Annotated in this window: 53 protein-coding genes (1 of these 53 running past the window's edge); 6 read left to right on the top strand and 47 right to left on the bottom strand. The window is 36.4% G+C overall.

The features are described 5' to 3' along the window. The first annotated feature begins 143 nt into the window (after positions 1 to 143). Together F8153_RS00605 and F8153_RS00610 are read left to right on the top strand one after the other, a co-directional pair. The gene (locus F8153_RS00605) at positions 144 to 656 is read left to right on the top strand and encodes a zinc metalloprotease (protein ID WP_151864408.1); all 513 of its coding nucleotides are present in this window, start codon (positions 144 to 146) and stop codon (positions 654 to 656) included. Positions 657 to 674: 18 nt separating this feature from the next. Then, positions 675 to 1247, top strand: coding sequence for a hypothetical protein (locus F8153_RS00610; protein ID WP_151864409.1), 573 nt, complete (start codon positions 675 to 677; stop codon positions 1245 to 1247). A 220-nt stretch (positions 1248 to 1467) separates the two neighbouring features. Here the strand turns inward: F8153_RS00610 and pilM are convergent, their stop codons facing one another. The 23 genes from pilM to selA all read right to left on the bottom strand — a co-directional run bounded on the left by pilM (position 1468) and on the right by selA (position 31148). Continuing rightward, positions 1468 to 3471, bottom strand: a complete 2004-nt coding sequence (gene pilM, locus F8153_RS00615) for a pilus assembly protein PilM (protein WP_151864410.1) — start codon at positions 3469 to 3471, stop codon at positions 1468 to 1470. 340 nt (positions 3472 to 3811) lie between these two features. After that, complete coding sequence (gene nth / locus F8153_RS00620) at positions 3812 to 4450, bottom strand: endonuclease III (protein WP_151864411.1); 639 nt, start codon at positions 4448 to 4450, stop codon at positions 3812 to 3814. 162 nt (positions 4451 to 4612) lie between these two features. Beyond that, complete coding sequence (locus tag F8153_RS00625; RefSeq protein ID WP_151864412.1) at positions 4613 to 4894, bottom strand: DUF503 domain-containing protein; 282 nt, start codon at positions 4892 to 4894, stop codon at positions 4613 to 4615. 14 nt (positions 4895 to 4908) lie between these two features. Next, positions 4909 to 7983, bottom strand: coding sequence for an efflux RND transporter permease subunit (locus F8153_RS00630; RefSeq protein WP_151864413.1), 3075 nt, complete (start codon positions 7981 to 7983; stop codon positions 4909 to 4911). Continuing rightward, a complete protein-coding gene (locus F8153_RS00635) occupies positions 7970 to 9109 on the bottom strand; it encodes an efflux RND transporter periplasmic adaptor subunit (RefSeq protein ID WP_151864414.1) in 1140 nt (379 codons plus the stop codon). The genes F8153_RS00630 and F8153_RS00635 overlap by 14 nt, the downstream gene beginning before the upstream one ends. 354 nt (positions 9110 to 9463) lie before the next feature. Next, entirely contained in the window at positions 9464 to 10651 is a 1188-nt protein-coding gene (locus F8153_RS00640; protein ID WP_151864415.1) for a glycine C-acetyltransferase, read from the bottom strand. Between the two features lie 76 nt (positions 10652 to 10727). After that, on the bottom strand, positions 10728 to 11798 hold the full coding sequence (gene tdh, locus F8153_RS00645; protein ID WP_151864416.1) for an L-threonine 3-dehydrogenase: 1071 nt from the start codon (positions 11796 to 11798) through the stop codon (positions 10728 to 10730). Positions 11799 to 12014: 216 nt separating this feature from the next. Next, positions 12015 to 14366: a Lon protease family protein gene (locus F8153_RS00650; protein ID WP_243136850.1), complete on the bottom strand. Its 2352-nt coding sequence runs from the start codon at positions 14364 to 14366 to the stop codon at positions 12015 to 12017. An 81-nt stretch (positions 14367 to 14447) separates the two neighbouring features. Next, on the bottom strand, positions 14448 to 15539 hold the full coding sequence (gene queG, locus F8153_RS00655; protein ID WP_192929585.1) for a tRNA epoxyqueuosine(34) reductase QueG: 1092 nt from the start codon (positions 15537 to 15539) through the stop codon (positions 14448 to 14450). A gap of 39 nt (positions 15540 to 15578) precedes the next feature. Further along, positions 15579 to 16118, bottom strand: coding sequence for a signal peptidase I (gene lepB / locus F8153_RS00660; RefSeq protein WP_151864418.1), 540 nt, complete (start codon positions 16116 to 16118; stop codon positions 15579 to 15581). Positions 16119 to 16343: 225 nt separating this feature from the next. Beyond that, positions 16344 to 17249 carry a DMT family transporter gene (locus F8153_RS00665; protein WP_151864419.1) on the bottom strand — a complete coding sequence of 302 codons (906 nt, stop codon included), beginning with the start codon at positions 17247 to 17249 and terminating at the stop codon, positions 16344 to 16346. Position 17250: 1 nt separating this feature from the next. After that, positions 17251 to 17640, bottom strand: a complete 390-nt coding sequence (locus tag F8153_RS00670; RefSeq protein WP_151864420.1) for a DUF456 domain-containing protein — start codon at positions 17638 to 17640, stop codon at positions 17251 to 17253. Positions 17641 to 17953: 313 nt separating this feature from the next. Then, positions 17954 to 18160: a hypothetical protein gene (locus tag F8153_RS00675; RefSeq protein ID WP_151864421.1), complete on the bottom strand. Its 207-nt coding sequence runs from the start codon at positions 18158 to 18160 to the stop codon at positions 17954 to 17956. Continuing rightward, a complete protein-coding gene (locus F8153_RS00680; RefSeq protein ID WP_151864422.1) occupies positions 18157 to 19335 on the bottom strand; it encodes an ABC transporter ATP-binding protein in 1179 nt (392 codons plus the stop codon). Before F8153_RS00680 ends, F8153_RS00675 begins: the two co-directional genes overlap by 4 nt. After that, positions 19328 to 20320 (bottom strand): ABC transporter ATP-binding protein, encoded by a 993-nt coding sequence (locus tag F8153_RS00685; protein WP_151864423.1) that lies wholly within the window; start codon positions 20318 to 20320, stop codon positions 19328 to 19330. Before F8153_RS00685 ends, F8153_RS00680 begins: the two co-directional genes overlap by 8 nt. Next, complete coding sequence (locus F8153_RS00690; RefSeq protein ID WP_151864424.1) at positions 20321 to 21340, bottom strand: ABC transporter permease subunit; 1020 nt, start codon at positions 21338 to 21340, stop codon at positions 20321 to 20323. After that, positions 21340 to 22365, bottom strand: a complete 1026-nt coding sequence (locus tag F8153_RS00695) for an ABC transporter permease (protein WP_151864425.1) — start codon at positions 22363 to 22365, stop codon at positions 21340 to 21342. The genes F8153_RS00690 and F8153_RS00695 overlap by 1 nt, the downstream gene beginning before the upstream one ends. Positions 22366 to 22458: 93 nt before the next feature. Continuing rightward, positions 22459 to 24276, bottom strand: coding sequence for an ABC transporter substrate-binding protein (locus F8153_RS00700; RefSeq protein WP_151864426.1), 1818 nt, complete (start codon positions 24274 to 24276; stop codon positions 22459 to 22461). Positions 24277 to 24724: 448 nt separating this feature from the next. Beyond that, positions 24725 to 25618, bottom strand: coding sequence for a GerMN domain-containing protein (locus F8153_RS00705; RefSeq protein WP_192929586.1), 894 nt, complete (start codon positions 25616 to 25618; stop codon positions 24725 to 24727). 24 nt (positions 25619 to 25642) lie between these two features. Next, positions 25643 to 26842, bottom strand: coding sequence for a sensor histidine kinase (locus F8153_RS00710; RefSeq protein WP_243136851.1), 1200 nt, complete (start codon positions 26840 to 26842; stop codon positions 25643 to 25645). Between the two features lie 220 nt (positions 26843 to 27062). Next, the gene (locus F8153_RS00715; protein ID WP_151864429.1) at positions 27063 to 27749 is read right to left on the bottom strand and encodes a response regulator transcription factor; all 687 of its coding nucleotides are present in this window, start codon (positions 27747 to 27749) and stop codon (positions 27063 to 27065) included. A 90-nt stretch (positions 27750 to 27839) separates the two neighbouring features. Then, positions 27840 to 29732 carry a selenocysteine-specific translation elongation factor gene (gene selB, locus F8153_RS00720; protein ID WP_151864430.1) on the bottom strand — a complete coding sequence of 631 codons (1893 nt, stop codon included), beginning with the start codon at positions 29730 to 29732 and terminating at the stop codon, positions 27840 to 27842. A 12-nt stretch (positions 29733 to 29744) separates the two neighbouring features. Further along, positions 29745 to 31148 carry an L-seryl-tRNA(Sec) selenium transferase gene (selA, locus tag F8153_RS00725; protein ID WP_151864431.1) on the bottom strand — a complete coding sequence of 468 codons (1404 nt, stop codon included), beginning with the start codon at positions 31146 to 31148 and terminating at the stop codon, positions 29745 to 29747. A 325-nt stretch (positions 31149 to 31473) separates the two neighbouring features. Here selA and F8153_RS00730 point away from each other — a divergent pair, with 325 nt between their 5' ends. Continuing rightward, positions 31474 to 32838 (top strand): alanine/glycine:cation symporter family protein, encoded by a 1365-nt coding sequence (locus F8153_RS00730; RefSeq protein ID WP_192929587.1) that lies wholly within the window; start codon positions 31474 to 31476, stop codon positions 32836 to 32838. A 42-nt stretch (positions 32839 to 32880) separates the two neighbouring features. On the opposite strand, the gene selD is transcribed toward F8153_RS00730, so the two are convergent. Genes selD through F8153_RS00745 form a run of 3 tightly spaced genes read right to left on the bottom strand, consistent with a single transcriptional unit; the run spans position 32881 to position 36224 of the window. After that, positions 32881 to 33921 carry a selenide, water dikinase SelD gene (gene selD / locus F8153_RS00735; protein WP_151864432.1) on the bottom strand — a complete coding sequence of 347 codons (1041 nt, stop codon included), beginning with the start codon at positions 33919 to 33921 and terminating at the stop codon, positions 32881 to 32883. Between the two features lie 18 nt (positions 33922 to 33939). Then, entirely contained in the window at positions 33940 to 35607 is a 1668-nt protein-coding gene (nagZ, locus tag F8153_RS00740) for a beta-N-acetylhexosaminidase (RefSeq protein WP_151864433.1), read from the bottom strand. An 8-nt stretch (positions 35608 to 35615) separates the two neighbouring features. Then, positions 35616 to 36224 (bottom strand): helix-hairpin-helix domain-containing protein, encoded by a 609-nt coding sequence (locus F8153_RS00745; RefSeq protein WP_151864434.1) that lies wholly within the window; start codon positions 36222 to 36224, stop codon positions 35616 to 35618. 362 nt (positions 36225 to 36586) lie between these two features. Here F8153_RS00745 and F8153_RS00750 point away from each other — a divergent pair, with 362 nt between their 5' ends. Further along, positions 36587 to 37906, top strand: a complete 1320-nt coding sequence (locus tag F8153_RS00750; RefSeq protein ID WP_151864435.1) for a D-alanyl-D-alanine carboxypeptidase family protein — start codon at positions 36587 to 36589, stop codon at positions 37904 to 37906. A 204-nt stretch (positions 37907 to 38110) separates the two neighbouring features. On the opposite strand, the gene F8153_RS00755 is transcribed toward F8153_RS00750, so the two are convergent. The 12 genes from F8153_RS00755 to obgE all read right to left on the bottom strand — a co-directional run bounded on the left by F8153_RS00755 (position 38111) and on the right by obgE (position 48325). Next, entirely contained in the window at positions 38111 to 38488 is a 378-nt protein-coding gene (locus F8153_RS00755) for a RidA family protein (protein ID WP_151864436.1), read from the bottom strand. Between the two features lie 12 nt (positions 38489 to 38500). Next, complete coding sequence (locus F8153_RS00760; protein ID WP_151864437.1) at positions 38501 to 39148, bottom strand: helix-turn-helix transcriptional regulator; 648 nt, start codon at positions 39146 to 39148, stop codon at positions 38501 to 38503. Positions 39149 to 39163: 15 nt separating this feature from the next. Further along, entirely contained in the window at positions 39164 to 41623 is a 2460-nt protein-coding gene (leuS, locus tag F8153_RS00765) for a leucine--tRNA ligase (RefSeq protein WP_151864438.1), read from the bottom strand. A gap of 251 nt (positions 41624 to 41874) precedes the next feature. Beyond that, positions 41875 to 42243, bottom strand: a complete 369-nt coding sequence (gene rsfS / locus F8153_RS00770; RefSeq protein WP_151864439.1) for a ribosome silencing factor — start codon at positions 42241 to 42243, stop codon at positions 41875 to 41877. Between the two features lie 16 nt (positions 42244 to 42259). Then, positions 42260 to 43261 (bottom strand): calcium/sodium antiporter, encoded by a 1002-nt coding sequence (locus tag F8153_RS00775; protein WP_151864440.1) that lies wholly within the window; start codon positions 43259 to 43261, stop codon positions 42260 to 42262. A gap of 60 nt (positions 43262 to 43321) precedes the next feature. Further along, a complete protein-coding gene (locus F8153_RS00780; RefSeq protein WP_151864441.1) occupies positions 43322 to 44443 on the bottom strand; it encodes an LCP family protein in 1122 nt (373 codons plus the stop codon). Between the two features lie 7 nt (positions 44444 to 44450). Further along, the gene (yqeK, locus tag F8153_RS00785; protein ID WP_151864442.1) at positions 44451 to 45035 is read right to left on the bottom strand and encodes a bis(5'-nucleosyl)-tetraphosphatase (symmetrical) YqeK; all 585 of its coding nucleotides are present in this window, start codon (positions 45033 to 45035) and stop codon (positions 44451 to 44453) included. Between the two features lie 12 nt (positions 45036 to 45047). After that, on the bottom strand, positions 45048 to 45665 hold the full coding sequence (gene nadD, locus F8153_RS00790; protein WP_192929588.1) for a nicotinate-nucleotide adenylyltransferase: 618 nt from the start codon (positions 45663 to 45665) through the stop codon (positions 45048 to 45050). A 228-nt stretch (positions 45666 to 45893) separates the two neighbouring features. Then, complete coding sequence (locus tag F8153_RS00795; protein WP_151864444.1) at positions 45894 to 46364, bottom strand: hypothetical protein; 471 nt, start codon at positions 46362 to 46364, stop codon at positions 45894 to 45896. A gap of 155 nt (positions 46365 to 46519) precedes the next feature. After that, positions 46520 to 46816 (bottom strand): YhbY family RNA-binding protein, encoded by a 297-nt coding sequence (locus F8153_RS00800; RefSeq protein WP_151864445.1) that lies wholly within the window; start codon positions 46814 to 46816, stop codon positions 46520 to 46522. 19 nt (positions 46817 to 46835) lie between these two features. Next, positions 46836 to 47018, bottom strand: a complete 183-nt coding sequence (locus F8153_RS00805; protein WP_151864446.1) for a hypothetical protein — start codon at positions 47016 to 47018, stop codon at positions 46836 to 46838. Between the two features lie 23 nt (positions 47019 to 47041). Next, positions 47042 to 48325 carry a GTPase ObgE gene (gene obgE / locus F8153_RS00810; RefSeq protein ID WP_151864447.1) on the bottom strand — a complete coding sequence of 428 codons (1284 nt, stop codon included), beginning with the start codon at positions 48323 to 48325 and terminating at the stop codon, positions 47042 to 47044. Positions 48326 to 48542: 217 nt separating this feature from the next. On the opposite strand from obgE, the gene ylbJ reads away from it, so the two are divergent. After that, positions 48543 to 49775, top strand: a complete 1233-nt coding sequence (gene ylbJ, locus F8153_RS00815) for a sporulation integral membrane protein YlbJ (protein WP_151864448.1) — start codon at positions 48543 to 48545, stop codon at positions 49773 to 49775. Positions 49776 to 49778: 3 nt separating this feature from the next. On the opposite strand, the gene F8153_RS00820 is transcribed toward ylbJ, so the two are convergent. From F8153_RS00820 to F8153_RS00845, 6 genes are all read right to left on the bottom strand, one after another. Then, on the bottom strand, positions 49779 to 50228 hold the full coding sequence (locus F8153_RS00820; protein WP_151864449.1) for an ATPase: 450 nt from the start codon (positions 50226 to 50228) through the stop codon (positions 49779 to 49781). A 23-nt stretch (positions 50229 to 50251) separates the two neighbouring features. After that, entirely contained in the window at positions 50252 to 50725 is a 474-nt protein-coding gene (gene coaD, locus F8153_RS00825) for a pantetheine-phosphate adenylyltransferase (protein ID WP_151864450.1), read from the bottom strand. Continuing rightward, positions 50722 to 51285, bottom strand: coding sequence for a 16S rRNA (guanine(966)-N(2))-methyltransferase RsmD (gene rsmD / locus F8153_RS00830; RefSeq protein ID WP_151864451.1), 564 nt, complete (start codon positions 51283 to 51285; stop codon positions 50722 to 50724). Before rsmD ends, coaD begins: the two co-directional genes overlap by 4 nt. 266 nt (positions 51286 to 51551) lie before the next feature. Then, on the bottom strand, positions 51552 to 53615 hold the full coding sequence (gene recG, locus F8153_RS00835; RefSeq protein ID WP_151864452.1) for an ATP-dependent DNA helicase RecG: 2064 nt from the start codon (positions 53613 to 53615) through the stop codon (positions 51552 to 51554). A gap of 68 nt (positions 53616 to 53683) precedes the next feature. Further along, positions 53684 to 55297 carry a DAK2 domain-containing protein gene (locus F8153_RS00840; protein ID WP_192929605.1) on the bottom strand — a complete coding sequence of 538 codons (1614 nt, stop codon included), beginning with the start codon at positions 55295 to 55297 and terminating at the stop codon, positions 53684 to 53686. Positions 55298 to 55317: 20 nt separating this feature from the next. Beyond that, positions 55318 to 55674, bottom strand: coding sequence for an Asp23/Gls24 family envelope stress response protein (locus tag F8153_RS00845; RefSeq protein ID WP_151864454.1), 357 nt, complete (start codon positions 55672 to 55674; stop codon positions 55318 to 55320). Positions 55675 to 55962: 288 nt separating this feature from the next. On the opposite strand from F8153_RS00845, the gene rpmB reads away from it, so the two are divergent. Beyond that, a complete protein-coding gene (rpmB, locus tag F8153_RS00850; protein WP_151864455.1) occupies positions 55963 to 56154 on the top strand; it encodes a 50S ribosomal protein L28 in 192 nt (63 codons plus the stop codon). 51 nt (positions 56155 to 56205) lie between these two features. Here the strand turns inward: rpmB and F8153_RS15885 are convergent, their stop codons facing one another. The 3 genes from F8153_RS15885 to rpe all read right to left on the bottom strand — a co-directional run. After that, positions 56206 to 56367, bottom strand: coding sequence for a hypothetical protein (locus F8153_RS15885; protein WP_192929589.1), 162 nt, complete (start codon positions 56365 to 56367; stop codon positions 56206 to 56208). A gap of 96 nt (positions 56368 to 56463) precedes the next feature. Next, positions 56464 to 57105, bottom strand: a complete 642-nt coding sequence (locus F8153_RS00855; protein ID WP_151864456.1) for a thiamine diphosphokinase — start codon at positions 57103 to 57105, stop codon at positions 56464 to 56466. 20 nt (positions 57106 to 57125) lie between these two features. Continuing rightward, positions 57126 to 57671: the 3' portion of a ribulose-phosphate 3-epimerase gene (gene rpe, locus F8153_RS00860; protein WP_151864457.1), read on the bottom strand. It continues 111 nt past the right edge of the window; 546 of the gene's 657 nt are visible here — the last part of the coding sequence; the start codon falls outside the window, past its right edge; it ends in the stop codon at positions 57126 to 57128.

Here is a 57671-nt window from a genome sequence, read left to right on the forward strand (position 1 = left end):
TTTAGCTCTTCCTTAAGTAAATGAACTTCCATGTTTAATCATACTCATCAGCTACTACTCTCTCGCAGATAGGTAGTTGAGGGTTCTCTGTTAAAAAATATATGGAAGTACTGAATGAAACTATAATATGAGGAGATGATAGAATGAAAAAATTAATTAGACCTATTCCAGTTGTGATAATTATAGTGTTAATGTTTTCAAGTATAACATATGGATATGTACACATATCAACCGGGATGCCAACTACTAGCTTTATAGTAGAAAATAGAAGCTCATATAGTTCTATTTTTAATAATTCAATTGCTGCATGGAATAACACCGACACATCTGTTGAATTAACTAAAGCAAAAAGCGATAATTACGTTATAACAGGTCAGTATGATGATACTTGGTATGGAGTATACAAGCCATCTCTAAAGTACATTTTTTGGGGTCCTGCAACAAAATTTGTTATACAACTTAATAGAAGTCAACTAGTAGGAAAGAGTGATAATTTCTGGCAAAGCGTATTAGTTCATGAATTTGGGCATGCTCTATCATTAGGGGATAATCCTCCAGAGTCTCCATCAATTATGAGGTATGATAGAGATAGAGAAAGTATGATTACTCCACAACAGGATGATATTGATGGTGTAAATGCTTATTATAACAATTAAATTTAAAGGAGGTTCTTTATGAAAATTTCTAAGAAAATCATTTTAGGTTTAGTAGTAGTTATACTCCTAATTCCAATATGGATCTTTTCCAAGATGAGTTCAACCTATCTCGCAGACTACCCTCATTATTCTGATGAAGATACATTAATTAAAGAAGCTGATGTAATTGTAATTGGTAAAGTAGATGAAATTAGTAAAGCAAAGATTAATGTAAATCAAAATCAAAAGGATCAGGATTATGATAAAAGTGTTGATGATTTACTTGAATATACAGTTTCAGAAGTCCAAGTATTAGATGTACTAAAGGGTGATATAAGAGTTGGTGAAAAAATACAAATAAAGCAACTTGGCCATATAGATGGTATTATAAAAATCAAAAACTATTTTAATAAAAATAAAGAATACTTCTTTTTTCTTAAAAAATACGACGATATAACACCAGGAATGCCATATTCAACCCTAAATCCAATACAAGGTCATATAGAAATAGATAAAAACAAAATAATAATTGATAAGGAAAATCAATTATTTAAGGATATGTTAAATAAAGATGATTTATCTCAATCAATTAAGAAAAAAGTTAAAGATTAGAAATTGAAAATAGGTAGAACCACGTATAGAACCACGGGGAACCACGGGGACGGTTCTCTTGGTCATGCGTGTGGTCATGTTAAAGTGATAAGTAGTAAGGAAGATGAAGGTTTCTTTTGGTTAGACTCTTCAAAATCCTCGATTCAACCAACAGAAGATTCAACCAGGAGAACCGTCCCCTTGGTTCGCTTTGGTTCTTTCACCCTTGGTTTTTATGACTTTATTCCCATCTAACTTCTACACTATCCCCATCCCTCAAAGGAGCCATATAATCTGCTGGCCCTCCATTATGTTTTAAGACAAGCTTCCCCATCACCTTATTACGATTGAAATCAATATAATTAAAGATATCTACAAAAATTAAATCCTTATGGGGTTTATCAATTACAAGGGGGTTTCCATTATATAGGATCACCATTACGTCTTTATTTGAGGTGGAGGCTGCAGTTTTCTGCTCCTCTTCCACTGGCTTTTCTTGAGGCTTTTCCTTAATGATTATTTCAGCATCGGCCATTATCGGCTCATTAGCATCTACCAATTGATCCTTGATACATATTTCCTTTGAATTGCTGTCAATGTCTAGAAATCTACATAAATCTGCTACTGTATTGATTTCTCTATAGGTGATTATATCTCCATCCCTTAAGGGTTGCCAACCTTCAGCTCCCTTTCTATTAACCTTGAGATCATATAGCTTATTAAACCTGCTATCGTTAACCTTTATTTTGGGCTCTAGATTAATCAAATCCCTTAAGGTAGCCTTAGCATCCTTACCTGCCTTTGCAGGTATAATGGTTATATAGTCCTCATTTTTTATTTTAGCATCTAGGCTAGTGATATCATTATTTAAAAACACCTTAGCAACCTCGCCATATTCACCATAAAGGTTTTTTTCTATTCCATTGATGGTTACCTTTAGAGATTTTCCCCTTTTGGGCATAAGATCACGGGGATTGAAGCTGATAATTGCAAGGGCATCGCTAACCTTTAATTCCTTTGTTTGAAATAGCTTAACCTTTTGCTTATTTACTGTAATTTCTATAAAATCAGCTGCTTTGCTGTCTATTGCCTTGGTTAGTATACCTACAGGAGTTATTCCTTCGGGGCCAGATACTGGCAGTTGACCTCCTTCGAGATTTTGAATAATCTCCGTGGTTCTAACGGCCACCCTTTCCTTTGGTATATCAAGCATATCTGCTAAAATACCTGGAAGCCTAGGAATTTGACTGCCTCCACCAATTAAGAATACTACACTGGGGGCTTTACCATTCTGCTTTATTATGGTACTGGCTATATCCTTTGCAATGGCAGATATTGCTCCCTCCACACGATCCAGTATTTCATCAGTACTTACCCTTCTTTCTATGCCTAAAATGTCATTAAAATGCTGATATTCCTCTTTTAATAGATTGCATTTAAGTTTTTCAGCATTATCAAAGTCTAATAGGTATTCCTTAGCGATGGCCTCAGTTATTTCATCACCTGCTGTTGAGGTCATCCCATAGGCAATCACCGCTCCATCCTTGGTAATAGCTATATCTGAGGTGCCAGCGCCAATATCAACCATAGCAATATTTAGTAGCCTTACATTATTAGGAACAGCTACCTCTATGGCAGCTATAGGCTCTAGGGTCATGTAATGAACATTTAGTCCGCTTTTTTCGATAACCGTATATAGGCTTTCCACCACTATATAAGGAAGGAAGGTTGCTATGAGATCTACCCTCAGCTTCTTACCCCTATGACCGATAGGATTGGTCATTAGTCCATCATTAAGGTGATAATTTACGATGGTATGGCCAGCGCAATAATAATTGGTTAGCTCGACAGCTTCTTCCTCCAGCTTCATTTGAGCCATCTGAAGTCCTTCGATTTCTATGCTATCCAACAAATGCTTGTCAATGGCTTTAGCCTCGTCTAATTCCTTTACTACTTCTACTCTACAGGTTTTAAGGGCCCTACCTGCAGCTGCAATGGCCACATCCTTTAGTTTTTGTCCTGATTTTTCCTCCAATTGGGCTTTAACCTTGGAGACGATCTCAACTACACCCTCTATATCATGGATTTGTCCATCAAACATTGCCCTCTTTTGGTGAAACTCCATTGCACTATGGTGAACAACAAGCTTTTTTCCCTCAAGCTTTCCTAAAAGTCCCACAACACTTCTGGTTCCTATATCTAGAGCAAAGACCAATGAACTGTTATGAAGATTGTCCTTATTCATAGACTACATCCTTTCCCTGCTTCGATTCCTATCTTACATATTTCTTCATAAATCGAGTTTTTCCTTTTTCTTGTGACTAAAAACATTCACAAAATCAATTCTAAAAAGCCTATTATCAGGGAGTAAATTTTACTCTATGATACTAGGCTTCCTCAAATTTTAATTTATACCTTCACCTTTATGTTAAATGTGGAATGTTGAATTCAGGTGAAAATTTGCATAGCAAATTTTAACTTATATCAACAATGTCTTGTTTTGATACTAAATTAGTTTTCTACAAAGCTTATCTTCTTATAACTAAAGGGCTAACACCAATCAGATATCTGATCGGGTTATCTGCTTATTTATAATACAAGCATTGATCATTTAGAGTGCAAATTTCACATTGGGGCTTTCTGGCTTTACATACCCTTCTTCCATGATAAATTAACCAATGATGGGCCTCAGACCACTTATTCTTTGGGATGTTTTTCATTAAATCCTCTTCAGTTTTAAAAACATCATCAGAATTGGCTAAACCCAATCTATTGGAAACTCTAAAAACATGGGTATCCACGGCTATTGCAGGCTGTGAAAAAACGTTACTAATTACAACGTTTGCCGTCTTTCTGCCAACCCCCGGTAGCTCCATTAGTTCTTCTCTAACCTGTGGAACCTCTCCATTGTATTTATCCACTAAAATTCTACAGGTCTCTAAGATGTTTCTGCTCTTGCTATTATAGAAGCCACAGCTTTTGATCCAAACCCCCAGTTCCTCCTCCGTAAGCTCTAAAAACTCGGCGGGAGTTTGATAATGTTCAAATAGCTTTGCTGTTACTTGATTGACCCTTTTATCTGTACATTGGGCAGCTAAAATGGTGGCAATTAAAAGCTGAAAGGGATTTTCATATTCCAGCTCGCTTTTAGCACCTTTATATAGCTCTTCAAGCTTACTTAAAACCTCTTTAATTTCATTTTTATTTAGCTTTTCCTTTTTCATAAAATCATCATCCTTCATGGTTCAATGTTAAATGTTGTATGTTGAAGGAACCCGATAAATCAGGTTTCCCTTTCCAAGTTATCTAAGGATCTTAATTCAATAACTTTCATAAAACTAATACCTATTCCTTATTACTTATTACCTATTACCTTACGTAGCCCCCTATAATATTTCCGTATCACATCCGCTTATATCAAACCTTCCATCCCTTTCGATAAAGGCTATTACATTGTTTAAAATGGCATCAGCGTGTCTACTACTGTTGCTTACGCAGGAAAATCCAATTTCTGCCACCTGCCATTTATCCATTTCTCCCACCTCAGCTATTGAAACATTGAACCTACTTTTTACCCGTTCTATAACACTTTTTAGAATATGTCTTTTCTCCTTTAAGGAGTTCACCTCATGAAGTAGCAAAGTCATTGTACATACTCCTATTAACATTTCCCCCACATCCTTTACTGCATATTCTTTTTAAACAATTTCATCTGTAAATCATCTATCATTACATAGATTACTGGAATGATGATTAAAGTTAGGAGGGTTGACAATAATAATCCACCTATAACCACAGTAGCCATTGGTGCTTGGGCTTCTCCACCTTCACCTAAGCCAATTGCCAAGGGTATAAGTCCCAAGACAGTCGTTAAGGTGGTCATCATGATGGGTCTTAAACGGGTGTCCCCGGCTTCTATTAAGCTTTCCTCCCTGCCTACTCCCTCTTTTCTTAAAACATTGATATAGTCTATTAATACGATCCCATTGTTTACCACAATCCCCGCCAGAACAACGGCACCAATTAAAGCTGGAACACTGATTGGCCTCCTAGTGATAAACAAGCCCAGTGCACCTCCAGAAAAAGCCAGTGGAACCGACAACATGATTATAAAGGGGTACATATAGGATTGGAATTGAGAGGCTAAAATCATATATACCAATAATATAGCTAAAATACCCACTAAAATCAAGCTTAAAACAGCTTCCACCAATTGTTCTCTCTGGCCCCTAAAGGTATAGCTGTAACCATTTGGAAAAGGATATGCATCAAGCTTCCTCTTAATTTCGTTGGTAACTGTATTGACATCCCTCTCTATCACCACAGCACTAACATCCATTGTCCTTACTTGATCCCTTCTTCTAATAGTTGAGGGGCCTTTGACAATTTCCAAGTCAGCCACCTGCTGTAGGGGTACAGTAATCCCCAAGGGTGTCATGATGGGTATATTGAGAAAATTGGCCTGACTATTAATCAGATAATCGGCTCCCCTTACAATTACCTGAATTTCTTTACCCTCCTCCTTAAGTTGGGTGGCATTTACACCCCTCACTAATTGATTGATTGTTGCAGCCACCTGGGCAGATTGCAGTCCATATCTAGAAGCCACCTCTCTATTAACCCGTAAGGCCATCTGAGGTCTTCCTTCAACATAATTGGAGACAACCTCCCTTGTACCTTCTACTCCTTCAGTGATTTTAATGATATCATCGGTAATCTCCTTCAAAACTTCTAGATCTTCTCCCTTTACTTCAACTTCCACAGAAGCTCCTCCAAAGCCCATTGACATCAGGGATGACGAGCTTTCAAGTTTAATAGTTGCTCCAGGAATGTTTTTCAAATCCTGTCTAATATTTTCAACAACCTCTGCCGTAGAAAGCTTTCTATTTTCTTTAGAAACCAATCTCCCGTCAATGGTGGCTCTATATACCCTTCTATGACTGGTTATAGAGAAAGTACTGCTTCCACCAATATTTACAAAGGTTGAATCGATTTCCTTATATCCCTCAAGGGTCTCCTCTATTTTTTTAGTAATCTCTTCGGTATCCTCTAGGTTCGCTTCTTGAGGTAACCTTATATCTATGGTAAAGGTTCCTTCATCAAACTGTGGAAAATACTCAGCTCCCACCATCAACAAAGATGACATGGAAACTAAAAAAGTAACTACTGCGATGGCCAAGGCGGTAACCCTATTATTAAGGCTCCATTCTAGTACTCTTCTGTAATAATCCCTTAGCTTATCAAAATAGTCATTAAAGGCAGACAAAGTTCCCCTTTTCTTATCCTGCTGTTTTTTCATCAGCCGCGAAGATAGCATCGGCACAAGGGTTAAGGAAATACCTAAAGAGGCCAAAAGGGCAAAAGTCACCGTTAAAGCCAGTTCTCTAAATATCTGGGCTGTCATACCCTCCACAAAGGCTATGGGTAGAAATACAGCTAAGGTGGTAAAGGTGGATGCTATAACTGCCATAGCCACTTCATCTGCCCCCATAATGGCAAACTTCTTGTTATCATTATATTTTTCTCTGTATCTATGGATGTTTTCCGTCACAACGATGCCGTTATCCACCAGCATTCCGACACCCAATGCAAAACCTCCTAGAGATAGGAGATTTAGTGTGATGTTAAAAAAGAACATCAGGGTAAAGGTGGCCATAATGGATATGGGTATTGCCAGGGCAATAATGAGGGTGCTTTTGCTATCCCTTAAGAAAATATATAAAAGAATAACAGCCAAAATCCCACCATACATTGCAGTTTTGCCCACATTCCCTATAGAGTTTTTTATGTATAGGGATTGATCAATTATGGCTTCTATTTGAAGATCAGCATTTTCTTTCCTTAATTTATCTAGCTCATTATGTATGATATCAGCAACCTTTACTGTGTTGGCCACTGGTTGTTTTTGAATGGTTACTTGTATACTCTCCAGTCCATTCATTTTTGCTATTTCCGTCTTTTTGTCAATTCTTCTGGTTACTTCGGCTATATCCTGCAGAGGTACGACTACCCCAGTTGGAGAAGGAATCGGCAACTTTTTTATGTCTTCTAAGCTTTCTAATTCTCCAATGGTCCGTATCAGCCTTGTGCTGTCTCCATCGGTGATGTCTCCAACAGGAAGGTTAATATTCTCTGCCCTTAAAATTCCCACCAGCTGCTGAAGGGAAATCCCTAAATTGGTCAACTTTATTGGATCGACTATGACCTCTATAACCTCTTCTGAACCTCCTGTTATATCTACTGCTGCCACACCAGTTAGCCTCTCAAGCCTGGGTTTAATATAGTCCTCCGCCATTCGGTAAAGCTCTACAAGATTTTGATTTCCTGAAACTCCTATCTGCATGATTGGTAGGGCATTGGGATCAATCTTCATAACCATGGGAACTGATATATCTCCTGGTAAATAGTTTCTAATTAAATCGATTTTTTCCCTCATCTCAAGGGTTGCAAAGTCCATATCGGTATCCTGATTAAATTCAACGATGACATTGGAATTCCCCTCTGAGGAGCTGGAGGATATCGTTTTGACATTGTGGACCATAGCCATAGCGGATTCTATGGGTCTTGTAATGATATTCTCTATTTCATGGGGGCCAGCTGAAGGATATTGTACATTAACCACAGCAATGGGAACATCGATTTTAGGCAATAGATCCATTGACAGCTTAAATAATGATACTGTTCCCAATATAATGATTAATAGCATAACCATAATAACAGAAACCGATTTCTCCACTGCCCATTCAATTAGCTTCAATTTCCTCACCCCTAATCAAAATCAATGAATCCTCCTGTAGAAAGTGTTGTCCCTTTACAATCACTTGGTCACCTAATTCTATCCCGTTTAAAATCTCCACTGTATCCTCTGCCATAATACCAATATCTACAGCTCTTTTTTCTGATTTTTGATCTTTTCCTATATAAACATGGGTACCCTCTTGATCTTGAATAACTGCTTCCTTTGGTATAACAATGGCTCTATCCTTATACTCTTTTGTGATTTCAACCAATACATAACTGCCGGCTGATAACTTGTTATCACCATTGTTTATAGAAATTTCAGCTAAATAAAGACCGCTTCTAGGATCTCCCACAGGATTTAAAACTTTAATTACACCCTTTTTCGTTGATTCTTCATATTTTACCAAAACATCATCCCCTATAGATAGATGATTCAGTAGATCCTTGGTTACATTGATGGATATCTTCAGTTCATCAGTATTTGAGATGATTAAAGCCGGTCCATTTCCAAGAAAGGCCTGACTTTTCTGTATATTTAGTTGTGAAACGATTCCTTCTATGGGGGCATGATATTCCAGCTCACTAAGAAGCTGTATGGAATTTGAATATACTTGCCGAGCTTGCTCTACCTGTATTTCGGCTCCCCTTAATATCTCATCACCACCAAGGTTATTGCTGATGTTGGGAAGGGCATTATTGTTAAAGACCTTTAATAGTCCTCCTTTTTCCTGTAAGGCTTCCAATTCTCCTGCTTGCTTCTCCATTTCCTCTATAGAAAGCTTCTGTAAACGAAGATTTTCCCTTGCAAATTCATAGTTCTCCTTAGCCTGTTCCACCTGTTTTCTTATTAAGGTTTTGTCCAGCTCAAACAAAAAATCCCCATCCTTAACTCTATCCCCTAGCTTTACTGCAAGGTTTGTTACCTTTAAGCCAGGCTGACGGGCTATAATCATGGCATTATTAGAAGGCATTAGTTGACCTGCTAAGGTAACCTTCTCCTGAATTTCATCCATTTTTACCTCGTAGACCTCTACTGCAATTGCTTCCTGTTGATTATCAGCATTGTTTCCTTGGCAGCTGGTGATCAGTATCATTGCTAAGGCCATTGTTGTAACTATTAGAATGCTTCTAATCCTCTTCACTAGACAACCTCCTTATAACAATCCTTACCTTAATAAATATGTGCATTTTCTGGTAAAATAAACGAAGTAAAAATTACCTACTAATTTAATGGCATAAAAAAACTGAGGTAAAATACCTCAGTTTCAGACTGATGAAAAACCCTCATCTTCTTTGTTGCTTTACAAAACCAGCATTTTCATTAACCCCTGAGAGACAGACCCAGCCATATTACAGCCTTACGTATTTCTGTATACGCTGCAATCGCTGGTTTTGCTTGCGCCTCGAATCTAAGTGCTTTTGATCAGTCTGCATCTTGAATACTTTGTCTTCAATCTAAAACTGAGGTAAAATACCTCAGTTTTTAGATTTGCTACCTACAACAGCTTCAGTTCTTCTCCAACCTTTTTGAAGACTTCAACAGCTTTATCCAGCTGTTCAGTTGTATGTCCTGCTGTAACCATACATCTTAATCTTCCTGTTCCTTTTGGAACAGTTGGGAATACGATACCAGATACAAAAACTCCATTGTCAAATAGCTTCTTGCTAAATTCCATAGTCTTGGCTTCATCTCCAATAATTACAGGAGTGATGGGGGTTTGACTATTTCCAATATTAAAGCCCAGTTGACTGATTTTATCCTTAAAGTATCTTGCATTACTCCATAATCTATCGGTAAACTCTGTTGTACTCATTAATATTCTTACTGCCTCATTTATGGCCCCTACAGCAGCTGGAGGTAAATAAGTACTAAATAATAGTGGTCTACCCCTATGGCTTAACCATTCCTTCATGGTTTCGCTTCCTGCCACATAGCCACCTATTACTCCAATGGCTTTAGAAAGGGTTCCGATTGTAAAGTCCACTCTACCATGTAGTCCAAAATGGTCTACAGTACCTCTACCGCTTTCTCCAAGGACTCCAGAGCCATGGGCATCATCCACATAGGTCATGGCACCATATTTCTCAGCTAATTCAACAATACCAGGAAGGGGAGCAATATCTCCATCCATACTAAATACTCCATCGGTGATGATTAAAAGGTTTCTGTATTTATCTCTATTGGCCTTAAGTACCTCTTCAAGATGATTTAAATCAGCATGCTTAAATACTGTTTTATCTGCTCTGCTTAGCCTTGATCCATCAATGATACTGGCATGGTTTAACTCATCAGAAATGATTAGGTCTCCCTTTTCTGTTATGGCTTGAATGGTTCCAGCATTACAATTGAAGCCAGATTGATATACCATTACGGCTTCTTCTCGCTTAAATTCAGCAAGTAATTGTTCCATTTCCTCATGAATATCCATATTTCCAATGATGGTTCTTACAGCTCCTGCACCTACACCATATTTTTCAACGGCTTCGATGGCAGCCTTTTTCATCCTTGGATGATTGGCTAATCCAAGATAATTATTAGAGGAAAGATTAATTACTCTTTTACCATTCAAAATGACTTCTGCTTCGTTGGCTCCTTCTAAGATTGGCAACCTACGATATACACCCTGATCCTTAAGTTCTTGAATTTTCTCCTTCAAAAAGTTCAGTTCATGAACATTTGACATTATAACTACCTCCTTATAACTTATAGACTTACTATCATTATTGGCATATTCCTATAGCTTATAAACATCAAATTTTTTATTTTGCAAAGCTATCTAGGGCTTCTTTATTTGGATAAAGAACCACCTTACCACAGTTTCCACTGGCCATTAATTTAAAGCCCTCTTCAAAATCCTCCATAGGGAGACGATGGGTTATGATTTCTTCAAGGTTTAAGTTTCCAGATTCAATTAAACCCTTCACCTGGAACCATGTGTCATACATCTTTCTTCCAGCTATACCCTGTAATGTGATTCCCTTAAACACCACATCATTGGCTATGTCTATGGCTACATCAGCGGTTGGAATCCCTAATAAAGCCATTCTGCCTCCAAGTTTTATGTACTTTAAGGCCTGCTGAATGGCAAGGGCATTCCCTGACATTTCCGCAACAACATCAACTCCCATACCTCCAGTAACCTCTAAGATTTTTGCAATGGGATCTTCCTTTAACGGATTGATTACAATATCAGCACCGAGCTTTTTTGCCAGCTCCAATCGATACTCATTTACTTCGATGGCAATCACCTTAGAAGCACTAACCGCCTTGGCAACAGCAACAGCCATAATTCCAATAGGTCCGCATCCAACAACTGCTACAGTCTTGCCAATGATATCCCCAGCTAGTAGTGTATGTACAGCATTGCCTAATGGTTCTTGAACGGCAAGGTATGCTGGGTCTATCCCCTTTGGATTCTTCCATGCATTGCTTTCTGGTATTGCTACATATTCAGCATAGGTTCCATTGGTATCAACACCAAGAATAGCTGTATCCCTACATATATGGGCATTTCCTGTGGTACACAAGTCACAAACCCCACATACGATATGGGTCTCGGTTGAAACGACATCTCCAACCTTTATGGCTGTTACATCAGCTCCAACCTCAACCACCTCCCCAGCAAATTCATGACCCATTACATAGGGGGGCTTAATTCTTTTCTGCGACCATGCATCCCAGCTGTAGATATGGGCATCAGTGCCGCATATTGAAGTAGCCATAACCTTTACCAGAATGTCCTTTGGGCCAATTTTAGGTATCTCCATTTCTGCTAAAACAGCTCCTGCCTTTGGTTCCTTTTTCATAATAACCTTCATTTTTCCTTCCATGATCCGCGCCTCCTAATTTTTTTATATGTTAAGGATTTTCTGTACATATGTCACGAACACACTATAAGAATACCACATTTTTTTATAAAATCCTTCTTTTTCTTTCATAATTTTTTTATAGTTTTTTCAATGGTTTCCCCAATAGACATACAGTATTTATTGGAAATATAAAAGCCCTCCCTGGGAGGACTTTTATGTTAATTATTTAACATTTTGCTATTTTTCTTCCTTTAAAGCCCTACGATACTTCTCTAATTTCCTTCTTACCCTATCAATGATCACCTTATGGGATTCACCCATTAAAATTTCTATTCCCTCGTTAATGTGCTTAACACTATATATATGGAAGCTTCCATCCTTTACAGCTTCAATTACCTCCTCTGAAAGCATAAGATTCTCAATGTTTTGCTCTGGAATGATAACCCCTTGCCTACCGGATAAGCCCCTGCTTTTACAAACATTAAAGAAACCTTCAATTTTGTAATTCACCCCACCCACCGGTTGTATATATCCCTTCTGATTTACAGAGCCGGTTACGGCAATATATTGCTTTATAGGGGTACCTGATAAGCTGGATAAAATTCCATATAGCTCTGTACTGGAGGCACTGTCTCCATCTACTCCACCATAGGATTGTTCAAAGCATATATAGGCAGATAGGGATAAGGGGCCTTCTTGAGCAAATTGCTCCTGCAGATATCCTGTAAGTATTAAAATTCCTTTATCATAGGAGCTTCCGCTTAAATCAACTTCCCTTTCGATGTTGACAATACCCTTTCTTCCCAAACTGGTGGTAACGGTTATAACATTGGGCTTACCAAAGGAGTAATCACCTAATTGCAATACTGATAGGGCATTAATCACACCTACCTTTTCTCCCTTCACATCAATTAAAATATTTTTGTTTTTAAAGCCTTCATGAACTTTATATTGATATTTATCATTTCGATATTGTTTTTCTTCTATGGCCATTATTACATGCTTCTTAGTTATAATTTCACTTTTCATAACTGCTGCCCATTGATCAGCCTCAACAATGATTTCAATAATTTTATTAAATCTTGAAGAAAGCTTATTTTGATTTTCTACTAATCTAGAGCTATATTCAATTAATCTTCCAACACTCTCTCCATCGAAGGGTCTAAGGCCCTTAGATTTTGTATAGCTGGCCACAAATTTTGCCATCATCAGTTCCGTTTCATGGGTTCTATCCATTTCTTCATCAAAATCCACTAAAACCTTAAAATATTTCTGAAAATCCTCATCATAATGGGTTAATAAATGATGAAGATACTCTCCACCAATCAATACCAATTTAATTTGAATAGGAATAGGCTCCAGCTTAATGCTGGCTATATCTAATATCCCCAACTGACTTCCCATGTTTTCCACGGTAATTTCTTTGGTTTGCAGTATCCGCTTTAAAGTATCCCATGCATAGGGATTAACCAAAAGCTTGTTGGCCTCAATGATTAAATATCCCCCATTGGCTAGATGGATGGCCCCAGGCTTTATCTGTAAAAAGTTGGTTTTCATGACTCCATTCTCGCTTATGTAATCGATGGAACCCGTTAGTTTATTCATGGTTGGGTTAAACTCCATAATAACAGGAGCACCTTCTAAGTGACTGTTATCAATAAAAAGATTCACCCTATATCTTTTCAAAAAGGAATTCCCCTCAATTTTTTCCCTTATATTAATAAACTCTTCATCCTCTTCCAAAATGAAATGGTAGATGTTATCTAAAAGATCCCCTTCAACTCCTTTTAAGTACTCTAGTATTCCTTCACAATCCCGATACTTTTCCAAGAGTTGGCCTATAATTGGATTGATTACAAAGGTACCCACACGATTTTCAAGCTCTAAGAGCTGTTTTTTGGCATTTCTTTCAAGATTTTTTAGCTTTAGCAGCACCTCTAAGGCTGCCTCTTGAACCTCTTCTCGGTATTTTTTTAGTTTTCTTTTGGTATCTTCATCCATTTCTACTAGGTCTTCCTCATCCAATTCCCCATCAGCGGTTTTTAACTTAAAAATAAAGCCTGTGCTGGTGAATTTTATAATATGATCCCTCTCATTGGCAAATTCTGTTAACATAAGAAGATAACGATTTTTTTCCTCCTGTAGGCCTTTGGTGATTTCATTCCTTTGACGATCATAATCATCGCTATTAAAGGCCTTGGATACCTGAAGAATCAGCTCCTCCACCATTTCTTCCATATCCCTTTTCAGAAGTCTCCCTATACCAGAGGGCATCCTTATGGCCTTGGCCATTTCTGGCTGAAGGAAATTATATACATAGCACCAATCAAATGGGAGAGTTTTTTCCCTTGCTATGGCTTCTATAATATTCCTGGCGAAGGTGGTTTTACCGGTACCCTTTGCTCCCCTTATATATATGTGATAGCTATTATGCTCCACTGATAATCCAAAGGTCATGGCTGTTTCTGCCCGCTCCTGACCAATCAATCCCTTTAAATCTCCAACCTCCTCTGTAGTTTTAAAATAAAAATTGTCAATTTTACTTTTTCTATAAAGACTGTCATGGGATAACTCATTTTCTTTTCTCAAAAAATAACCCCCTATCTAGGATGAAAATAAATTATACTATCATCCTATTCAAGAGGGTTACAATACTACACTATGAATTTTTTAAATTTCATCCTTTGCCATTAATTCCTTTATTATGTGAGTCATATCGTATTCTTCTGCTGCCTTAACTGCTGCATTCTTATCTAACTTGTAAACTGCCCCTAGGGCATACTCCCTTATCTCCCTCCGTGGGTCCTTTAAAAGGGGCATTAAATATTTTATAGCTTCTTGATCACCACAGTTTCCCAGGGCTATGATGGCATTTCTCTGAAGGGTCTTTTTCCCCCTCCATCCAGAAGCATTTTTATTAAATAGAGTCTTGAAGTCTTTACTGGTGATATTAATAAGCTGAACTAAATCTACGTGATGGGGTAGATCCTTGGGGATAAATGCTTCCTCTTTAGATGCTTTTACCTCTTTATTATGGGGACATACCAACTGACATATATCGCAACCATATAATCGGTTTCCCAAGTTCCCCCTTTTTTCATGGGGAATGGTTTCCCTTTGCTGCAGTACATAGGAGAGACACTTATTTGCATTAAAGGAATAGGGGCCCTCTATGGCTCCTCCAGGGCATTGTTCAACACATAGATTACAGCCAGCACATTGATCCTCCAATGTTTTATCTGGTTGTAGCTGTAGGTTGGTAAGGAGGTATCCAATAAAAAACCACGATCCATATCCTTCATTAATCAAGGTGGAATTATAACCATACCATCCTAATCCTGCCCTATGGGCCACATGCCTGTCCACTAAAGGCCCAGTATCTACAAAGGCCTTATATTGAAGGTTTGAACTTAGCTTTTTTATATATTCTGCTAAATTTGTAAGCTTTTCCATCAGAACAAAATGATAGTCCCTTCCCCAAGCGGTTCTCGCCAGTTCACCATGGTATCGGGGCTTATTTTTTTGATCTACATCGTGATAGTAGCTTTGTCCAATAACAATAATGGACTCAGCATCCTCCATTGTCAGTCGAGGATTGATTCTTTTTTCCATTACCCCTTCTTCAAAGCCAGATAGATGGCCTAGGGCTTCTCTGGAAGCTAAAATAGGCCTTAATTCCTCAAAGGCCTCTGCTGATGTAAATCCAATTAAATCAATACCAAGGGATTTACTATATTCAATTATATCCTCCTTTAAAGCCACGAATAATCCCTCATTATAGGTCCCCCACAGTTTTATATGCTATTGATTGTTATTGATAAAGACCCTTGCATCTTTTATGGGCCATATTCTAAAGACCACCTTACCTACAATTTGCTCCTGTTTTATATAACCAAAGGTTCTACTATCATTGCTATCATTTCGATTATCCCCCAAAACATAAAAGCTATCTTTAGGAACAGTGCCCTCAAGATAATTATAGGATCTATCGAGATAACCCATATCAGCAACATAGCTTTCTCCTAGCTTTTCATCATTTACAAATACCTCTACACCTTCTACTGCATAGGAATCCTTTTCCTTTGCAACTACTCGCTTAACAAAGAGCTCTTTATTTGTACCAGGAGGATGAAAAACAATGATATCCCCTTCCTCCAAATGATCTTTAAAAACAGCGTGCTTTAAAACCAAAAGCCTATCATGTTGCTTAATGGTGGGCTCCATAGATTTTCCCTGAACTACTGCAAAACTAAACAAATAATTCTCGATTACCAATGCTAAAAACAATGCAATACTAATAATTTGAAGCCATTCTAATAAAAAGCTCAGTGTTTTTTTCATTATAACACATCTCCTGTAGGCTGTATATCTAGAGTAGAATCCACCCACTTGGGTGGTTATTAAATCATACTGCTCTATAGTTGATAGTATGATTATTTTTCTCTAAAATTAAACCAACAGAAGATAACTTCAATAAAAAATACACCTACAAATACTAAAGTTCATTTAATATTTGAGGTGTATGAAGATTTTAATGTAAGAATTTACCCATTCTTAAGAAAACAATTAATTTGTAGTAGCTGCCCTCTTACCCTTAAGCCTTTCTGACATTCCTGTAAAGATATATAAGCCAAGTAAAATGAGGACTCCACCAATAATTTGAAGGATTCCCGGGAGCTCCTTTAATATAATAATAGCTAAAAAAGTAGCACCCACTGGCTCTCCCAGCATAAAGGTGGAAATTTTACTGGCTTCAACATATTTTAAACCCCAGTTTAAAACCGTATGTCCTCCTACTGTACAGATGATAGCTAAGGCTGCAAAATAAATATAATCGATAGTGCTATAACCCCCAAAGGGAGTTTTTGTAAAGATATTAACCAAAATTAATACAATGCTACAGCTTCCATATACTAAAAATCCGTAGGTTAAATTGGACATTTTTTGTCGCATTCCCCTACCAATGGTGACATATAAAGCCCCCATCAAACCACCAATTAAGGCCAACATATTGCCGTAGAAACTCCCATCTTCATTCCCGAAGCCTTCTAACCCAATAATGCTACTTCCAATGATGGCAATCATCATACCCACTAGCGCTCTTTTGCCTATTCTTTCTCTAAAAAGGATAAAGGCAACTAAAGCAGTAAATATAGGCTGCATGCTAACCAAAACAGTTGAAGCTGCCACTGAGGTATGAAATAAAGAGGTAATCCATGTGATAAAATGAAGGGCAAGAAACAATCCACTTAAGCAACAGAGGAAGTAATCCCTTAAGGTGGCCTTCTTCAACTCCTGTATTCTTCTGGTAAGAGTAAAGGGCATAAAAAGAAGGGTAGTGATCAGTAGCCTGTACATTGCTATGATTGTAGGTGGTGCAGAAATATTTCTAATAATAATAGCAGAAAATGAAATTCCTATAACTCCTAAAAAAAGAATGGAATGTACCTTCAACATTTCTTTATCCTTCATATTATCCTCCTCTAAGTAACACAATTATAAAATATCCCACCATAGATAACACAACTGTAAAATTAATGATCATACCTATTACATATCCAATAAAGGCACCACTACCAGCTTTAAGGGCTGAAAGTAGTTTTTTTCCTGAAAGGACCTCACCTATGAATACTCCAATAAACTGACCTAATATCATTCCAATCACATTAAAGATAAAAAAGCCTAATATTCCACCCATAAATAATCCCCAAAGGCCCTTCTTAGATATATTGAATTTCTTAGCTGTAAATAAAGAAGCCAAATATTCCGAGAGGATTGCAAATAAGGTTAATATCCCAAATATTATGATGGTTCTTATAGATATTATAACAAAATCTGTACTCCAGCCATATAACAAAAGCATTTCATACGTTAATTCTGTATTGTTAAAATGCTTTTGTTTTCCAGAGAACCCATGCGTTCTCTAGGACGCTTCCCTTTCGGTCGTCTCACCGCCTCGACGCCGTTCGTAGCATAGTGTCACTTATTCGTGACACAACTCACCTCTCCTTATTTTTATAAGGGGGTGGGCCCCTTAAAATCCCCCATTTAATAGGAAAAAAGAGAACTTTCCTATTAAATTTAAAAAAGCAGCTTAGGATCTTTTAATCCTAAGCTGCTCTATAATTTACAATTTTAAATCAATCAATACGATTTGACAAAGATGCTAAGCATAATTATCCAAAGAAATGCATTGTAATAACATAGTATAAGAATAATATACCTAATACTATAGGTAGTAATGTTATCAAAGCAGCAAATATCAATGCAAGAAAATCTCCCTTTTCAAATTCTGCCTTATCCTTTAGTTCCTTCAAAATCTTCTCTTCTTCAAGGAATTTTCTTTTTCTTGATTTTAAATCTTTGTCATTGAAAAATCTCACAGTTCCGCACCACTAAAGTGACAAGCCACAAAATGTCCTTTTTCTACTTCTCTAAACTCTGGTATTTCGAGTTTACAAACGGGCTTCGCAATAGGACACCTGGTATGGAATTTGCACCCAGTAGGTACAATAATATTCGAAGGAATATCCCCTTCCAAAATGATTCTTTTCTTACTTCTAGCTTTTTCCAAATCTGTTTCAGGAATAGCTGATAATAAGGCCTTTGTATATGGATGTAGTGGATTATCATATAGCCTATGCTTATCAGTAAACTCAACCATATCTCCTAAATACATAACACCAATTCTATCACTAATATGCTTAACAACGGCTAAATCGTGAGATATGAAGAGGTAAGATAGTCCAAATTTATTTTGCAAGTCTTTTAGTAAATTTATAACCTGCGATTGTATTGAAACGTCAAGGGCTGATACAGCCTCATCGCAAACAATAAATTTCGGTTTTAGTGCAAGGGCACGGGCAATACCTATTCTTTGACGTTGTCCACCAGAAAACTCATGGGGATATCTATAAATCATATAGTCATCCAGCCCACATGTTCTCATGATTTCTTTAACGTAATTTTCAAATTCATCATTTCTACTCTTAAAAATACCATGTTCAAGTAGGGCTTCTCCAATAATCTCTCCTACAGTCATCCTTGGATTTAATGATGAATATGGATCTTGAAAAATGATTTGCATTTCTCGTCTTAAAGGTATCATTTGATTCATTGAGTAATCGGTAATATTCTTTCCATTAAATAAGATTTCACCTTCGGTTGGTTCATATAATTTTAGGATGGTTCTTCCGAATGTAGACTTACCACAACCAGATTCCCCAACTAAACCAACAGTTTCACCATCGTAAATAGTAAGATTTATGCCATCATTTGCCCTAACATATAGCCTATCACCATGAACATTTGAAAGAGCTTCATATTCAACTAAAACACTATTAAGTTCGTCACTAAAAATTTTACCTTCTTTAAACTGATTATAAATATCATTAAATAATTCTTTTTCTTTTAATTTAGGATTTGTATCAGGATAATCTTTTTTATAGATTCTTACAGTCTCTAAACTTAATCTCTTTAGATTTCTCTTTTCGTTTCTTTTCATTCCTGTTGGGAAATATTTTTTTACTCCTTTAGTTTCTAATAAAACATTAGGCATTTCTACACCCCGCTTCTGGATAAAAACATCTTATCAAATGTTCACTTTCCACCTCAACCAATTCAGGTTTTTCATTAACACATTTTTCAGTAGCATACTCACAACGGGTTGAAAATCTACATCCCTTTGGTAATTTTAAAGGGTGGGGAACACTTCCTTCTACTTGGTCTAAATATTCAACTTCTACATCTAATAGAGGAATCGATTTTAATAACCCTTCCTTATATGGATGTGAATACTTACTATTTTTATCAAAAATCGTATCAACAGGAGCTCGCTCCACAATTTCGCCTGTATACATGACAGCAACATCATCTGCCAGCTCTGCAATGGCTCCTAAATCGTGGGTGATAAACATGATTGCTGTATTATGCACTTTTTTAAGATCATTCATTAGCTTAAAGATCTGTGCTTGTATGGTAACATCTAACGCAGTTGTTGGTTCATCAGCAATTAGTAGTTTTGGCTCACAGGCAAGGGCCATAGCAATCATAACACGCTGTCTCATACCACCAGATAACTGAAAAGGAAAATTATAAACTACACTTTCTGGATTGGGAATATTAACTTCTCTTAAAAGTTCAACTGCTGCTTCCCAAGCCTCTTTTTTCGATTTGCCTTGGTGTAACATGATAGGCTCACTTAATTGTCTACCAATACGATGAACAGGATTAAGGGATGTCATTGGCTCTTGAAATATCATAGAAATATCATTACCTCGAATACGTCTCATGCCCTGATTATTTAATCCACAAAGATCCCTTCCATTAAAAAGTATCTCACCATCAACAACTTTACCTGGATGATCTAATAGGTTTAATATACTAAAAGCTGTTACTGATTTACCGGATCCAGACTCTCCAACGATACCAAGGGTTTTACCAGCTTCTATTGTGAAGTCTACACCCTGAACTGCTTTCACAGTACCTTTATTTGTAAAAAAGTAAGTGTGCAAATTTTTAACCTCAAGTAATTTGTTATTCATTTACACTCCTCCTTTACTAGCTAATTTTGCTTCTTTAGCAGCTTGTTTCTCGGCTTTACGTCTTTCTTTTGCAGCTTTTCTTTGTTCCTTCGTAGTAATTTCAGCTTTAGGATCAATAGCATCTCTTAACCCTTCACCAATCAAGTTTATACTCATAATAAACATGAATAGCATTGTACCAGGGAATATCCAAATCCACCAGAATTTCCTTAAAGAGGTACTGTTTTGAGAAGCCTTTGATAACAATGCTCCCCAAGTAGGAATAGGTTCTGTTACAGATAAATTTAAGAATGACAAGAATGCTTCCATTAGAATCGCATTGGCAAAGGTAAGGGTTCCTGAAACAACAACCATAGCTAGCACATTGGGAATTAAATGTCTAATAATTTGATTTCGTGTCTTGATTCCTAATGCTTTAGTTGCTAGAATAAATTCTTGCTCTTTTAAGGACATGATTTGACCACGAACGATTCTTGCTAGTCCAGTCCAGCTTATAAGTCCTAAAATCCCAACAATGACGAATAGTCTAAATTGTGGCGGTTTATCCCTGAAAATTGCTGAAATAGTAAATGCTATTGCTAAAAATGGGAATGAATAGATAACTTCAACGATTCTCATGATAATTGAGTCAATTTTACCACCAAAATAGCCTGCAATAGAACCCATAGTAACACCAATGGTTACTGCCATAATGGTTGACATAAATCCAACTTGTAATGAAATCCATCCGCCTTCTAATACACGGACAAATGTATTTCTACCATATTTATCAGTACCAAATGGATGCTCCCAACTAGGACCTAGATTCTTTAAGGCTGGATCTGTAGCTGAAAAGTCGTAGCCAGTGAATTCTGCATAAAAATGTGTTACCACTACTACTGTAACAATTATTGTAAATAACCAAAATCCAAACATAGCCAATTTGTTGTTCTTAAATTTAATAATAATCTGTTGCGTAGGCGAAAGAATGACTTCATCTTCCTTACTGAAACCTTTGTTTTGTTCTATAATTTCAGACATTATTTCACCTTCCCTTCCCTAATTCTTGGATCAACAACCATATAACCAATATCAATAAATATATTACCTAATAAGGTAAGCATACCGAAGAAAAGTAATGCTGTTTGTAGAATTGCTCTATCCTTATATCCATAGGCTTCATTTAATAAATAACCCATTCCTGGATAAGCAAATATTTTTTCTACAACAATAGAGCCTCCAAATAAGAGTGGGATATACATACCGATTAGTGTTACCACAGGAATCAATGCATTTTGAAATGCATGCCTATAAATAACAATTTTTTCTGTTAAACCCTTTGCTCTTGCAGTTCTAATATAGTCTGCTTTCAACACTTCTATCATTGCAGCCCTAACATATCTAACCAAACTTGCAAGAGATGTTAATACAATAACCGTTACTGGTAAAACTAGGTACTTCCAGTCTGGTATTACCCCTTTAGGATCTGACATCCCTGAGAATGGGAATAGTCTGAGGTAAACAACAAATAACAATATTAACAATAAGGCTAAGAAAAAGGACGGTATTGAAATGCCCACAATTGTAACTACAGTAATAAATTTGTCATAGAGCTTATTTTTCTTTACTGCAGCTGTTATTCCTATGGGAATAGAAATTAAAAATGCTAAGATAAATCCAATAATGTTAACTTTAAAGGACCGTGCTATATAGTCCCCAATAATCAGATTAACTGGTTTGTTGAATCTTATAGAATATCCAAACTCACCTTCAAAGAAAGTGTCTCTTAACCAAATAAAATATCTTGCTACAATACCCTTATCATAACCCATAAAGGCTCTCATGGTTTCTACATATTGATTTCGCTCTTCTATGGTCATAGCTGTGGTTTTTTCTGGATCTAGCATCGCCATAATAGGATCACCAGGCATTAGATTAATTAACGTATAAATTACTATTGTTATGATAAATAATACCGGTATCAGCGAAATCAATCGTTTAGCTAAATAAGTTATATAAGGAGTAATAATTTCAAAGAAGGTTTTAGATCCACTTTTATGTCCCATTTACTCACTCTCCTCTTAAAATAAGACCACTATCTAACTATTAAATAGTGGTCTTAACACTAATCCTACTAAATATTTAAACTGCTAGAACTATTACTTCCAATTAGCATCAAGAATAGCTCTTGACCATGACCATAATGCATTAGTATTTAAGTTCTCTATGTCTGAACTGTATAAGTCAAAATAGTTGTTAGAGTAAACTGGTATAATTGGTACTTCTTTGTTAAATGCAACGATATATTTTCTCCAGTTTTCTCTATACTCGTCTGCACCTGTTAATGGATGCGCGTTTTCGATATCTCTTAATAAATTATCCCACTCTTCTGGAGTGTAGGTTGAACCACCGGAGAAACGAGGACCGTTATTTGATGGGTGACCCCAATCTAATATTTGATCAGTTGCATAATCAGCTCTTGGGTTAGATTTGATTAAATAACTTACACCACCTACGTATGCATGGTATTGTCTTTCTTCAGTAGTGTTACCTGTCCAGTGACCATACATTACTGGCCAATCTAAGCCAACTAATGTAACATCAAAACCTAATTTTGAAACGTATTCATCGTTCCATACTAAGTGATAGGTATCTGACCAGAATGCAGTGAAAGCGATTTTAATATTTAAAGGTTCGCCCTTCCACATATATCCATTAGTTCCATCACCAGTTAAGTGAGCATATTCACCATCAGTTCTTGCAACCGCAGCGTCTAATAATTCATGAGCCTTGGCAATATTAGCAGCTTCATCAAACTTACCATTAGCATCAAGAATATCATAATTTATTAATGAATCTTCGAATCTACCATTGGCAGCTGTACCTAATAGATCCATTTCATCGTCATCATACATCATCCATTGGTTCTTAGAGTAAGGCCCTTGAGAGGCAATACCGTATTTACCTAAGAATAATTCGATAACTTTAGGTCTGTTAAATACGAAAGCAAATGCTTGACGTACTTCAGTCAATTGGAAAGCTTCATAGTCGGTGTGTAGAACCATTGTTCCACCACCATGTCTGTAGTAGTTGTTTGTAGTTAAGTTATCAGCTTCTATAGCAGCTTCAATTTTGGGCTCCTCTACTGCTTGGAATAACAAGTCAACTTCACCTAGTAATAATTGGTCCATTTCAGTTTCACTAGGCACAACTTTAACAATAATCTCTTTAAATGCTGGAGCTTTATCAATATAATCAGGGTTTCTTGTTAATCTTACGTATTCAGACGGTTTATATTCTTCAAATACGTATGGACCGTAACCAATTGGGTTACTAATGTTGCTCTTTACAAATTCTTGAACAGTTTGACCTGCAGCAGTAGCACCCTCTGTAATAGTATCTTCTGCCAAAATCCATTGCTCATAGAATACTGTCATATCAGTTGTGAAGATAACCTTCTTCAATTCGAAGGTAATTTCGTTCTTTTCTTCGTCAATGGTTATTTCATTAACGTAATCATTCAAAGATGAAGAACCTCCAGTTGCAGCTAAAGCTTCCTTATCCATATAGAAATCATATGTGAATTTAATGTCTTTAACAGTTAACTCCTCACCATTATGGAATTTAATACCATCTTTAATTTTAAATGTCCACATTGTTAAGTCGTCACTTACTGTTTTGCTTTCTACAAGTGGAGAATCAATAACCTCACCTTGTGGGTTATCAGTCATCAAACCGAAGCCCCATACTAATCGTCTAATGTTCTTGTCGTAAGATGAGTTCGTCCAACCTTCGTGGAAGTCACCATTAAAATCTGGTGAACCAACAACTAGTGGCCTATCATTCTCAGGCTTCTCAGTCGTTTCATCAGTGGTTGGTGCTGGTGTTTCTGGATCTTCAGTAGTTGTAGTTTGGCTACAAGCAACTAGTGAGAATACTAGAAGCACTACTAAAATTAACGTCATAAACTTTCTCATTAAATTTCCTCCCCCTTATTTTAGGTTTGTTTTTTATTGTTAACTAAGAAAAAAAACCAATTAATGATAACTCTCAATATACTAGATTTATACCTAGAAAATTAATTACTCATTAATCTCTGGTTTTCATTCTCAGGTTACAATCTTTAATACCATTTTCATAAATGTTTTTGTGACTATTGAGTATATTTTACTAGATATGATTTTTTTCATATATAAAATGCAATTTTCATAATATTTTTTTTTCTAGTAAAATTATAATATTTAATCGGTTTGATGTCAAGAAGGCAAGTCTTAAATAAATGTAACATATGAATTCCTAACACTATCTTTCACTTGTTTTTCTTAAAAGAAGACGCTTTTATGTGTCAACCATATATTATATCTCCATGATACAAAACATACAAAGCCACTTGAAACCTTACTAGTTTCAAATGGCTATTAATGCTTACTCCTGGATTTCACCTACTTCTATCTCATCGAGTAATATCTTCCATTCTCCAAACTCATTCTTTAGCTTAAACTTACCATTTTTATAATATCTAGTCTCATCTTCAGTTATTTCTTCGTAATCAACGAGCATAGTTATTGTTCCATTAACCTGATTAACACTATAGTATCTAATGGTATAATCTATAACATCTCCCTTACTGGTTCTCAATAGATGATAATACATTGAGTAATCAATATTAATATCTAGAGGCCTATATAATAAATCATAGGCCCTTCTGTAGTCCTTATTGGCAATATAGTTGAAATACTGTTTTATAACCTCAGCAGGAGACATAAAAGAACCCATGATTATTTTTTCATTTCTGCTATAGGCTTCTTTAAGGGACATAAGTTTATTATAGACATCCAGGCGTTCCCCTTCAACTAGGATATTTACCTTATTGACATGACTAAGTTCAGTAAGGGAGTTAACAATTGAATAAATTGTGGTTGCTTCTTGCATTTCTTCACCACTGAATTTCGTTACAAACTCCTTTGAAAAGTTCACATAGGTTATTCCATCAGCCGTGGTTATGGAATACATTCTAACCCGTGGAGGGATTGTTGCACGTAGGGATGAATCAATAGGTCCTTTCATTAATTCCCTCATGATAATTTCTTCTCTAGATTCATTCATTCTCTCAATCGTTCGAATTTCCTTCACTAAATGTTCTCTATTACTGTTGGCAAAGTAAATCACATACTCCTCTAAAGTTCCTTCGGGAAAGGGTGCGATCTCTATATCGGAGTTTTGTAAATTATTATTAATATATCGATTGTCTACACAACGAATAAATAACAATAAAATTATTACTAACAACATTAGAATTATAAATAGATTCTTTTTCACATTTATCATCCTTACAATCTATTTTCAAAACTGCTGATTTATATCATTAGGTAACTTAATTATAAAGGTGCTTCCTATATTTAGTTGACTTTCCACCTCTATGCTTCCCTGATGTAGGGTTATGATTTGATGGGATATTGATAAACCTAAACCAGAACCACCTGTTTTTCTTGATCTTGCACTGTCAACCCTATAAAATCTCTCAAATATAAAGGGTAAACTTTCCATAGGTATTCCATGTCCTGTATCCCTTACCTTAATAACTGCAAATTTACCTTCCCTCTCAATATGAATCGTTATTCTTCCACCATTATCTGTGTATTTAACTGCATTATGGATAATGTTCATAAGGGCTTGATATATTTTACCCTTGTCGACATAAATTTGAATCTTTTCCCATTGATTTATTAAGATTCTAATATCTTTATTGTCTGCCAAAGGTTTTATTGAAGTAACGATTCTTTCAACTATATGATTTATATGGGTTAACTCATAATTTAGATTAAGCTTTTCTTCATCCAAATCCACCATATTTAATAGGCTATCTATTATTTCATTTAATCTATCAATTTCTGAATTTATATCAATCAAAAATTCACGATATATTCCAACCTCAACCTTTGACTGCATAATTAATGATTCTGCCAGCAATTTTATTGAACTTAATGGAGTCTTTAGCTCATGGGATACATTGGCAACAAAATCCCTCCGTTGCTTCTCTATATGACTAAGCTTTGTACTCATAAAATTATAAGCCCTTGAAAGCTGACCAATCTCATCATTGCCTTCCATCTCCACCCTTTCATTAAGCTTTCCCTGGGCAGTCTTTTGCATAGCATCGGTTAGGATTTTTATAGGATGAGAGATAACGTTAGCAAAAAATAGACTTATCACGGTAATTAGAAGCAAAGTAACTATAGATATAAAAAACAGGAGATTTTTCACTCTATTAATAGAAATAAAGACATCCTCTAGGGATACAGATATAAAAACAACCCCTAGTATCCGATCAAAATAGTTTACAGGAACTGCAACATACATAGTAGCACCATAATTAGTAAGATTGTATATATTTGCAATACTCTCTCCTTTTAAGGATCTATCTATTTCAAAGGTATTAATCGCTGTATTCATTATATCATTGAAGGAATCATATATGGCATTTTTATCGTCATCAATTATTAAAACCCTACCATTAATCAGATGACTTACCTCCTCCATCATCTGATTGAGTTGAAGCTGATTAAACTCACGATTGGCTTCATCAATTGAAAGCCTAACTCTATTAGATAGAATATTAGCTTGAGTTAGATAGTTGACTTCTTTTTCAACAATATAATTGTTCTTAATACTATCATAGACTGCAATATTAATTATTAAAAGGGCGATTATTAGTAATAATAAATAGGTGGAGAGAATCTTCCACCTAATACTAATAAACTGACTACTTACTCCTAAAATAGTACCCTACCCCCCATTTGGTTAGAATATATTCTGGATGGCTGGAGTTTTTCTCAATTTTTTCCCTTAGTCTTCTTACATGTACATCTACTGTTCTTAAATCTCCGAAATATTCATAGCCCCAAATTATCTCAAGTAGTTCTTCCCGACTATAAACCTTACCAGGATTGGCAGCTAATAGCAATAACAGATCGAACTCCTTAGCAGTTAAATTAATATCTATTCCTCTAATGCTCACCTTTCGCCCTAAGGTGTTTAGAGTAAAATCATCAATGTTTATAACCCTTTCCACAGCAGGCTCAGAGGACTGTATTCTTCTTAATACAGCCTTTATTCTTGCTTTAAGCTCAAGAATATTAAAGGGCTTCGTTAAATAGTCATCGGCACCATATTCTAAGCCTAAGATTTTACTAATATCTTCTCCTTTTGCAGTTAGCATAATTATGGGTGTCTGACTTTTTTCTCTGATTCTCTGACATACTTCTAATCCATCTATTTTAGGAAGCATTAAGTCCAGTAAAATTAAATCGAATCTGTCAGACTTAAATTTATCTAAGGCTTCTTCCCCGTCGCTGGCGACAACCGTTTCATAACCATCTTGCTCAAGACTGTATTTTAGACCCTTAACCATTAATGGTTCATCATCTACAATCAATAGCTTATAGGACATTTAACTCACCTCATTTAGTTTAATTGGAAACTCTTAATAATTATTATATATATTTTTCTAAAATATATAAAGTATTGAATAGAAGATTATTTAATATAGTATTCTTTCATCCCCTGCTCTTTTGGTTACCTTATTGCTATCGAAATATTCCAATAAAGCTACAGCATATTTTCTACTGGTATCCAAAACATCTCTATAATCTGCTAATGTAATAGAACCCTTATTTTCAATGAAGGAGATTAATTTTTCTTTCGCATCTATTAAGACCTTCTTATGGATAAGGACCTCCTGATTAAGTCTGATTAATTCATTCCCTAACATAGCTTCCACCACCTGTTGGATATCCTTACTATTGTACTTTAAAGTTTTTAAAGCATCCTCTAGTTTCGGAGGTGAAAAGGGATTGCTTAGATAAATCTCCTCAAGCTTGCTTTTTATAAGTTGTTGAGAATCATTAAGTATAACCTCAAAACCCTTTAGTGAAACAAATTTTTCTTTAATTTCTATGAAGTCTCCATCCATTAATTCCATTATACTATCTACCACCTTCCCTTTACCCTTAGGAAAGATTTTATTCTTAAACTCTTCTTTTTGAATCCCCGTCTTCAAAGGATTTTTACTATGATAGTCCTTTAAAAGCTTAGTAGCATCTTCTTTCAGCTTTTCAAAGGATTTTATATGAATTACAAAGTTGTTATCAAGCCTTACCACTTTCTTTTTATTCGCTAATTCTTCAATTAACAATAAGATCTCCTCTGGCTGCTGACTTAAAGCCTTGGCCAGGAAGCTTATATCAGGATAATCCTTACTATATCTTTCTATCTGCTTTTCCAAAATATCCTCTGGAGAGGCCTTTTCCTTTAATTCAAGCTCCTTTATAACCTTTTCATCAAAGGCCTTATGCTTTTTAGGATTGCCATCGATCACTATAAAACCACCAATGGTCTCCATAGGAGAATAGTGTATCATAATAATTCTATCCCCTTTTTTTACAGCAGCAGTTTCTTCAAGCCTCAATTGTATTAGGGCAGTTTCTCCTGCCTTTACCTCTTCTTTATTTAATAATACAACCCTTGCTAAAACCTCGGTAGATCCATAATATAGCCTTACTCGATCTCTATTGGATAAGATTCTTTCATAGTCCCTTAAGACATTAATTCTTCCATCCATCATCAGGGTGTTTTCCATAGAGTTGATCTGAGCTAATACCTGACCCCTTTCTATATCCTCCTTTTTAATATTGGCTAGGTTTATGGCAACCCTTTGACCAGCATATGCCGTCTCTACAGATTTTCCATGGACTTGAATATTTCTAACCCTGACCTTAACCTCTTCAGGAAGAATTTCCAAAGTATCCTCCACAGTGATCTTTCCCTCCATTAAGGTTCCCGTAACAACGGTTCCGAAGCCCGTTATGGAAAAAACCCTGTCTATAGGCATTCTCACAGGAGAATTGATATCTCGACTTTCAGTTTCATCTGCCAAATTGTCTATCAAGGCTATCAATTTGTCTACACCGATTCCTTTAACAGAGTCAACCAAAATCATTTCCGAATCCTCTAAAAAGGTATCCTGAACCTTGCTTCGAATATCCTCTTGAATAAGCTGTAGCCATTCTTCGTCTACAAGGCCAATCTTGGTTACGACTATGATTCCCTTCTTAATGTTAATCATATTTAAAATATCTAAATGCTCCTTCGTTTGGGGCATAACACCTTCATCAGCTGCCACCACCAGCATTACAATATCCATACCCCCAACACCAGCCAGCATGTTTCTGATAAATTTTTCATGACCCGGTACATCAATGATTCCAGCCCTTTTACCACTGGGAAGATCAAAGTGGGTAAAGCCTAAATCAATGGATATTCCCCTCTTTTTCTCTTCCTTTAATCTATCAGTATCCCGTCCTGTTAATGCCTTTATAAGGGTTGTTTTACCATGATCTATATGACCTGCCGTACCTATAACTATATTTTTCAAAGCATTAGCCTCCTATTTTAATACTTCCTTTAAACCCTGACAAATATCCTCAAAATCTCTTTCTTTAATGGTTCTAAGGTCTATTATAACTAAATCTTCAGTTATTCGAGTAAAAATTGGCTTTTTAGATCTTCTAAGACCCTCCTCCAGTTGAGGAGTAGAAATATTATGGGCCTTTATCGTTAAAATCCTTGTTGGGAGCTTCTCTAATGGGAGGGACCCTCCTCCTACCTGAGAGTAATCTTCTCTACAATCTATATATAAAGGTAATTTCATAGAAGTAATTAAGTTCATAAGCTTTTCCGCTCTTTCCCTAATGGTGTCAACCCCTTCAGTAATCATTCTTAGGGTGGGAATGGTTTTTACAGCCATTTCCTCATCAAGATAATACCGGAGGGTTGCCTCTAGGGCCACCATGGTAAGCTTGTCTACTCTAAAGGCTCGAGTTAGGGGATTTTTTTTCATTTTTTCTATCCATTTTCTTTTACCAATTATAATACCTGCTTGGGGGCCTCCTAGTAGCTTATCTCCACTAAAGGTTATGACATCAACCCCAGCATTAACACTCTCTTGAACTGTTGGTTCATGGGCTAATCCATATTTGCTGAGGTCAATTAATACACCACTACCCAAATCCTCTATAACTGGCAGATTCCTACGCTTACCTAGCTCCACCATATCCTTTAGGCCTATTTCCTCAGTAAAGCCCAAAATCCGATAATTGCTGGTGTGAACCTTCATGAGGGCAGCTGTATTTTCGCCAATTGCACCTTCATAATCCCTTAAATGGGTTTTATTGGTAGCGCCTACATCCACAAGTTTGGCACCACTTTGCTCCATGACCTCCGGAATTCTAAAGGAGCCTCCTATTTCAACCAGTTCTCCCCTAGAAACAATTACTTCCTTACCCTTTGCCATTGTTGACAGTACCAGCATTACTGCAGCGGCATTATTATTTACCACTAGGCAATCCTCTGCTCCAGTAATAAATTTGATTAGTTCTTCAACATGACTATATCTACTTCCTCTTTTTCCTGTATCTACATTGATTTCAAGGGTTGAATAACCAGAGGCCACCGACCATAGATCCTCCATCATATCATCAACCAACAATGATCTTCCCAAGTTTGTATGGAGGACTACTCCCGTAGCATTTATAACCTCTTTTAAGTTCATTTCCATGAATCTATTAGCCTTTATCAATATTTCTGTAATCATATTTTCTTTATCAACATTAAAATCTGTTAAATGTGAGTCCTTTAGCTTGAGAATTTTCTCTCTCGTTTCTTGTATCACCCTTCTAACGTTTTCAACAACAACCCTTCTGGGTATTCTATTTAAGATTTCCTTAATCTCTTCATCATACAGAAGCTCATCCACCGATGGTAGATTCCTTAAAAGCTTTTCTTTACTCAATTGAAATTCACTCCTCTTTAGCAACTTATAATAAATAAATTATAGCATATTTTCCTTTAGGGTATACCAATTGATTTTTAGTTAATTTTTTTAATAATACTTATAAATTTATAATTGTCTGACATTTCTATTTATTATTCTTCATAATTATGGTAGTATATATTAATAACAATTATATTATTTATTAACAAATAAACTTTACATATTATCTATTTTTTATATTGAAAAAGATTTATAGCTTTAGAAAAATTGTATAAACTAAGGAGGTGAATATTAGCAAGAGTTTACTGTTCTTTTAAATATTTTTTATGGAGGAGGTTTATTAATGCTAGGCTTTATTAATGCAATCGAAAAAATCAATGGAACCATCAATAGCTATGTATGGGGTCCCCCTATGCTGGTGCTGCTAGTAGGAACAGGTATTTATTATTCTTTTAGAACAAATTTCCTTCAGGTTCGCCGCTTTGGATTTACCATGAAGGAAACCTTAATGAAGATTTTCGAAAAGCCCGAAGCATCTGAGGAAGGAGATATTACCCCCTTTCAGGCCCTATCGACAGCCCTTGCTGCAACCATAGGAACAGGTAATATTGCCGGGGTTGCCACAGCAATAGCCTTAGGTGGACCAGGAGCCATCTTTTGGATGTGGGTATCAGCCTTCTTTGGTATGCTAACAAAGTTTGCTGAGGTTGTTCTTGCCATTCAATATCGTGAAAAGAATAAAGAGGGTAGTTTTGTTGGTGGACCCATGTATTACATAGAAAAGGGCCTTGGAATGAAATGGCTGGCAGTGCTCTTTTCTATATTTGGTGGCATTGCAGCCTTTGGTATAGGAAATATGGTTCAATCTAATTCAGTGGCAGCTGCTCTGGAAACCACTTTTAAAATTGATCCATTGATAACAGGTATTGTTCTTGCTGTTGCCGCTGGTCTTGTTATATTAGGTGGCTTAAAGCGTATTGCATCTGTTACTGAAAGGTTAGTTCCTATAATGGCAGTGTTCTATATTATAGGTGCTTTGGTAATTCTTCTGCTGAACATCAGTGGAATACCTAATGCCTTCGCCTTAATATTTAAGCATGCCTTCACTCCTGCTGCTGCAGGTGGTGGATTTGCAGGAGCCACAATTATGATGGCCATGCGTTATGGAGTTGCCCGTGGTGTATTCTCCAATGAGGCTGGTTTAGGTAGTGCTCCAATTGCCCATGCTGCTGCTAAAACCGATCATCCTGTTCGTCAGGGCCTTTGGGGTATATTCGAGGTTTTTGCTGATACTATCGTAATTTGTACTTTAACGGCTTTAACAATTCTATCTACTGGGGTATGGAACAGCGGTGTAACTGGTGCAGCCCTAACAACGAAAGCCTTTAGTACAGGTCTTCCTGGAACTTGGGGTGGTATTATTGTATCGATTGGCATTTTGTTATTCGCCTTCTCTACAATCTTAAGCTGGGCATATTATGGTGAGAAGTGTGCTGAATATCTATTAGGTTCTAACATCAACAAATATTATCGGATTTTGTGGTTACCAGCTATTGTAGTTGGAGCTATTGGTGGTTTGGAGCTAATTTGGCATTTAGCCGATACTTTAAATGGATTGATGGCCATTCCAAACCTAGTAGGTTTAGTGCTTTTAAGTGGTGTAGTATTTAAGCTTACTAAGGAATTCTTCGCAACAAAAGTGAAGTAATGATAAAAAAACAGGTATTCACCAATGGTGAATACCTGTTTTTTATTTTACGTATAAATCAAATTCCGACTTCTCAGTTACCCTTCCGATTACTGCAAAGGGATTCTTATTGCTTTTTTCTAAGGCTGATATGGCTAAATCCAGGTCCTCTTCTGCTATTGCAATCAGCAGGCCCCCGGAGGTTTGTGGGTCATACATTAAATCTAATAGAGAATCTTCAATATTATTTATAACCTTTACATGGCCCTCTAGGTGACGTCTATTACCATACATACCCGCTGGAATAATCCCCATCTCAGCAAATTCCTTGGCTCCATTTATTATAGGGATTGCTGAAGAATCCAGTTCAAAGGAGACATTACTACCCTTAGCCATCTCATAGGCATGGCCCAAAAGACCAAATCCAGTAATATCAGTACAGCTGGAGACCTTTAAATTTATGATTGCTTCACATGCATATTTATTTAGAGTTACCATGGTTTTAATTGCAGCCTTGTAGTGCTCCTCGTTGGTAAGATCAGCCTTTATAGCTGTATTTAGCACTCCTAAACCTATGGGCTTTGTAAGAATTAAGTAGTCCCCGACCCGTGCTCCACTATTGGCCAATACCTTGTCTGGATCTACGATTCCAGTTACAGATAAGCCGTATTTTGGTTCATCATCTTCTACAGAGTGCCCCCCCACCAGCAAGGCTCCAGCCTCTTGTATTTTATCAGCACCACCCTTTAGAATTTCCTTTAAAACTTCTATAGGTAAACAACTGGGGAAGCATACAATGTTCATAGCTGTTAGGGGTCTTCCACCCATTGCATATACATCACTTAAGGCGTTGGTTGCTGCTATTTGACCATAGATATAAGGGTCATCCACAACTGGTGTAAAAAAATCTAGGGTTTGAATAATAGCCTCCTTATCATTCAGTTTATATACAGCTGCATCATCAGAAGTATCTAAGCCTACAATCAATCTTTCATCTTTAATTTTAGGTAAATGACACAGTACCTGTGTCAGGACATCTGGTCCTATTTTTCCTGCTCAGCCTGCACTCTTTGTAAGCTGTGTTAATCTTTGATTTCTATTCAAATAAGTCTACTCCCTTCACTATTGATTATGGGATACAGGGTTAATCCCCTTTGGATAAGTATTACCGATCAAAACCTCCATCAGGGCTTTTAAACCCTCCCACTGCCATCCATATACTCCTAAATGGGAGCTGAATTTTCCGATGGTCAAAGCCTCATAGGGCTCAGCAACTGAAACCAGCACCACTTCAGGATGATCCTTAAAATCTTTTAAAAGCTGGCTCATAAGTCTATGCTGATATCCCCTCTGGGAAAAGATCACAATCCTTTCATAATCCTTTAAGATCTTCTGGATATTTGAAGAATTTTTAGAATTTATATCTATAATATCAAAGCTATTGTAGTATTGTCCAATTAATTTATCCAATCCTTCGGAGGTTTTAGTTAAGGGATTTAAATAGTGGTTTTTACCCTGAGTTATAAATAATACCTTCTGATCTTCTTCTATTGGAAAGGCCCCTAAGGTATTACTGATGGTTGTTATAGCTTCCCTATAAACCTTTTCATTATGGGCGATAATTTTGTTATTGAGATCCTCCTGTTTATATAGGGATTCTTGGCCCCTTGGCTTAAACAAGCCATAATTAAGCTTTAGCTTAAGAATTCTTCTTAAGGATTGGTTGATTCTTTCTTCTGTTAATCTACCTGATTCAACAGCTTTCCTCAAAGAAGCTATAGTTTTTTCTACTTTATTTCCATCGGCCACAATTAAGACGATATCGACACCTGCTTCAATGGCTTTAATGGCTGCCTCCTCTGTAGGGTATTGAGTGGTTATTGCCTTCATTGACCCAATATCATCAGTTATAATAACCCCTTCATAGGATAACTCCTGCCTTAATAGATCTGTCAGGGTTTTCTTAGACAAAGTAGCTGGGTAGTTGGGGTCTATATTGGGAGCCTTTATATGGGCTGTCATGATCATTTCTATTCCATTTGCCGCAAGCTCTTTAAAGGGTACCAAATCTGTAGCTTCTATTTCCTCCCATTCTCGTGGGTTAATAGGTAGCCCATAGTGGGAATCCACATCTACATTCCCATGGCCAGGAAAATGCTTTATGGCAGAAATGACCCCAGCTTCCCGTTGTCCAAAAACAAAGGCCTGCCCCATAGTGGATACAGCCTCGGGATTATTTCCGAAGGAACGGAGACCGATTACAGGATTTCTATAATCACTATTGACATCAACTACAGGAGCAAAATTTAAGTTTACACCGATTTCCTTTAGAATACACCCAATAATTTTTCCCTGCTCCTTTGCTAGTCCCTGTGAATTGGCAGCCCCTAATGTCATATTACCTACAATGGGATAAAAGAGATCCTCTAACCTTGATACAGTACCTCCCTCTTGATCTATTCCGATAAAGGGTGCTATCCCAAGGGTATCAAGGCCTGTTGAATAGATTTTTTCAGTTAAGGAGCCAATGGAAGGATAGTCCTTTATATTGTGGGTAAAAATTATAAATCCACCTATTTTATGAGTACTTATGTACTCCTCTATTTGATTATCGTTAAAGCTAACCATCAGCATTTGACCAATTTTTTCTTCTAAGGTTAGCCTCTGGATTTCCTCTTCAATGATGGTTTTCATCAATTGGGGTTCAACTTTATTTTGGATAGTTGAAAAAACATTCCCCATAATAGATAAAATTGTAATCATAACCCAGCTTATGAGCTTATTTACCACAGCAATCCCTACTTTACAGTAATCTTATCCTTAATAGCGTTAAATTTACTTTCACCTATACCGCTGACATTTTTTATTTCTTCTATGGATTTAAAGGGGCCGTTAACATTTCTGTACTCAATGATTCTATTAGCTATGGCTTCCCCAATACCATTTAAGCTGATTAGGCCTTTGCTATCGGCAGTATTAATGTTAATCTTTCCTTCCTGAGAAGGCTTTTCAGAAGTGATGGAGATTTCTATTGGAGGATTTTCCTCCCCCTTTGCTGGTACGTAGACAAAGTCCTCATCCTCAAGCATAACCGCCATATTAATTCTAGTTGTATCAGCTTCCTCTGTCAAGCCTCCAGCTGCCTCTACGGCTTCATAGATTCTCACTTTCCCTTCTAGCTTATAGACCCCGGGCTTATTAACTGCTCCTTCGATATGAACAAAAATATAGTTGGATTCCTTCATTACTTCTTCTATCAGTGGTGGATCGACTTCCTTTTCAGCCTCTGCAGGGCTTAAAACAACTCTTTCCTCAGATTTAGACCTATAGCTGTTGTAGGAAATTGCTGCTGTAATAATTACTATTAGCAAAATGATGACTTTTTTATGCTTACTATTTAGCTCCATTGTTAATACATCCTTTCTTTAAGAACGTAAAATTGAAAGTTGAAAATAGAAAATAAAAATCTAATCATTAAAGTAATGAATAAGTTTGTTGAAATTTGCTAAAGGCAAATTTCCTCGACAATTCAACATTCAACATTTAACATTCAACATTTAAAATTATATTTAGTCCAGAATCCATAATAGATTAAGATATAACTTTAACTTAACCTGTTACTAAATTTATTGGTTTTTACCTTTGTATTTTCTATAACACAGCATATTTTTCCTTCTTTTTCCTAATATTTTAGCTTAAACTATCCTTTCTTTTTTGATATACTATAAATAGTCATATTAACTAATCTTGTCGAGAAGGAGTAAAAATAATGAAAACTTCAGCAAAGATATTTAAGGCCTTAATAGTAACCTTAATTATTTTTTTGGGATTAACAACCCTCACTTATGCCACACCTCCTACCATCACGGCCCCAAATGCCATTATAATGGATTACGAAACAGGTAATGTTTTATATCAGCATAACGCTCATGAGGTTACATACCCTGCCAGTACAACTAAAGCCTTAACAGCCATCATCGCTATTGAAACCTTAGATTTAGATGAAGAAATAACAGTAGATTATGATATATATGTACCTGGCTCTAGTATGTATCTATTAAAGGGGGAATCCTTCACCGTCAGAGAGCTTATACAAGCCTTATTGGTTCGCTCAGCCAATGATGTTGCAGAGCTTTTGGCTATAAGAATTTCTGGTTCTGTAGAGGAATTTGCAGTATTGATGAACAAAAGGGCTAAGGAAATGGGTGCATTAAACACTACCTTCACCAATCCCCATGGCTTACCGGATGAAGATCACTTAACTACGGCCTATGATTTAGCAGCCATCGCTAGATATGCTATGGAAAATGAATTTTTTAGAGAAACGATATTAATTGATTTTCTAACCTTTGATGAAACTGAACAAACTCCCGAGAAAAGATATTTTAGAAACACCAATAGATTTCTTTGGGCTACAGGTGGTGGAAATCAAATTATTTATAATGGCAAGTATATAGACATTAAATATGATATAGTGGATGGAGTAAAAACTGGATATACTCGAGATGCGCAACAAACCATTATTACCTCCGCAGTTAAAGATGGAAGACGGCTTATAGTAGTTGTTTTAGGTGCCCAGAGTACAAATGTTTATTTAGATGCTAGAACATTAATTGACTATGGCTTTGATAATTTCCAAGAAGTTCAATTGGTTGGAGCCAATAATTTTCAACAGGAGATTCTTGTTGATAATGCCCTGGTAGAAAACCTCTCTTTATATACCAACAAAGACCTTTCGGCCATCCTTCCAAAGGATTTTGATATAAACAGCATCACGAAAGAGGTTATCATCAATGATGGAATTATAGCTCCCCTAGAGGCAGGAACCACTTTAGGTAAGCTGGTTTATAGAGCTGGAGATCAGATTTTAGGCGAGGTAGATTTAATTGTAAATGAAGCAATAGAGGCTAAACCTATATTCATAAGAAGTAAAAGGTTTCTCCATATCATTATTGGAGTCATATTATTTATCATTCTATGGCAGATCTTTATTAACTATCTTCGATATAGAAAAAAAAGGAGACAATTTATCTCCTATAGTGGTAGAAGCTCCTACCATTTTAGTAAAAGTCTAATGAAGAAGCGATAGGTTAAAACCTATCGCTTCAGACTGATGAAAAACCCTCATCTTCTTTGTTGCTTCACAAAACCAGCATTCTTACGTATTTCTGTATACGCTGCAATCGCTGGTTTTGCTTTCGTCTCGAATCTAAAGGCTTTTGATCAGTCTGCATCTTGAATACTTTGTCTTCAATTTAAAGCGATAGGTTAAAACCTATCGCTTTTTAAATGATTATTTTACGGCTACTGCATCAATTTCAACCTTCACATCCTTTGGAAGTCTAGCCACCTCTACACAAGCTCTGGCAGGTTTGTTATCTGTAAAATACTTGGCATAAACCTCATTGATTAAACCAAATTCATTCATATCCTTGATGAAGACGGTTGTTTTTACCACGTCATTTAAAGTATAGCCCGCTTCTTCTAGTATTGCCTTAAGATTCTCTAGAGACTGCTTTGTCTGATCTTGTACGTCCTCAGAAACCAAAGTCATGGTTTCAGGTACAAAGGGAATTTGTCCGGAGACAAAAATCATATTACCAGCCTCAATTGCCTGGGAATAGGGTCCAATGGCAGCTGGCGCCTTGCTTGTATTAATTGGTTTGTTCATATAATTTCCTCCTTAACTATTTACTCTTATTTCGTCTAAGTAATTATAAATTGTATATCTAGAAACACATAGGATTTTAGCAACATAATCAATGGCTCCTTTTATTAAAAAGGCACCCTGATCATCTAGCTTCTTAACAATATTTACCTTTTCATCTTTATTCATATAGGCAACGGGCTTCCCATGGGTCTCAAGGGTCTCTGCTACAATATTAATTAAAACATCATTGACATTATTACTTGCAAAGTCTCCAACACTATTATCCATTTTGTTGTCCGTTTGAATTAGCTCCTCTAATGCCCTTTGAGCAACAACAAACTCTGATATGTCTATGTTAATACACAAGCAACCAATAATCTCTTCCTTCTCGTCTCTTATAAACATTGTTGATGATTTTAAAACCCTCCCGTCGGAGCTTTTATTTCGGTAATTTAGAATATTATCCGCTTCATTACCCTTTCTAATTGCCTTTACACCAGCCTCCAGCATAGGGCTACCAACTGTTCTACCAGTTACATGTCCATTGCTAATAGCTACAATAGACTTTTTATTATCACTTATTTCATGTAAAACTACCTCGCAATTTTTACCAAAGGTCTTAGCTAACCCTTCTACCATTGGTATCATTCCCTTTAATATCGGATGTGTCCCCTTAACCATAAATGATCCTCCCCTTTATTTTACAACAATATTTATAAGCTTCTTTGGTACGGTAATAACCTTTACAATACTCTTACCCTCTAATATGCTTTGGATTTTTTCGTTGTTAAAGGCTAGTTCCTCCATAGCCTCCTTTGTCATATCAGAAGGAATGGTTATTTTATCCTTAAGCTTACCATTGATCTGTATAACAACCTCTACTTCATCCTGTACAATAGCTTCTTTGCTGTATTTTGGCCAAGATAGCTTGTGAACACTACCCTCTCCCTTAGTGATGGCCCACAGTTCCTCTGTAAAATGGGGAGCAAATGGAGCAAGTAGAACAATAACAGTAGTAATCCCTTCCTCTACAAGGCCTCCATCAATATCCTCCAGCTCCTTGTACTTATACAATTCATTAACCAACTCCATTACAGCACTAATCGCTGTATTAAAGTTAAATCTACCTTCCACATCTTCAGTGACCCTTTTGATGGTGTTATGAATCATATATTTAAGGTTTTTATCCTCTTTTGTAGTAGTGTTGGCTTTACGATTATACAATCCATTATCTAAGGCTTCAATTGCAAGGCGCCATACTCTATTTAAGAATCTGAAACAGCCTTCAACCCCCTGATCGCTCCACTCTAGATCCCTTTCTGGTGGAGCAGCAAATAATACAAATAGTCGGGCTGTATCAGCACCATATTTGATAATGATTTCCTCTGGGCTAACTACGTTGCCCTTAGATTTTGACATCTTAGCTCCATCCTTTAGAACCATCCCTTGAGTTAGTAGGTTTTTAAAGGGCTCTGGATTAGATACCAAATTCAGATCCTTCATTACTCTGGTAAAGAATCTGGCATACAGCAAATGAAGAATTGCATGCTCAACTCCGCCTATATACTGATCAACCTGCATCCAATAATCGGTTTTCTCCTTATCAAAGATTTTTTCAGTATTCTTTGCATCGGTGTATCTTAAGAAATACCAAGAGGAATCCACAAAGGTATCCATAGTATCGGTTTCTCTTCTACCCATTTTGCCACAGCTGGGGCATGGGGCATTTAAAAAGGTTTCACTGGTGGTTAATGGAGACAAACCTGTACCTGTAAACTGTATATCCGTTGGTAATGCCACTGGTAGGTTTTCTTCCTTTACTGGAACTGTTCCACAGGTATCACAGTAGATTATGGGAATGGGAGTTCCCCAATATCTCTGTCTTGAAAGAAGCCAATCCCTTAAACGATAGCTAATTGTTTTATTTCCAACACCTTTTTCCTCAATCAATTGAAGGATTTTATCATAGGCCTCTGTGCTCTTTAAGCCGTTGAAGTCTCCAGAACTCATCATGATTCCCTCATCACTATAGGCTTCCTTTTCTATTGTAAAGTCTTGGGCTTCCTCAGGCTTAATAACAGGAATAACCTCTATGTGATATTTTCTAGCGAAATCTAAATCCCTTTGATCATGGCCAGGAACTGCCATAATTGCTCCGGTTCCATAATCCACCAATACATAATTGGCTATAAATATAGGAATCTTCCTACCTGTAATAGGATTAATTGAATAATGTCCTATAAAGATTCCTTCCTTCTCTATATCTGTGGCAGTTCTCTCAATATCAGACATATGCTGTAGCTTAGTTATAAAAGAATTTACCTCTTCTTCATATTCAGTACCCTTTACCAATTCAGCTACATAGGGATGCTCGGGAGCAAGGACCATATAGGTTGCACCATATATTGTATCTGGTCTAGTTGTAAATACGGTTATGGTTTTATCACTACCATTTATTGGAAAGTTCACTTCTGCTCCAGTGCTTTTTCCAATCCAGTTGCTCTGCATTATTTTCACCTTTTCGGGCCAGCCAGGTAGATTATTGATTTCTTGAAGTAGTTCCTCAGCATAATCAGTGATTTTAAAGTACCATTGATTTAACATCTTTTTACCAACCTTACTGTCACATCTTTCGCATAGACCACCCACTACCTGCTCATTGGCCAAAACGGTTTCACAGGAAGGGCACCAGTTTACCCTTGACTCCTTTTTATAGGCTAGGCCCCTTTTGTAGAATTGTAGGAAAATCCATTGGGTCCATTTATAATAATCGGGACTACAGGTGGCAACCTCCCTATCCCAGTCATAGCTCAATCCCAAAGGATTTAACTGATCCTTCATTTCTTGAATATTCTTTGTTGTCCAGATATCTGGATGAATTCCATGCTTGATTGCAGCGTTTTCTGCCGGCAATCCAAAGGCATCCCACCCCATTGGGTGTAATACATTATAGCCCTGCATCTTTTTAAAGCGAGCAACAACATCTCCTATGGAATAGTTTCTAACATGTCCCATATGTATTTTTCCAGATGGGTAGGGAAACATTTCCAACACGTAGTATTTGGGTTTTTCATTTTCTACAGTTTTGAAATGATTATTTTCCATCCAATGCTTTTGCCATTTTTCTTCAATTTCTTTAAAGGGATAATTAGCCATTTTCTTCTCCTCCTAATTTTTATCAAAAAATAAAAACTTTCTAGTCATCTTAGGGACGAGTTACACCCGCGGTACCACCCTATTTGACAGAAAGTCCACTTTCATGGTTGATATAGGAACCATCCTCTAAGGGGTTATCTAGGCAAGTTCAACAGTCTGCTATATCGGTTCTCAGCAACCACCGACTCTCTGAAATAAGCAACTTTGTTTACTACTCCTCCCCTTTACTAAGGATATTAAGTTATTTAAAATTATATATTATTATTCACAATATTGTCAATATTAAGGTTTCTAGCATCCTTCCAAATTCTCTCTATATTATAAAAGAGCCTGTCCTCTTCATGAAATATATGAATCACAATGTCTCCATAATCCATCAATACCCATCTACCAGCATGATATCCTTCCTTATGCCGCGGGAAGATATCCAGCTTAGATAACTGGTCTTCAATCTCATCAGATATTGATTTTACTTGTCTTATAGAGGAGCCACTGGCAATAACAAAGTAATCACATATGGATGACACTTCCTTTATATCCAAGACTTTAATGTCCTCACCAAGCTTTTCATCAATATAATGAACAATTCTCTCAACAAGTTGATAAATATGATTTTCCATGAACTACCTCCTTATTTTATAAAAATAACCTTGCCAAAGTAAAAATATAAATACTATATACACTTAATAATATTGCCCCTATCCATCTATTAATCTTACCTAATAAGCCTCCGCCTATAAATAATATGGCCATTAACCCCAATGCTACCGGTAAGTCTAGATATAGAGTTTGAGGTATATTATAGATGGTTGCTCCCACCATCACATTTTGATAGCTTATTACAAGTCCCTCTTCAGCAATCTTGGAGGATAAACCAATAACCATAACCATATTAAGTATATTAGCCCCAATGATATTTCCTACTGAAATACCATGATGCCCCTTTACTACCGATGTAATAGCCGTTATCAGTTCAGGCAATGATGTACCCAAGGCAATTAAGGTTAGACTAACTACTTGCTCTGGTATTCCTATTAATTTGGCAATAGCTACTCCATTGGTAACTAGAAGCCTAGCTCCTACTGTTATAAAAACTGCACCTAAAACAAACATAAAAATATTTTTTGTGGCATGGGTCTTATCATATTGAATCCTTTCCATACCATCTCCGGCGCCTTTGTTTTTACCTTTAAACTCAAGGATATTCATTGCTATATAGATTCCAAATAGGATTAACAAAATGCTACCCTCAAAGCCAGTAATCATTTTATCCCAAGACATCATAAAAACAATAATGCAGATAGATAACATAAAACCACTTTTTAAAGCGAAGCTTTTTCTGGATATTTTTATTGGCGACAGCAATGCAGTAGCACCAAGAATTAATCCAATATTACATACAAGGGATCCTACTACATTACCAATGGCTACGTCGTAAAATTTTTGATAGGTGGCTATGGTTGATACCAGTAGCTCTGGTAGGGTTGTTGCAACACTTACTATAGTTGCTCCAATTAGTACACTGGGTATTCCAGTAACCTTGGCAAGCCAAACTGCAGACTCAACAAACCAATCTCCACCCTTAATGATAATGATTAAGCCTAATATGAATAGTAAAACTGTGATTATAATGTCCATAATTTCCCCCTATGTCTTAAGCATTTTTATTTGCAAATAAATCATCAGTACAAGTGTATTTTATTCTAAATCCTTACCTATTATTACCCGAATATCCGCTTCAGTCTTTTCATCTTCCAACAAGATGAGATTGGATATGCTCAAGATTTTTGCAATCCTTTTTGCTTCTTTTTTATAAGAACTCCTATATTCAATGAAGGATTTTTCAATATTCATGTTGCTATGGTTTCCAATGGTTCCTACCACAATATCTTTATTTTCAAGAATTTCAGCATATTTCGTTGCAATTCCTACCCCGCCATTTCCATTAAGGACCTCTACCTTGCCAAGGGTTTTTCCAGAGGATATCTCCTTTTGAAGCTCAGATAACGCTTCTTCATTTATTATAAAATAGGATATCCCATTGATGTATTTATTACTACCAGCCAAGGTTAACCTGTTGATATCATCAACCTTCATACCCATTACCTTAAATCCCAAACCAACCATTTCCATCTTAGACAGATCTGTATTGATGTTGCTATAAAAGGTACCTATTAACTTAGGTGCCTTAAATATGATTGAAGGGGTAGATACCTTTTCTATAACTGCCTTAGCAAAATCCTGTTGAGCATGAATTCTACCTAAATCTTGATTGGTATATCCCTTCCTAAATCTTAAAAAGTGTAGGGCGCTTTTACCATCTAAAACCTGAAGACCTTTTTTTAAATCTATATGAAGGGGTGGATCAGCATAGGGATCGCTATACTTCATATCCATAGGGACTTCCACCTCAATTCCACCAAGGGCATCCACCATTTCTTCTACCGCTTTGTAATTAACTCCTATGTAATGATCAATCTTTATCTTAAATAAGTTTTCTACACTCTCAACCAGAAGCTCTGATCCTCCATAAGCATGGGCGTGGTTAATTTTATCAAGATTTTGCCTTCCTGGTATTTGAACTCTAGCATCCCTTGGAATGGATATGAGCATGGGTTTCATGCCACCACCATAGCTGAAAAGCATAATCGTATCGGACCGAGAATTGGTCTTTCCTTCACTGGAATCAACGCCAAATATCAGAATGTGCTTTTTCTCGCCGAATCCGCTACTGGCAACAATATTAAAATAACTAGCAATGGCTAGAAATGAAACAACAACCAATAAAATTAATATTATTTTCTTTTTTTTAATAAACATTTTTATGTTATTCACCCTTTTCTCTCTTCATCATTAGTTCATTACGGGCATAGATTGTATTGGGATGTAGGAGTTTATCAATACTTAGAACGTATTTAATCGTATTGTTTAAAGCCTGTAATACTGCTTTATCTAAACTCTCCTCAGCGACGATTCTAAGATCATCAACCCCAGGATAGTCTCTACCAACCTCAATAAAATCTGCTAAATAGATAATTTTCTCAAGATTACTCATGTTCCTACTACCTGTAGTGTGATTGTCAATTGCATTTAAAATATCTTGATTGTTTATATGAAACCGGTTTTTAGCAATATGGGCCCCAACCCTTCCATGAAGGAGTTGATAGGCTACAATTAAAATTTCATCTACATCTATTCCATTTCTATGAATGTAGTTCTTCAGTTCTTCTTCAGTAAAATCCTTTGCATAATCATGTAGTAGAGCAGCTAGTTTAGCTTCTTCAATATTCTCACCATATTTATCTGCCAAATATACAGCAGCATCAACAACCCCTAAAGTGTGTAAGTACCTTTTCTCTGACATATGGTTTTTTATATTGTTAAGAACCTCTACTATCTTATCTTTAATCATTCATTCACCTCATTAATCTTTATACAGTCTGTACTTTTTTATATAGGCCTCTACACCTTCTGTTACTAAATATCTTATGGTTTGTCCATCTTTTACCCTCTGTCGAATATCCGTTGAGGATACCTCCAAAGTTGGAAGGTTGATCAATATAACCTTAGCATCAAAGGAGTTCTTAAAATCCTTAATCCTCTTTAGCAGATGATCCCTTTTGATTTCTGATCTATTGACCACAACAAAGGTTACAAGCTTTAATAACTCCATATAATTTCTCCAAGTATCTAACTCTATAAAGGCATCTCCGCCTGTTATAAAGTAGAAGGTAGTTTCCTTTGGATATTCATCCTTTAGCAGTCTTATTGTATCTATGGTAAAGGAAGCTCCTTCCCTATTAATCTCTATTGGAGAGACCTGAAACTTTGTATTTTCGCAGGTGGCTATATGGGCCATGACGTATCTATGAAGGGCCGGTGTTCTTTGAACCTTATGGGGTGATATACCAGTAGGTATAAAAATGACCTTGTCTAACTGAAGCTTTTCAAGAGTGGCTTCAGCTATATAAAGATGTCCTAAATGTAGAGGGTCAAAGGTCCCTCCCAGTATCCCTACTCTTTTTACGTAGTTATTAAGCAATTTTACCCCTCCCCTCATCCTACCTGCTATATTATACTATATTTTATCAGATATTCAAATGATTTTATAGGCTTTACAGCTTTTACAATAAGGAAAATAGACCCATGTGGATCTACTTTAGGGTTTTGTATATCCTATTTTTTTCTATAGCCTACTCGATTATACCTCTTGAGGAAAACCACCTTTTTATCAGAAATAAACAACAAAAAAGCCTTCATAAAGAAGGCTTTAGTTAACTATTAAGTTTAATTTCAGGTATCCTGTTGCTTTGTGTCCATTTACCAATACAATTATGGATTCATATTCCGATTCAATAGTAACTGTTCCACCAATAATTCTAAGATGGGAATTTTGATCAATCTCTTTCCTATGAATATTGACTAGGTCGTTGAATAATGGAAACTGATATATTAGATTATTGCTTTCGTCTACTATTTTTACATCAAATATGCCTTCATCGGACCGTAGTTCATAGTCTAAGCTATAGGTTTCTCCAGGAGCCACCTTAAAGTTTATTTGATCTTCACCATGTAACGAATTGTAGGTAACCTTTATCCTGCCATCTTCATATTCTTCTAATAGAATATTTTTAATATCATCTGAATTCACTGAAGTAGAATCATTATGGCAGCCAGCTGCGATAATAATTACAAAAAATATAACAATATATCTATAGCTACCCCTTATGATTTTCTTCATATTATCCCCCATACATGAAATTATATAATCTATACTATAAATTATTACATATGAATTTTATTGTACATAACATTCAATATTTATATCATATATCCTGCTTAAATACTACAATAATTTAATAATATTTTATCTCATAAAAAAAAGCTAGTGAATTACTAGCTTTTAGGTAATTGTATCTTTGGATTATTTTTGGATTTTCTATAAATAACGAATTTATTCCCTATAGACTGAACAAATTCAGCTTCTAGGATATCCGCTACTTTATTGGCTGTTTCCTTTGTATCTAAAAGACTGGTTTCTAATATATTTACCTTTACAATCTCTCTAGCCTCTAAAGCCAAATCTAATTGTTCAATAAAGCTATCTGTAATTCCAGCTTTACCTATCTGTGTAATGGCCTTTTCAGTATTAGCTATACCCTTTAAAAAACTCCTCTGCTTTCCAGTTAACATTCAATTGCTCCTTTTCTTTTTATACCTCTACTTCTTTTCTAAGCTTTCTTCGATGAATTTCATACTCTTTAACACCTTTTTTCCAGCCGGATCTAACCTTTTCAATGGTTGATTCCTGTTGCTTAATTACAAAGTCATTTTTAGCTAAACAAAAATATGTTTTAGTGTCTAATTTGCAATTTTCACAATTAATGCAGTCCATAACCTTCTTTTTACCCCCGTCTCTTAATCATAATACTCAAATTCAATGTCGTCAATTTTCACCAAATCTCCTTCTTGAATTCCCATCTCCTTTAGCTCATCAATAATACCCCTCTTTCTAAGTACTTTTTGGAAATAAGCCAATGAATCCATATCATCAAAATTTGTTGAATTTACTAGTCTAGTTATAAACTTACCCTCAACTATATACTTATTATCTTCTCTACGGATGGTGAATAATTTTTCTTCCTCTGGATTAAAGACATACATCTTTTCTTCTTCATTGTTTTCAATCACCTCTGGGATTGTTTCTAGTTCCTTCAGCCTCTCAGCAGCATAGACCATCAAATCATCTATTCCTTCTCTAGTTGCGGCTGATATGGTAAACACCTTAATTCCCTTGGGTTTAAGAGCCTTTTTTATCAGTTCTACATTTTCTTGTGAACTAGGGATATCTGTTTTATTAGCGGCTACAATCTGGGGCTTAGTAGCCAGCTTCTCATTATAGAGCTTTAACTCTTGGTTTATTTTATCAAAATCCTCCAAAGGATCTCTACCTTCTATTCCTGCAGCGTCTAGAACATGGATTAGCAACTTTGTTCTCTCAACATGTCTAAGGAACTCATGACCTAAGCCTGTTCCTTCATGGGCCCCCTCTATTAGCCCTGGGATATCGGCTAAAACAAAGCTATCTCCGTATTTGGTACTTACCACCCCCAAATTTGGGGTAATGGTGGTAAAATGATAGTTGGCTATTTTAGGTGTAGCACTGGTTACCACCGATAACAATGTTGATTTACCTACATTAGGGAAGCCTACCAAACCTACGTCAGCTATCAATTTAAGCTCAAGAACAACAGAAACAATCTCTCCAGCCTCTCCTGCTATGGCAAACCTAGGAGCTTGTCTTGTTGCTGTTTTAAAATGGGTATTCCCCTTGCCGCCTTTACCACCCTTTGCAGCAACCACACGATCATCCTTATGGGTTAAATCGGCAATTATAGCCCCGGTTTTTTCATCTCGTATAATTGTACCTGGTGGCACATGGAGTTCAAGATTGGCACCATCCTTACCAAACATGTTTTTATTACCGCCATCTTCTCCACTTTCAGCTTTATAGTGCTTTTTATATCTAAAGTCCATTAATGTTCTCATGCCTTCGTCTACAACAAAAACTACGTCTCCACCTTTACCACCATCGCCACCGGCGGGACCCCCAGCAGGTACATACTTTTCTCTTCTAAAGGCTACTGCTCCGTCTCCACCTTTACCTGCCTTCAAATGAATTACTGCTTTATCTATAAACATTAAACCACCCTTATGTAATAGAGCACCTATACTCTTATTTGTATTTTACTTATTCAATAACTTTATTATATCAACTAAATCAATGCTGTCAACTATATTTATTATATCCATCCTTACAGAAGTAAATTAACTTACAATAAAACATCATGAATTTTACTAAATCCCCATTCCCTTCAATATATATATATTACTAGAAAAAATAGAAGGTGGTTTTTATATGGTTAAGAAAGCAAAAGAATTCTTTAGTACCTATACATTGATAATCGTGGTTATTTTTATAATCATTTCAATAATTCTCCTTCCTAAGGAATCAGTTGATGCCGCCTATAAGGGCTTAATGACCTGGTTTACTATAGTGTTGCCGGCCCTATTACCTTTTTTTATTGGCGCTGAGCTTTTAATTGGCTTAGGGGTTGTTAAGTTTATTGGGATTCTATTGGAGCCTTTAATGAGGCCCCTCTTTAATGTCCCTGGAGAGGGTTCCTTTGCATATGCCATGAGTATAACCTCTGGCTATCCCGTTGGAGCAAAAATAGTTAGCAGACTCCGTAAAGATAAAGTTCTAAGCACCGAGGAAGCCCAAAGGCTGGCTGCCTTTTGCAGCACTTCTGGTCCCCTTTTTATGTTGGGGGCCGTTGGTATCGGTATGTTTAAGTCAGTGGAGATCGGAATATTTATTGCCCTTTGTCATTACCTGGGATCCATCAGTGTAGGCTTACTATTTAGATTTTATAAAAGCCCTGCTTTGAATTTTTACAGCTCTACTCGAAGAAACATCTTTTCCGCTGCATTTAAGGAACTCAAGGCTACTAGAAGTAAGAATCCTCCTTTAGGTATACTTCTTGGCAATGCTGTAAGGGAATCCTTAAATACATTACTTGTTGTAGGCGGTTTTATTATACTTTTTTCTGTCATTATAAGGGTTTTAACCACCATTGGGATTATTGGGATTCTCTCTAACTTCCTCTTATTTTTTTTAAAGCCCTTAGGGATTACCTCATCCCTTACCAATGGCTTACTTACAGGAATTTTTGAAATAACCCTAGGATCTAAGCTGGTGGCAGAAACCTTTAGCAGCTGGATACTTCCCAAAATCACTGTAGCTGCCTTTATTATTGCATGGAGTGGTTTATCCATTAATGCTCAGGCTATCAGCTTTATTAGCACCACCGATATATCGGCTAAGATTTACTTGTTTTCAAAGTTTCTTCATGGCATAATGGCAGCGGTCTTTACAGTAATTTTATTCCCCTTCTTTTCTTCTAAGCTTCAGGTAACAAAGCCTGTATTTTTACAATATCCTGTATTAATGATGAAGGATCGGTTTATACAAAGTTTTTTATTTTCTATGGAGATTTTTATTATGATTATCCTATTTTTATTGCTGGTAGCCTCTATTATTGCCTTTTTCAATTATTTTAAAATGATTTTAAACTATAAAAAGAGATGAAGTTTAACCCTTCATCCCCTTTAACTCGCTTCGATTTTCTTTAATGATTTCGATAAGTTCCATTAGCTTACCTTCGGTTGTTGCCAGTAATTCATCAGCGTATTCCCGGGCACCTATCCGCATTTCCTTTGCGTTAGTTTGGGCTTGAGCAATAATCTCTTCAGCCTGTTTTGTAGAAAGCTTAGTGATTTCGTCTTTATCAACCATCTCCCGGATGTGTTTATTTGCTTCTTCTAATATAACATCGGCTTCCTGTTGGGCTTCAATAAGTATTCTCTGTCTTTCCTCCTTTATCCATTGAGCTTGCTTAATCTCATCAGGAAGCTGTATTCTAATTTCCTTAATGATCTCCAATACATCATTCCGGTCAATTAATACCTTATTGGCAAAGGGTATGGAGCTACCACTTTCAACTATATCTTCTAGTTCTTCTAAAAGCTTTAATACATTCATAAAGATCCCCCTTACTTACTAGATTATAGCTTATCTGTAATTGCTTTTTTGATTACTTCTGGCACTAACCCCTCAATGCATCCTCCTAATCGGGCCACCTCCTTAACAAGGCTTGAGCTTAAATAGGAGTTTTTGCTACTGGTCATTAAAAAAATGGTTTCAACCTCTGGATTAAGCTTCCGATTCATTAAAGCCATTTGAAACTCATATTCAAAATCTGATACCGCCCTAAGGCCTCTTATAAGCATGGATGCTTTTTTCTCCTTTGCATAATCCACAAGAAGACCTGTAAAGGTATCTACCTCTATATTAGAATAGGGTTTTATCACCTCTTTTATGAGCTGAACCCTTTCTTCTAAAGTAAATAGAGGGTTCTTATTTGGATTGCAGGATACTGCTACGATTACCTTATCACATAGCTTCGTAGCCCTTTCAATGATATCTAGATGACCATTGGTTACTGGATCGAAGCTTCCAGGATATATACCGATCTTCATTCTGTATCCTCCCTTAAATGATAAAAAGATATACTAGTGTTACCAAAGTTCTTCCTTCTATAACAAATAATCTGCCCTATCTCTTCTTGAATGAAATCCTTTTTATCATGTTCAACTACAATGATGCTGTTATGTTTTAATATTTTACTTTGTTCTATTTCAATTAGCACAGGCTCTATTAAATCCTTACAATAGGGTGGATCCATAAAGACAATATCGACTTTTATATTGCCATCCATCAGCTTCTTAATGGCAGCTATAGCATCGCTGGTTAGGATTTCACTATGATCTTGGAGCTTTGTTTTAAGAAGATTTTCTTTAATGATTTTGATACTATTAGGACTTTTATCAACGAAATAAGCCTTTGAAGCTCCCCTAGACAAAGCTTCGATTCCAAGATTTCCAGTGCCAGAAAACAAATCGACAATAATTGCATCCAGTACATCTAATTGTATAATATTAAAAATTGATTCCTTTACTCGATCTGAAGTTGGCCTTACATCCAATCCTTCAGGGGGCTTTAGTCTATGGCCTTTAGCTTTTCCGGCAATGACACGCATTTTCCCCCTCCTTATTGTGACAAATTTTTCTTTATTATCATTTTAACATAGTATGGGTTAATAGGGAAATATAAATACATGCTTAATGTTGAATGTTGAATGTTAAATGATGGAATAAATTTGCAAACAAATTTCATTATAATAATAAACATAAATAATTACACACACACGTCGTATTTAGTTTTGTTAAAAATGAAATTTCTTATGGAAATTTCTACAATAATTCAACATTTAACATTACTCATTTAACATTTGCCTTGGTTACATTACATTCCTCCATCTACACTAAAGCCTTCAAATTGCAGTTGTAACTTCTTCTTTAGCTGGGGATATTGCTCTAAGGTTAGCTTCGGATCTTCTTTTAATAACTTAGCAACTTGTTTTTCTGCAGTTTTTAAGATCTTAACATGCTTAAATATATTGGCAATTTTTAGCTCTGGTAGGCCATGCTGTCTTGTTCCAAAAAATTCTCCAGGGCCCCTTAAGGCAAGATCCTTCTCTGAAATAATAAAACCATCATTGGTTTCCACCATGGTTTTCATTCTTTCCCTAGCAATTGGATTTTTACCCTTATTGATTAATATACAATAGGATTGGTGGATGCCCCTGCCTACACGTCCCCGCAGCTGATGAAGTTGAGCCAAACCAAAGCGTTCAGCATTAACCACCAGCATAATATTTGCATTGGGGACATTCACTCCAACCTCTATTACTGTAGTCGAAACCAAAACTTGAATATTTCCTGCCTTGAAGTCTGCCATGATAGCCTCCTTTTCTTGGGGCTTCATCTTACCATGGAGGAGGGCCACTGAGTAATCCTGAAAAACTGAATGAGCTAATACTTCAGCTGTTTCAACCGCCGATTGGGCTTCTATGCTTTCCGACTCCTCCACCAATGGGCATACGATATAGGCTTGTCTTCCTTCTTTCAATTGCTTTTTAACAAAATTATATACTTTTTCTTCTTTATTTTCTCCAGCTTCATAGGTTTTTATTTCCTTCCTACCTGGTGGCAGCTGATCTATAATGGAAATATCTAAATCCCCATATAGTATCAATGCAAGGGTTCTGGGAATGGGAGTAGCAGTCATAACCAGAATGTGGGGATTAATCCCCTTATTGGCTAAAGTGGCTCGTTGCCTAACACCAAAACGGTGCTGTTCATCGGTTATTACTAAACCCAGATGTTTAAATTCTACATTCTCTTGGATAACTGCATGGGTACCTACAACAATATCAATTTCTCCCGACTTAAGACCTTGAAGTACTGCATCCTTTTTACCCTTGGTTAAGCTACCCACCAATAGGGCAATTCTTACTCCAAGGGGGCCTAAAAGCTCTGTTAAGCTCTCATAATGCTGCTGGGCCAAAATCTCAGTAGGGGCCATCATGGTTCCCTGACAATTATTTAATACCGCTAAATATAATGCGATAATGGCTACAATGGTCTTACCAGACCCCACATCACCCTGAACCAAACGATTCATCGGGGTTGTCTTCTTCAAATCCACCAATATTTCCCTCAAGGTCCTATCCTGTGCCTCTGTTAATTGAAAGGGCAATTTTGTCATAAGTTGATTCAGACCATCCTCCACCATAAAAGGAGTAGCATTCTTATTTTTGCTTAAATTCTTCTTTATGGAGGCAAGGGATAATTGCAGTAGAAAGAATTCATCAAAAATCAATCTATATTTAGCGATCTTCAGCTGTCTTTCATCTTCTGGAAAATGAATACCTTTAAGGGCGAAGGCTAAATCACAAAGCTTATTTTCCCTTCTTATGATCTCTGGTAAGAATTCTTCTATTAAATTCATTCCAAAGGGTAGCAGATGTTTTTGTAGCTTCACCAATTGATTTTGCTTAATACCTTCAGTTGATGGATAGATGGGCATGATTTTATCCACACCTTCCTCTTGGGTTTCCTCTATGGTAGAGTAAATCGGATTAACCATTTCTAAGCCATGGAGACCTCTTTTAACTTCACCATTGACCATTAGGGACATACCAGCCTTAAACTGATTTTTAAGATAGGCCATATTAAAAAAGGTTATAAAAATCCTACCTGTTTCATCCTTCAATGGAAATTGAATAATGGTCATTCTTCTACGGCTTTTAATAACTCTAGATGAGGCAACAACCTGACCATAAACTGTCACCTTTTCTCCTGGTATCAGCTGGTTTATTTTCTTAATCCTTCGCCGATCATCATAATCTCGAGGAAAATGATAAAGCATATCCATTAAAGTATGTATATTTAATTTTTTTAAATTTTCTGCAGTTTTAGGACCAACACCCTTTAGGTACTGAATGTTGGTATATAATGTATCCATTCCTTAACCCCCAATTACATCACATAGATATATTAAAAACGAAACAGCTAAGCTGTTTCGTTTAGATTTTATTCAATAGAGAAAATGTAGTAATATAGTGGTTGACCTCCATAATACACTTCAATATCGCAATGGGAATACAGCTCTTCAAGCTCCTCAGCCAATTGCTGGGCTTCTTCTTCCTTCAAATCCTGACCATAAAATAGGGTAATCATTCCATGATCTTCAGTTACGATTTTATCAAGTAGCTCTAAGGAAACACTTTTAATGTCCGCCCCTACAGCTTTTATCTCACTATCCCCTATACCAAGAATGTCTCCCGTCTTTATTGCAACATCATTATAGCTGGTATCCCTTACGGCATAGGTAACTTGACCGGTTGCTACATTCTTAATGGCTTCTTCCATTTCCTCTTGATTTTCTTCAGGAGAAAGCTCCATGTTGAAGACCAACATCGCGGAAACTCCCTGTGGTACAGATTTGGTAGGAATCACTATTACATTTTTAGAGGATATAAGCTTGGCTTGATTTGCTGCCATTATGATATTACTGTTATTGGGATATATAAAGATGGTATCAGCATCTATCTCCTCTAGGGCCTTTATAAAATCCTCTGTACTAGGATTCATCGTTTGGCCACCCTCAATAACATAATCTATACCAAAGTCTTTAAATATTTTTGTAAGGCCTTCCCCCATAGTAACGGTTATCATACCGTAGGGTTTCTTAATTTTGGGCTTTGGAAGGGATATCTCCTCCACCACCTCTTGGCGATGCTGTAGCTTCATATTATCAATTTTTATATCGGATAAATAACCCATATTAAGGCCTTCTTCAAGAACCTTTCCAGGATTATTGGTATGAATATGAACCTTAACGATATTTTCATTACCAACCACCAATAAAGAATCTCCATATGGCTCTAGGGTACTCCTGAACTCTTCTGTATCTACATTAGTGGCGTTAATCATAAACTCTGTACAGTAGGAGTATAACAGCTCCCCTGTATGATCATCTTCATAATTTAAAATTGCATTTAGGATTTCTTCATCTTCAACATCAGAAATATTCCCAGTTAAAGCACCTAATGCTCCTATGTATATATAAACTAAGCCTTTCCCGCCAGAATCAACAACTCCAGCTTCTTTTAATACCTTTAGCATATCTGGGGTTCTGCTTAGAGTATCTTCAGCCTGCTCTATTACCTTTTCAATAAAGGAAGCAATATTTTTTTCTTTTCTGGCAAGCTCCATGGCCCTTTCAGCGCTTTCTCTTGCCACCGTAAGGATAGTGCCCTCTACAGGCTTCATAACGGCCTTATAGGCTGTATCTGAGCCTGATTTTAATGCTATAGCTATATCCCTTGTGGTGAGCTTGGCTTTCCCCTTCACACCCTTGGCAAATCCTCTAAAAAGCTGGGATAATATTACACCAGAATTACCCCTGGCCCCCATTAAGGAACCATTGGCAAGGGCATTGGCAATATCTTCAATAGTATTAGATTTGCAGTTTTTCACTTCTCTAACAGCAGATTGCATTGTCAAGGCCATATTGGTTCCAGTATCACCGTCTGGCACCGGAAATACGTTCAGGGCATTCACTAATTGCTTATTCTTTTCTAAAGAATTTGCCCCTTCAATTATCATATTCTTTAAAAGTTGTTCATCTATATGTTCTATTATCAACCCTAGTACCTCCTTAGCTACTTTTCTACTCGAACGCCTTGAACATTTATATTAACCTTTTTAACATGCATACCTGTCAAGTGCTCTATGTTGTATTTTACCTTTTCAATTATATTATTTGCAACAACAGATATCCGTGTTCCAAATTCCACAATAACAAAGAGGTCAATAATAATTGTATCATTCTCAGTTTGTACCTTAACACCCTTGCTTAATTGCTCTCTTTTTATAAGTTCTACTAATCCACCTGCTGCTGATTTAGCTGCCATACCCACCAAACCATAGCATTCCATGGCTGATATACCTGCTATAGATGCAAGAACCTGATCATCTATAATGATTGTTCCAAATTCATTTGAAAGTTTTCCTGGCATGAATAACCCTCCTTAGATTTCTATTTATTCCCTTATACATTGTTATTCTTTATTATTACCACTTTAGGGTTGCCATCATCAAATTGTATAAGATTATTTGTATATGAATATTGTATATGAAATATCCAAATTGTTCAACTAAAAAGCAACAATGAAACCCCTCACTGATTTTTTTTCTATTTTTTTTGTAGGATTAGGAATAATATCAATATAAATATTGCAAAAATATCATCATTGTGATAATATTATTATGTTTTTAAGTTGCCCTTGATTGAAGGAGGTGTTATCATGGCAAAGGTTTGTGATGTATGTGGAAAGGGAAAAGTTTTTGGAAGTCAGGTGAGCCACTCTAACCGACACTCAAAAAGAACTTGGAGCCCTAACTTAAGAAGAGTAAAAGCTATAGTTAACGGTACACCAAGAAGAATTAGTGTATGTGCAAGATGTTTAAGAGCTGGAAAAGTTGAAAGAGCTTTATAATTAAATTTTCACCATGATATAAAAGCCACCATAAGGTAGGCTTTTTATATTTTATAGCTTAAATATAATGATTCCAACTAAAATAAAACCACATCCAAACATGAAAATCCATGCTTTAAAGGGTATTACATAAATCATGATACATATACCAATAACACAGCATATTAAGCCCATAAGATTTCCTAATGAAAAGCTTCGTCTTCTTTTATACATAAGTTCACCTACTTTTAATGCTTCTTGTATTTATCATATGCTGAAAGTAAAAAAGTGCCACTATTTTTTATCAATGTGGCACCTTTACCTATTCCTTTAATCTTCTTCACTGCTTTGGAAAACCAATAGTACCCCCTCCGATAATTGAATACTTCCCTTTTCTCCCTTTATCATATTACTGACTCCTATGGAAGCCCCCATGGTAATATCGTAGTTGTTAAGGGGATACTCCATTCCCTTTAGGGTAACACCCTTTACCAATGAAGTTATTGGGATTATTGAAAGGGTTTTGCCATTTATTCTATCCAACTCTAAAAAACTTGAAGTAATAGTAACTCGATTGGTTTCATTTAAAATAACCCCTTCAATTCCGCTGTTTAGAATTTTGTAAAGGAGAAGCATATTGCTTATGCTATGATCCCATCTAGAACCAACCCCACCTACAATGGTTATAAGCTGGGGCTTTAGCTCCATGGCATAATCAATAGCCAGCTCTGTATCGGTAAAATTCTTTCTTGCAGGATATTCATAAATCTCTACATGGTGATTTTTCATCCATTGCAAATCTCTTTCATCTATAGAATCAAAATCCCCCATTAAAATATCAGGCTTTATATTTAATAGACGCAAATACTTCGCTGCACCATCAGCGCAAATAACATAGTTGTGATTAGAAAGTAATTCTTCTAAAAACTTTAAATCGCCTATTTCTCCATTAGCAATAATTAATACCCGCATCGATTTCCTCCATCATTCTATTAGTCAAGGGCGTTTCTTTTTAAGGTATCCACTGCGGTTTTTATATCACCACTGTTAAAAATTGCACTACCAGCAACTATAATATTTGCCCCTGCCTTCACAACCTCCTGAATATTATCAGCCTTAATACCACCATCCACTTGAATATCTATATTCAGGCCTCTTGTTGTGATAAGTTCCTTTAAAGCTTTTATTTTGGGAAGGGTTGAAGGGATAAAGCCTTGCCCACCGAAGCCTGGATTAACCGTCATTAACAATACCATGTCTAAATCCTCTAAAACATATTCCAATACATTAAGAGGCGTTGCTGGATTAAGGGAAATGGCAGCCTTTACCCCATGGGATTTTATGAATTGAAGGGTTCGATGAAGATGAACTACAGCTTCACTATGAACTGTTATAATATCCGCTCCAGCCTTCACAAAATCCTTTATATATTGATCTGGATTTTCAATCATCAGATGAACATCGAAGGGTAGTTGGGTTTTACCCTTTAAGCTCTCCACCACCAATGGTCCAATTGTGATATTGGGAACGAAATGTCC

Origin of the sequence: Alkaliphilus serpentinus, assembly GCF_009017255.1 — a bacterium.
GTDB classification, from domain to species: domain Bacteria; phylum Bacillota; class Clostridia; order Peptostreptococcales; family Natronincolaceae; genus Alkaliphilus_D; species Alkaliphilus_D serpentinus.

Bases quoted from the DNA above. Each gene is read 5' to 3' on its own strand.
- F8153_RS00605 (WP_151864408.1), top strand. From the start codon at position 144: ATGAAAAAATTAATTAGACCTATTCCAGTTGTGATAATTATAGTGTTA.
- F8153_RS00715 (WP_151864429.1), bottom strand. From the start codon at position 27,749: ATGTCCTATAAGCTATTGATTGTAGATGATGAACCATTAATGGTTAAG.
- F8153_RS00795 (WP_151864444.1), bottom strand. From the start codon at position 46,364: ATGAAGAAAATCATAAGGGGTAGCTATAGATATATTGTTATATTTTTT.
- F8153_RS00680 (WP_151864422.1), bottom strand. From the start codon at position 19,335: ATGCCTAATGTTTTATTAGAAACTAAAGGAGTAAAAAAATATTTCCCA.
- nth (WP_151864411.1), bottom strand. From the start codon at position 4,450: ATGAAAAAGGAAAAGCTAAATAAAAATGAAATTAAAGAGGTTTTAAGT.
- F8153_RS00640 (WP_151864415.1), bottom strand. From the start codon at position 10,651: ATGTCAAATGTTCATGAACTGAACTTTTTGAAGGAGAAAATTCAAGAA.
- F8153_RS00685 (WP_151864423.1), bottom strand. From the start codon at position 20,320: ATGAATAACAAATTACTTGAGGTTAAAAATTTGCACACTTACTTTTTT.
- rsmD (WP_151864451.1), bottom strand. From the start codon at position 51,285: ATGCGTGTCATTGCCGGAAAAGCTAAAGGCCATAGACTAAAGCCCCCT.
- F8153_RS00760 (WP_151864437.1), bottom strand. From the start codon at position 39,148: ATGGTTAAGGGGACACATCCGATATTAAAGGGAATGATACCAATGGTA.
- F8153_RS00665 (WP_151864419.1), bottom strand. From the start codon at position 17,249: ATGAAGGATAAAGAAATGTTGAAGGTACATTCCATTCTTTTTTTAGGA.
- F8153_RS00690 (WP_151864424.1), bottom strand. From the start codon at position 21,340: ATGTCTGAAATTATAGAACAAAACAAAGGTTTCAGTAAGGAAGATGAA.
- recG (WP_151864452.1), bottom strand. From the start codon at position 53,615: ATGGATACATTATATACCAACATTCAGTACCTAAAGGGTGTTGGTCCT.
- F8153_RS00610 (WP_151864409.1), top strand. From the start codon at position 675: ATGAAAATTTCTAAGAAAATCATTTTAGGTTTAGTAGTAGTTATACTC.
- leuS (WP_151864438.1), bottom strand. From the start codon at position 41,623: ATGGCTAATTATCCCTTTAAAGAAATTGAAGAAAAATGGCAAAAGCAT.
- obgE (WP_151864447.1), bottom strand. From the start codon at position 48,325: ATGTTTATAGATAAAGCAGTAATTCATTTGAAGGCAGGTAAAGGTGGA.
- lepB (WP_151864418.1), bottom strand. From the start codon at position 16,118: ATGAAAAAAACACTGAGCTTTTTATTAGAATGGCTTCAAATTATTAGT.
- yqeK (WP_151864442.1), bottom strand. From the start codon at position 45,035: ATGATTAAAGATAAGATAGTAGAGGTTCTTAACAATATAAAAAACCAT.
- F8153_RS00730 (WP_192929587.1), top strand. From the start codon at position 31,474: ATGCTAGGCTTTATTAATGCAATCGAAAAAATCAATGGAACCATCAAT.
- F8153_RS00695 (WP_151864425.1), bottom strand. From the start codon at position 22,365: ATGGGACATAAAAGTGGATCTAAAACCTTCTTTGAAATTATTACTCCT.
- F8153_RS00700 (WP_151864426.1), bottom strand. From the start codon at position 24,276: ATGAGAAAGTTTATGACGTTAATTTTAGTAGTGCTTCTAGTATTCTCA.
- ylbJ (WP_151864448.1), top strand. From the start codon at position 48,543: ATGGTTAAGAAAGCAAAAGAATTCTTTAGTACCTATACATTGATAATC.
- F8153_RS00775 (WP_151864440.1), bottom strand. From the start codon at position 43,261: ATGGACATTATAATCACAGTTTTACTATTCATATTAGGCTTAATCATT.
- F8153_RS15885 (WP_192929589.1), bottom strand. From the start codon at position 56,367: ATGTATAAAAGAAGACGAAGCTTTTCATTAGGAAATCTTATGGGCTTA.
- F8153_RS00780 (WP_151864441.1), bottom strand. From the start codon at position 44,443: ATGTTTATTAAAAAAAAGAAAATAATATTAATTTTATTGGTTGTTGTT.
- F8153_RS00625 (WP_151864412.1), bottom strand. From the start codon at position 4,894: ATGTTAATAGGAGTATGTACAATGACTTTGCTACTTCATGAGGTGAAC.
- rsfS (WP_151864439.1), bottom strand. From the start codon at position 42,243: ATGGAAAATCATATTTATCAACTTGTTGAGAGAATTGTTCATTATATT.
- coaD (WP_151864450.1), bottom strand. From the start codon at position 50,725: ATGAAGATCGGTATATATCCTGGAAGCTTCGATCCAGTAACCAATGGT.
- F8153_RS00750 (WP_151864435.1), top strand. From the start codon at position 36,587: ATGAAAACTTCAGCAAAGATATTTAAGGCCTTAATAGTAACCTTAATT.
- F8153_RS00820 (WP_151864449.1), bottom strand. From the start codon at position 50,228: ATGAATGTATTAAAGCTTTTAGAAGAACTAGAAGATATAGTTGAAAGT.
- F8153_RS00855 (WP_151864456.1), bottom strand. From the start codon at position 57,105: ATGCGGGTATTAATTATTGCTAATGGAGAAATAGGCGATTTAAAGTTT.
- rpmB (WP_151864455.1), top strand. From the start codon at position 55,963: ATGGCAAAGGTTTGTGATGTATGTGGAAAGGGAAAAGTTTTTGGAAGT.
- F8153_RS00800 (WP_151864445.1), bottom strand. From the start codon at position 46,816: ATGTTAACTGGAAAGCAGAGGAGTTTTTTAAAGGGTATAGCTAATACT.
- F8153_RS00745 (WP_151864434.1), bottom strand. From the start codon at position 36,224: ATGGAGCTAAATAGTAAGCATAAAAAAGTCATCATTTTGCTAATAGTA.
- F8153_RS00845 (WP_151864454.1), bottom strand. From the start codon at position 55,674: ATGCCAGGAAAACTTTCAAATGAATTTGGAACAATCATTATAGATGAT.
- pilM (WP_151864410.1), bottom strand. From the start codon at position 3,471: ATGAATAAGGACAATCTTCATAACAGTTCATTGGTCTTTGCTCTAGAT.
- F8153_RS00710 (WP_243136851.1), bottom strand. From the start codon at position 26,842: ATGATGGAGGAGGTAAGTCATCTGATTAATGGTAGGGTTTTAATAATT.
- F8153_RS00805 (WP_151864446.1), bottom strand. From the start codon at position 47,018: ATGGACTGCATTAATTGTGAAAATTGCAAATTAGACACTAAAACATAT.
- tdh (WP_151864416.1), bottom strand. From the start codon at position 11,798: ATGGAAGGAAAAATGAAGGTTATTATGAAAAAGGAACCAAAGGCAGGA.
- F8153_RS00670 (WP_151864420.1), bottom strand. From the start codon at position 17,640: ATGCTTTTGTTATATGGCTGGAGTACAGATTTTGTTATAATATCTATA.
- F8153_RS00755 (WP_151864436.1), bottom strand. From the start codon at position 38,488: ATGAACAAACCAATTAATACAAGCAAGGCGCCAGCTGCCATTGGACCC.